Source organism: Granulicella sp. dw_53, from assembly GCF_018449545.1.
In the GTDB taxonomy this organism is placed as follows: Bacteria; Acidobacteriota; Terriglobia; order Terriglobales; family Acidobacteriaceae; genus Edaphobacter.
This window is the reverse complement of sequence record NZ_JAAVUR010000001.1, coordinates 345599-403269: the sequence shown is the minus strand read 5'-3', so window position 1 is coordinate 403269 and position 57671 is coordinate 345599. Positions and strand designations below refer to the sequence as shown.

Annotated in this window: 50 protein-coding genes (2 of these 50 running past the window's edge); 20 read left to right on the top strand and 30 right to left on the bottom strand. The window is 58.1% G+C overall.

The genetic code is table 11. From position 1 onward, the window contains the following. A protein-coding gene (locus HB393_RS01765; RefSeq protein WP_213803417.1) for a nuclear transport factor 2 family protein crosses the window boundary here: on the top strand, positions 1-317 show its 3' portion. The gene continues 184 nt to the left of window position 1, outside the view; the window shows 317 of its 501 coding nt (coding positions 185-501); the start codon falls outside the window, past its left edge; the stop codon is at positions 315-317. A gap of 142 nt (positions 318-459) precedes the next feature. On the opposite strand, the gene HB393_RS01760 is transcribed toward HB393_RS01765, so the two are convergent. From HB393_RS01760 to eno, 3 genes are all read right to left on the bottom strand, one after another. Then, positions 460-1731, bottom strand: a complete 1272-nt coding sequence (locus HB393_RS01760) for a cupin domain-containing protein (protein ID WP_345944977.1) — start codon at positions 1729-1731, stop codon at positions 460-462. A 189-nt stretch (positions 1732-1920) separates the two neighbouring features. Then, on the bottom strand, positions 1921-3282 hold the full coding sequence (locus HB393_RS01755) for an alginate export family protein (protein WP_255550747.1): 1362 nt from the start codon (positions 3280-3282) through the stop codon (positions 1921-1923). Between the two features lie 658 nt (positions 3283-3940). Beyond that, positions 3941-5233, bottom strand: coding sequence for a phosphopyruvate hydratase (gene eno, locus HB393_RS01750; RefSeq protein WP_213803657.1), 1293 nt, complete (start codon positions 5231-5233; stop codon positions 3941-3943). A 406-nt stretch (positions 5234-5639) separates the two neighbouring features. On the opposite strand from eno, the gene HB393_RS01745 reads away from it, so the two are divergent. Then, a complete protein-coding gene (locus HB393_RS01745) occupies positions 5640-6629 on the top strand; it encodes a hypothetical protein (protein ID WP_213803414.1) in 990 nt (329 codons plus the stop codon). A gap of 174 nt (positions 6630-6803) precedes the next feature. Here HB393_RS01745 and HB393_RS01740 read toward each other — a convergent pair whose 3' ends face one another. Next, positions 6804-9302, bottom strand: coding sequence for a serine/threonine-protein kinase (locus tag HB393_RS01740; RefSeq protein WP_213803413.1), 2499 nt, complete (start codon positions 9300-9302; stop codon positions 6804-6806). A 352-nt stretch (positions 9303-9654) separates the two neighbouring features. Here HB393_RS01740 and HB393_RS01735 point away from each other — a divergent pair, with 352 nt between their 5' ends. Continuing rightward, positions 9655-11250, top strand: a complete 1596-nt coding sequence (locus HB393_RS01735; protein WP_213803412.1) for a heme peroxidase family protein — start codon at positions 9655-9657, stop codon at positions 11248-11250. Positions 11251-11306: 56 nt separating this feature from the next. Here HB393_RS01735 and HB393_RS01730 read toward each other — a convergent pair whose 3' ends face one another. Together HB393_RS01730 and HB393_RS01725 are read right to left on the bottom strand one after the other, a co-directional pair. After that, positions 11307-11561, bottom strand: coding sequence for a hypothetical protein (locus HB393_RS01730; protein ID WP_213803411.1), 255 nt, complete (start codon positions 11559-11561; stop codon positions 11307-11309). Between the two features lie 32 nt (positions 11562-11593). After that, entirely contained in the window at positions 11594-13456 is a 1863-nt protein-coding gene (locus HB393_RS01725) for a sodium:solute symporter family protein (protein ID WP_213803410.1), read from the bottom strand. A 269-nt stretch (positions 13457-13725) separates the two neighbouring features. Between HB393_RS01725 and HB393_RS01720 the strand changes: the two genes are divergently transcribed. The 4 genes from HB393_RS01720 (at position 13726) to HB393_RS01705 (ending at position 17099) form a co-directional block, all read left to right on the top strand. Beyond that, a complete protein-coding gene (locus HB393_RS01720; RefSeq protein WP_213803409.1) occupies positions 13726-14106 on the top strand; it encodes a response regulator in 381 nt (126 codons plus the stop codon). Between the two features lie 173 nt (positions 14107-14279). Further along, the gene (locus HB393_RS01715; protein ID WP_255550708.1) at positions 14280-16346 is read left to right on the top strand and encodes a heme lyase CcmF/NrfE family subunit; all 2067 of its coding nucleotides are present in this window, start codon (positions 14280-14282) and stop codon (positions 16344-16346) included. Continuing rightward, entirely contained in the window at positions 16339-16806 is a 468-nt protein-coding gene (locus HB393_RS01710; protein WP_213803408.1) for a cytochrome c-type biogenesis protein CcmH, read from the top strand. Before HB393_RS01715 ends, HB393_RS01710 begins: the two co-directional genes overlap by 8 nt. Next, positions 16806-17099: a hypothetical protein gene (locus HB393_RS01705; protein ID WP_213803407.1), complete on the top strand. Its 294-nt coding sequence runs from the start codon at positions 16806-16808 to the stop codon at positions 17097-17099. The genes HB393_RS01710 and HB393_RS01705 overlap by 1 nt, the downstream gene beginning before the upstream one ends. A gap of 108 nt (positions 17100-17207) precedes the next feature. Here HB393_RS01705 and HB393_RS01700 read toward each other — a convergent pair whose 3' ends face one another. After that, positions 17208-19136, bottom strand: coding sequence for a CCA tRNA nucleotidyltransferase (locus HB393_RS01700; RefSeq protein WP_213803406.1), 1929 nt, complete (start codon positions 19134-19136; stop codon positions 17208-17210). 265 nt (positions 19137-19401) lie between these two features. On the opposite strand from HB393_RS01700, the gene HB393_RS01695 reads away from it, so the two are divergent. The 5 genes from HB393_RS01695 (at position 19402) to HB393_RS01675 (ending at position 23638) form a co-directional block, all read left to right on the top strand. After that, positions 19402-19965, top strand: a complete 564-nt coding sequence (locus HB393_RS01695; RefSeq protein ID WP_213803405.1) for a hypothetical protein — start codon at positions 19402-19404, stop codon at positions 19963-19965. A 73-nt stretch (positions 19966-20038) separates the two neighbouring features. Continuing rightward, a complete protein-coding gene (gene lpxD, locus HB393_RS01690; RefSeq protein ID WP_213803404.1) occupies positions 20039-21046 on the top strand; it encodes a UDP-3-O-(3-hydroxymyristoyl)glucosamine N-acyltransferase in 1008 nt (335 codons plus the stop codon). Positions 21047-21104: 58 nt separating this feature from the next. Continuing rightward, positions 21105-21515, top strand: a complete 411-nt coding sequence (locus HB393_RS01685; RefSeq protein WP_213803403.1) for a hypothetical protein — start codon at positions 21105-21107, stop codon at positions 21513-21515. A 9-nt stretch (positions 21516-21524) separates the two neighbouring features. Next, positions 21525-22226, top strand: coding sequence for a dTMP kinase (gene tmk, locus HB393_RS01680; protein ID WP_213803402.1), 702 nt, complete (start codon positions 21525-21527; stop codon positions 22224-22226). Further along, positions 22223-23638, top strand: a complete 1416-nt coding sequence (locus HB393_RS01675; protein ID WP_213803401.1) for a cytochrome P450 — start codon at positions 22223-22225, stop codon at positions 23636-23638. Before tmk ends, HB393_RS01675 begins: the two co-directional genes overlap by 4 nt. A gap of 62 nt (positions 23639-23700) precedes the next feature. Here HB393_RS01675 and HB393_RS01670 read toward each other — a convergent pair whose 3' ends face one another. The 3 genes from HB393_RS01670 to HB393_RS01660 all read right to left on the bottom strand — a co-directional run bounded on the left by HB393_RS01670 (position 23701) and on the right by HB393_RS01660 (position 28227). Then, the gene (locus tag HB393_RS01670; protein ID WP_345944976.1) at positions 23701-26100 is read right to left on the bottom strand and encodes a TonB-dependent receptor; all 2400 of its coding nucleotides are present in this window, start codon (positions 26098-26100) and stop codon (positions 23701-23703) included. 308 nt (positions 26101-26408) lie between these two features. After that, positions 26409-27287, bottom strand: a complete 879-nt coding sequence (locus HB393_RS01665) for a universal stress protein (RefSeq protein WP_213803400.1) — start codon at positions 27285-27287, stop codon at positions 26409-26411. A gap of 31 nt (positions 27288-27318) precedes the next feature. Next, a complete protein-coding gene (locus HB393_RS01660) occupies positions 27319-28227 on the bottom strand; it encodes a bestrophin family ion channel (protein WP_213803399.1) in 909 nt (302 codons plus the stop codon). Between the two features lie 285 nt (positions 28228-28512). Between HB393_RS01660 and HB393_RS01655 the strand changes: the two genes are divergently transcribed. Continuing rightward, positions 28513-29874: a PAS domain-containing sensor histidine kinase gene (locus tag HB393_RS01655; RefSeq protein ID WP_213803398.1), complete on the top strand. Its 1362-nt coding sequence runs from the start codon at positions 28513-28515 to the stop codon at positions 29872-29874. After that, positions 29874-30536 carry a response regulator transcription factor gene (locus HB393_RS01650; protein WP_213803397.1) on the top strand — a complete coding sequence of 221 codons (663 nt, stop codon included), beginning with the start codon at positions 29874-29876 and terminating at the stop codon, positions 30534-30536. Before HB393_RS01655 ends, HB393_RS01650 begins: the two co-directional genes overlap by 1 nt. A 59-nt stretch (positions 30537-30595) precedes the next feature. On the opposite strand, the gene HB393_RS01645 is transcribed toward HB393_RS01650, so the two are convergent. The 3 genes from HB393_RS01645 to HB393_RS01635 form a co-directional block, all read right to left on the bottom strand. After that, complete coding sequence (locus HB393_RS01645; RefSeq protein ID WP_213803396.1) at positions 30596-32506, bottom strand: ABC transporter ATP-binding protein; 1911 nt, start codon at positions 32504-32506, stop codon at positions 30596-30598. 60 nt (positions 32507-32566) lie between these two features. Beyond that, the gene (locus HB393_RS01640) at positions 32567-32944 is read right to left on the bottom strand and encodes a hypothetical protein (protein WP_213803395.1); all 378 of its coding nucleotides are present in this window, start codon (positions 32942-32944) and stop codon (positions 32567-32569) included. A 560-nt stretch (positions 32945-33504) separates the two neighbouring features. Then, on the bottom strand, positions 33505-33924 hold the full coding sequence (locus HB393_RS01635) for a hypothetical protein (RefSeq protein ID WP_213803394.1): 420 nt from the start codon (positions 33922-33924) through the stop codon (positions 33505-33507). Positions 33925-34071: 147 nt separating this feature from the next. Between HB393_RS01635 and HB393_RS01630 the strand changes: the two genes are divergently transcribed. Continuing rightward, the gene (locus HB393_RS01630; RefSeq protein ID WP_213803393.1) at positions 34072-35001 is read left to right on the top strand and encodes a mechanosensitive ion channel domain-containing protein; all 930 of its coding nucleotides are present in this window, start codon (positions 34072-34074) and stop codon (positions 34999-35001) included. 9 nt (positions 35002-35010) lie between these two features. Here HB393_RS01630 and HB393_RS01625 read toward each other — a convergent pair whose 3' ends face one another. Next, complete coding sequence (locus HB393_RS01625) at positions 35011-37149, bottom strand: thioredoxin domain-containing protein (protein ID WP_213803392.1); 2139 nt, start codon at positions 37147-37149, stop codon at positions 35011-35013. Positions 37150-37306: 157 nt separating this feature from the next. Continuing rightward, positions 37307-39412, bottom strand: coding sequence for a TolC family protein (locus HB393_RS01620; RefSeq protein ID WP_213803654.1), 2106 nt, complete (start codon positions 39410-39412; stop codon positions 37307-37309). Positions 39413-39905: 493 nt separating this feature from the next. Here HB393_RS01620 and truA point away from each other — a divergent pair, with 493 nt between their 5' ends. The 5 genes from truA (at position 39906) to HB393_RS01595 (ending at position 45463) form a co-directional block, all read left to right on the top strand. Then, entirely contained in the window at positions 39906-40715 is an 810-nt protein-coding gene (gene truA, locus HB393_RS01615; RefSeq protein WP_213803391.1) for a tRNA pseudouridine(38-40) synthase TruA, read from the top strand. Continuing rightward, entirely contained in the window at positions 40715-41995 is a 1281-nt protein-coding gene (locus HB393_RS01610) for a M20/M25/M40 family metallo-hydrolase (RefSeq protein WP_213803390.1), read from the top strand. Before truA ends, HB393_RS01610 begins: the two co-directional genes overlap by 1 nt. 92 nt (positions 41996-42087) lie before the next feature. Further along, positions 42088-43014: a DMT family transporter gene (locus tag HB393_RS01605; RefSeq protein WP_213803389.1), complete on the top strand. Its 927-nt coding sequence runs from the start codon at positions 42088-42090 to the stop codon at positions 43012-43014. Between the two features lie 178 nt (positions 43015-43192). Beyond that, positions 43193-44845 carry a trypsin-like peptidase domain-containing protein gene (locus HB393_RS01600; RefSeq protein WP_213803388.1) on the top strand — a complete coding sequence of 551 codons (1653 nt, stop codon included), beginning with the start codon at positions 43193-43195 and terminating at the stop codon, positions 44843-44845. Positions 44846-45055: 210 nt separating this feature from the next. After that, a complete protein-coding gene (locus HB393_RS01595; protein ID WP_213803387.1) occupies positions 45056-45463 on the top strand; it encodes a peptidoglycan-binding domain-containing protein in 408 nt (135 codons plus the stop codon). Positions 45464-45911: 448 nt separating this feature from the next. Here the strand turns inward: HB393_RS01595 and HB393_RS01590 are convergent, their stop codons facing one another. From HB393_RS01590 to HB393_RS01520, 15 genes are all read right to left on the bottom strand, one after another. Then, positions 45912-46880 (bottom strand): hypothetical protein, encoded by a 969-nt coding sequence (locus HB393_RS01590; protein ID WP_213803386.1) that lies wholly within the window; start codon positions 46878-46880, stop codon positions 45912-45914. Then, entirely contained in the window at positions 46868-47161 is a 294-nt protein-coding gene (locus tag HB393_RS01585) for a FliM/FliN family flagellar motor switch protein (protein WP_213803385.1), read from the bottom strand. Before HB393_RS01585 ends, HB393_RS01590 begins: the two co-directional genes overlap by 13 nt. A 14-nt stretch (positions 47162-47175) precedes the next feature. Continuing rightward, complete coding sequence (locus HB393_RS01580) at positions 47176-48171, bottom strand: FliM/FliN family flagellar motor switch protein (protein ID WP_213803384.1); 996 nt, start codon at positions 48169-48171, stop codon at positions 47176-47178. Positions 48172-48219: 48 nt separating this feature from the next. Then, positions 48220-49176, bottom strand: a complete 957-nt coding sequence (locus tag HB393_RS01575) for a FliA/WhiG family RNA polymerase sigma factor (RefSeq protein WP_255550707.1) — start codon at positions 49174-49176, stop codon at positions 48220-48222. Positions 49177-49227: 51 nt separating this feature from the next. After that, a complete protein-coding gene (gene flhA / locus HB393_RS01570; RefSeq protein ID WP_213803383.1) occupies positions 49228-51318 on the bottom strand; it encodes a flagellar biosynthesis protein FlhA in 2091 nt (696 codons plus the stop codon). Between the two features lie 26 nt (positions 51319-51344). Further along, a complete protein-coding gene (locus HB393_RS01565; protein WP_213803382.1) occupies positions 51345-52487 on the bottom strand; it encodes an EscU/YscU/HrcU family type III secretion system export apparatus switch protein in 1143 nt (380 codons plus the stop codon). Further along, positions 52484-53266, bottom strand: coding sequence for a flagellar biosynthetic protein FliR (locus HB393_RS01560; RefSeq protein WP_213803381.1), 783 nt, complete (start codon positions 53264-53266; stop codon positions 52484-52486). The genes HB393_RS01565 and HB393_RS01560 overlap by 4 nt, the downstream gene beginning before the upstream one ends. 2 nt (positions 53267-53268) lie before the next feature. Beyond that, positions 53269-53538 (bottom strand): flagellar biosynthetic protein FliQ, encoded by a 270-nt coding sequence (locus HB393_RS01555; RefSeq protein WP_213803380.1) that lies wholly within the window; start codon positions 53536-53538, stop codon positions 53269-53271. Between the two features lie 28 nt (positions 53539-53566). Further along, positions 53567-54463: a flagellar type III secretion system pore protein FliP gene (gene fliP / locus HB393_RS01550; protein ID WP_345944973.1), complete on the bottom strand. Its 897-nt coding sequence runs from the start codon at positions 54461-54463 to the stop codon at positions 53567-53569. Next, a complete protein-coding gene (locus tag HB393_RS01545; RefSeq protein WP_213803379.1) occupies positions 54460-54729 on the bottom strand; it encodes a flagellar biosynthetic protein FliO in 270 nt (89 codons plus the stop codon). The genes fliP and HB393_RS01545 overlap by 4 nt, the downstream gene beginning before the upstream one ends. 11 nt (positions 54730-54740) lie before the next feature. Continuing rightward, entirely contained in the window at positions 54741-55064 is a 324-nt protein-coding gene (locus HB393_RS01540; protein WP_213803378.1) for a FliM/FliN family flagellar motor C-terminal domain-containing protein, read from the bottom strand. Between the two features lie 38 nt (positions 55065-55102). Further along, a complete protein-coding gene (locus HB393_RS01535) occupies positions 55103-55585 on the bottom strand; it encodes a flagellar basal body-associated FliL family protein (RefSeq protein ID WP_213803377.1) in 483 nt (160 codons plus the stop codon). Positions 55586-55819: 234 nt separating this feature from the next. Next, positions 55820-57043: a flagellar hook protein FlgE gene (locus tag HB393_RS01530; RefSeq protein ID WP_213803376.1), complete on the bottom strand. Its 1224-nt coding sequence runs from the start codon at positions 57041-57043 to the stop codon at positions 55820-55822. Positions 57044-57155: 112 nt separating this feature from the next. After that, positions 57156-57488 (bottom strand): flagellar hook capping FlgD N-terminal domain-containing protein, encoded by a 333-nt coding sequence (locus HB393_RS01525; protein ID WP_213803375.1) that lies wholly within the window; start codon positions 57486-57488, stop codon positions 57156-57158. Positions 57489-57546: 58 nt separating this feature from the next. Then, positions 57547-57671: the 3' portion of a hypothetical protein gene (locus HB393_RS01520; protein WP_213803374.1), read on the bottom strand. 1231 nt of this gene lie beyond the right edge of the window; 125 of the gene's 1356 nt are visible here — the last part of the coding sequence; its start codon lies off the right edge, out of view — the gene reads right to left on this strand; its stop codon occupies positions 57547-57549.

Below are 57671 nucleotides of genomic sequence, written 5' to 3'. Positions count from 1 at the left end.
TCCCTGACAACGTGGAGTTCTTTGGTCCGAACGGGCAGGTGGTGCGGGGAAAGGTGGCGCTGGGGAGGATGTTTTCGGAGGTGGTCAAGCCGCCGTCTCAGGGAGGCACCTGCGGGCTGAAGGTGGTGGCCGAGCACACGTTTATTGTGGGCGATACCATCAATGTTCAGTGGCGCGCTGATTCTCCTCTGCTGAAGGAGCCCTATCGCGGGGCGGACGCTTATGAGACCCGTGACGGCTTGATGGCGGCGCAGGTGACGACCTGGAATCCAGCCGAGTTGAAGTGGAAGACGCCTCCGATCGCGGGGCATAAATAGACGTTCCTGAGAGCCGCTGGTGGATGGATTGGAGCTGTCGCGCTGGGTGGCAAGGGTAAGTACGGACCACGCTGGCTCGAGCGCCAGACGACGAAGAGGAGCCACGAAGGCTCCTCTTTGTCGTCTCTAACTTCCGGCCTGTTTACTGTGGGGTGACGACTGCCTCTTTCTTGCTGATCTTCGCCAGGAAATCTTCGCCGACTTGAAGATGCTCGTCCGTCAACCGGAAGGGGGTGTGTGCCATCCACTCTGCCAGCGAGATATCTTCGTAGAACGGAGTCGGAAATACTTCGATAAACACCAGATCGGTGTCGCCGGTATTTTCGATGTAGTGGGGCATGGACTTTTCGATGTAGCCTACGTCCCCTTCCTCGAAGTCCATGGTGCGGGCGTGAGCTCCGGCGGCGAATACCGTCATTCGTCCCTTGCCGGTTACGTAGTACTGCCACTCGTCCTCGTTGGGGTGCCAGTGCAGTTCGCGAAGGCCGCCGGGCTTCAGCGTGACGATCGCCGCGGCGATGTTGGTCGCGGGCCATATCTTGCGGTCGATGATCTTCACCTCACCTCCGCGGGCCTTCTTGTTGGGCTGCATCTCGCTGGGACGGAAGTCGAAGGCGTGCGGGACGGGACCGGTGCCCTCCTCGGCCTGTCTCTTTTCTTCCGCGAGAGGGCGGGGCAACTCGCGCCCGAAGATAAACAACTCCTTCTTGGGCACCTTGGCGAAGGTCGATTCTGGAACTCCAAAGTTCTTCGCGAGTACCTCCGACGGGGTGTGGGCGAGCCAATCTGTAATCAAAAAAGTTTCAAATTCATTGAAGTTTCCATCGTCGAAGACGAGGAGGAAGCGGCAGCCATCGGGGCCCAGGCCCTGGATGGAGTGGGGTATGCCGCCGGGGAAGATCCATAGGTCTCCCTCCTTCACATCGCTTACGTGGCTGCGGCCTTCCTGGTCGACCGCGGTGATTCGCGCGGCGCCATAGAGCATCAGAGCCCACTCCGCACCTACGTGCCAGTGAAGCTCACGAATACCGCCCGAGATCAAGCGCATCTCCACGCCGGCCATCTTCTTCGAGATAGGAAGGTCGCGCACCGTTACCTGTCTCGTCCAGCCGCCCTGCTCCAGGCGTTTGTGCGCGAGGGAGAAGGAGTACTTGAACGGTTGTTGACCGCCTGCATCGGTCTCCGGAGCCCAGACAGAGTTGGGGTTTTGGCGATCCAGTGTTGTATTGTTCGGACCTGGTTCTTCCTCGTTTGGCAGATGATGATCTGCGGACCGCGGGACGGCGCGTGGCTCCTGCCCCTCGGCGGCTTGCAAGCCGGCCGCTGCGACTAACACGGCGGAGCCGGCTTCAAGAAATCTCCGCCGGCTCACCTTCGATTGAAATTTTTCTTCTAACAGGTTTTCTTCTGACACGTTGATATCCTCCAAGCTGGCTAGTTCCTTCATTTATTTTTAACGATTTAAATCTGTTTCGTTTGTCTGATTATTGTCAGCCTCAACTTATTGTCGGTCTCAACAAAAGTAGATGCTTTGGAGGTATTCTGATGTCAGAGCGCTTCCAAGCAATATCAGCTTTTAGCTTCTCTCCTTTTCTTTCTTCTTTCATTTTGACCCATTTACTTTGAACCGATAGGTCAAACTTAAGTAGCCTATGGTCAACGGCGCTCCGTGGCCGTTCTGTGTCATTAATCCTCCGGGCGAGAAGTGTCCTACTCCGGCGTTTACTACCCAATAGTCGTGAAAGACGTACTTGCCGGCAGCATCGAACTCCCTGCCCAGGGTGTCGCTCAAGAATCCTCCGGCAGGCGGTGCTATCACTACGCCAGCAGGGCCGCTATAGACGTTATCGTGGACCGAGGCGACGTTCAACCACTCCTGCTGGATCAGCAAGGTAAGATGGCGAGCAGGATTTAGATCAAGGTTGATTCGATCCTGCTTGATATTCTGAAAGCCGAATAGATCTGTCAGTCCGAATGCGTTGTGGTTACTGGGATATTGCTGATCGAAGGTTCCCATGCGCTTCGGATCGCGACCGGAGTTTCCTGAGGCAAAGTCGTACTCTGCGCGCAGCCGTGGCTTCCATGGGACGCGCAACGCACTGTAGCCGGCCTTTATATACCCTACGCTGGCATGGATCGACTCATTCGAGTAACTGCCGCGCTGCAGAGCTCCGAGGGCGTTGTAGTCAAACCATCCAAAGAGTCTACCGGTGATCTCTGCACCAGGAGTTACAGCAGTTTCGCTGCCCTTGATTCCCTGCTGACCCGTCACCGACGGAAATGCCTTGACATACACGAAGGGCTGAATGGTTGTGTGGGGCACCCATGTCTCGATGGTTCCTACAGCGCCGTGAAAGGTGAGGCCGTCGCCATGCTTATCGAGCGAAGTAGGATTGACATCCACGACCGATGTACTGAAGAGATCGAGACGATTCTTATCTCCGATGCGAGCAAGAAAGCCGTCCCAGGTGCGGCTGTTGTTTGTCCAGTCGCTGATGCCGACTAGTCGCTCATCGCCGTACTTCAACTCTTGACGCCCGGCAAAGATCTTCAATTTACTAACGTGAAGTTCAAGATAGGCTTGCCTGGCATCGAAGCTATCCCGCATGTTGCCTGCAACGAATTCCAGTGGGAGACCCAAAGCGTGGGTGTCCTGAAACTGGATGTATCCAGTGAGCCACTTGAGAGGCCGAACCTCCAGGCCACCCCTGACACGAGTAAGGTCATATACCTGGGCGTTGCCTGATTGATAGTTGATGGAGGTCTGACTCTCAGTGCGCTCTCGAAGGTCCATGTCCAAGGTAGCCCACTTAGGTACCCCGCTTAGTTGGAATGGTTGGACCTTGCCCAAGTTCTGAGGATAGTCGACGTATTGTTGCGCAAGCGCAGGCGATAAACCTAAGGTCCAACCAGCAATTACAAACCCTAAACTAACCCATCGCCTCAACGCTGTAGCTAACCGCATCGTATTGCACGCGATTGTCATTCTGCTACCACATTCACTCTCTTTTACCTGACGTCCGCAACGGATCTGTTGCCTAAGAAATCTGATGCGCGTATTGAGTCGAAAGGTGCAGCACTTGAGCGTTCTCCATTTACGAGTCATCGAGTCTCTTTTATAAGTTGAGCTGTCTATAACTAGTTGCGTCACAGCATAAAGTTATCGAAAGAAGATAGGCAACTTCTCGAGTACTGCCATTGGCGATACGAACGAATAACGCTGTCTACTGAAGGCTTCGGCGGTGGGCGATATCAGAAAAGTAAGGTCTTGATTCCATAATTTTTATGGGATCTTTAGCCAAGGCCTTCTTGATGCAAAAGTAATGCATTTCCATAAGTGGGTAAATTGTTCAAGAAGTAGTTCTATTAGGCGGGGAGGTTAATGAGCTTAGATATTGGGTTGCGTTCTTATTAGCAAGGTGGAGGTCAAGCTATGTTTCTAGAGTTCTATGGAGTGAGTTATGGGTGGTCTCCGCGGTAGTTTTTTGTAGGTGATTGGACCGGTCGAGTCGGACATAGGCAACAGAAGAGTGTTAACAAGTCTTTCGGCTCCGCTGCCCACGATGTATTGTGGGCAGCGGAGCCGAAGGATGGGACTCTTGCGATGTTGAAAGAGGATTCTGTTATTCGCCGAAGTTGATGGACTCGATACCGAGGAATTCGGCGGATTGGCCGAGCTCTTCTTCGATGCGGAGGAGCTGGTTGTACTTGGCGATGCGGTCGGTGCGGCTGGCGCTGCCGGTCTTGATCTGACCCGCTCCTGTGCCGACGGCGAGGTCGGCGATGAAGGTGTCTTCGGTCTCGCCAGAGCGGTGGCTGATGATCGAGGTATAGCCGAAGCGGCGGGCCAGCTCGATGGCTTCGAGAGTCTCGGAGACGGTGCCGATCTGGTTGACCTTGATGAGGATGGAGTTGGCGACCTTCTGCTCGATTCCCTGCTGCAGGCGCAAGGTGTTGGTGACGAAGAGGTCGTCGCCTACGAGCTGCACCTTATCGCCGATGAGCTCGGTGAGATGACGCCAGCCGTCCCAGTCGTCTTCGGCGAGGCCGTCTTCGATAGAGACGATGGGGTACTGGTTGACCCAGGACTCCCAGAAGGCGGACATCTCTTGTGAGGAAAGCTCGCGCTTGTCGGACTTCTTGAAGACGTACTTGCCGGTCTCCTTGTTGTAGAACTCGCTGGAGGCGGGATCGAGAGCGATGGCAATCTGTTCGCCGGGGGTGTAGCCGGCGAGCTCGATGGCTTCGAGGATAAGGTCGACGGCCTCGTCGTTGGACTTGAGATTGGGAGCGAAGCCGCCCTCGTCGCCTACGGCGGTGTTGTAGCCCTTCTTTTTGAGGACGCCCTTGAGGGTGTGGAAGACCTCTGTGCCCCAGCGGAGGGCGTCGGAGAAGGTCTCCGCGCCTACGGGCATGACCATGAACTCCTGGAAGTCGACGTTGGAGTCGGCGTGGGAGCCGCCGTTGAGGATGTTCATCATAGGCGTGGGCAGGAGGCAAGCGTTGACGCCGCCGAGGTAGCGGTAGAGAGGCAGCTTAAGCGCGAGGGCGGAGGCGCGAGCGCAGGCCATGGAGACGGCGAGGATGGCGTTGGCTCCGAGCTTGGACTTGTTCTCAGTGCCGTCGATAGAGATCATGGTCGCGTCGATGAGGCGCTGGTTGGAGGCGTCCATGCCGGTAAGTTCGGGGGCGAGGATGGACTCGACGTTTTCGACGGCCTGGAGGACTCCCTTGCCGAGGTAGTGCTCCTTGTCGCCGTCGCGGAGCTCGACGGCTTCGTGCTCGCCGGTGGAGGCTCCGCTGGGGACGGCGGCGCGGCCCTTGATGCCGCCTTCGAGGACTACGTCGGCTTCGACGGTGGGATTGCCCCGGGAATCGAGGATTTCACGGGCGTGGATGGAGACGATCTCGGTCATGTTGCTCCTGTTTTTGGGGTCGGAAGAGGGATAGTTGGCCACGACGCGGTGGTTGAGGCGGTCGTTCAATTTGGGGCGGCGGTCGACGCGGACGGGGGCACCGCCGGTTGCGGCGATGGTCATTACCAATTCTGCGTCGGGTCGGCTCACCTGTTGGATTCTAGCAAAGGGGTGTGGCAGTGGTGTGACTTGGTACGGCGTAACGGTGATTCGGGGGATAAGTGCTGATTTTCACTGATGTCACCGATTTTCGTGGGTGTGCGCGTAGAGGCTTATTAGCAGGGTGGGTTCCTGGGCGTCATTTTGTGGCTGGGAGAGGGGCTGAACTACTACCTTTGAGTCTAACGATATGCCGCGCGGCGACTGGCTGGCGCGGAGGATTTTTAGAACGACCGAGGAACTTGCCATGAAGCTGTCGATTGCTACCGCCGCGTTTGTCCTGTCCACCGTACCTGTGCTTGCCCCGGGTGTGGGATTTGCCCAGACTACAGGGGTGTCGAACCCGGATCAGAGCGAGATCAAGGCGACTCCGGATGCTCCGCCTATGGAGAGGCGGCCTCTGACGAAGCCTGCGGCGGGGACTCCGGTTGCTCCAGCGCCGGCGGTTGTTGCTGCTCCTCCGACGAGCCAGAGTGGTGAGGTCTATGGGGCTTATGTGCCGTATCATGCGCCGGGGGCTCCGGCTGCCCCGGTGACGTTGAGCAAGAGCGCCTTCGATCCGGACGCGAATATTGTGACGGAGGTTGATCGGACTCCGCCTGCGGTGGTCAATCCGGCAGTGTATGACGAGGGCGTGGTGATCAGCGTTCCGGAGAAGGATGGAGAGCTTCGCGAGGGGACGCTGTTGAAGGGGCGGATCAAGCACGAGCTTTCTACGGCGACGACGGCGGAGGGTACACCCTTTTCAGCCGAGTTGACCGAGGATGTGCTGAAGGATGGGAAGGTGATTCTTCCTACGGGCGCGTTGTTGGAGGGCAAGGTGACGCAGGTGCACAGCGGACGCAGGATCTCGGGCTCGGCGATGATGCATCTGGAGCCGCGCAGCGTGACGCTGCCGGATGGGACGCAGTACATTTTGCATGCGCAGTTAATCGATACGAGCGCTCATAGCAGCACCAAGATAGGAAGTGAAGGGACGCTGGTGCGTCGCGACCATGCAAAGGAGACGCTGGCGGTGGTTGGCGGCGTGACCGGAGCAGGCGCCGTGGCTGGAGCGATGATCGGCGGTGGGGTTGGTGCGGTGGTTGGAGCTGGGATCGGTGCTGGAGCGGGAACGATCGTGTGGTTGAAGCAGGACCGGCAGGCCACTCTGCCGCAGGATTCACTGCTGGTGTTCAGCTTGACGACTCCGATGATCCTGAAGCCGATGCATGTGGCGAATGTGGGCGGCCAATAACTTCTTCGAAGTAGAGCCCGCCTTCTTCGGACGGCGGGCTTTTTCTTTTGTCGGAGTATTGATGGCTGGCTGTGGTTCTGCTTTCGGGGAAGACAAAAGCAGATCCCTGCGGGATGACAAACAAGAAGGGATTACAGACAAAAGGAGCGATGGGCTGCAAATAGGAATGCGGCGTTAGCCGCGGATCTGGGCTAGGAGGCGTTTCCAGTTCTTTTGGTTGCGGCGGTAGCTCTTTTTGAGGTCTTCGAGGATGCGTTCGAAGTCGGCGTGGCCGCTGAGTTTGCGCCAGGCGGGGTTGATGGAGAACCATGGGTAGTTTTCGTTGCCGAGGTAGATGGCGCGGCGGAGCCAGTGGAGGGCTTCGGACTCGTCACCTTCGAGGGCGAAGTAGGTGGCTAGGCGGTAGGCCATCTCGGAGTCGGCTTCGGCGGCGGAGAGGGTCTCGTCGACGATGAAGGTGGCGGCCTTGTCGCGGTCTCCAAGCTGGACGTAACAGAGGGCGATGGTGGGGTAGACGATGCGGAGGGAGGTCTCGTCGCGGATGACGTTTTCAAGGGTTTCGATGGCGCGGGGCAGGTCTCCGGTACGCATCTGCTGGTAGCCGAGGGAGATACGCAGAAGAGGTTGCTTGGGTTCGAGGGTGAGGCCCTTTTCGATCTCGTCTCCGGCAAGTTCCATCTGATTTTGGTATTGGTAGACGCGGGCGCGGTTGTTGTAGATGAGTGCGGCGTTGGCGGGGTTCATGCGCAGGGAGATGTTGAACTGATCGAGGGCTTCGTTGTACATGCCGTCGATGCGCAGGGTCTGGCCGGCGACCAGGTGGACGTTCCAGTCGTTGCTGGCGGTCTGGAGAAGATGCTCGATGCCGTGGCGGGCCGACTCTTTTTCGCCTCGGGAGAGCAGCATGTAGACGCGGTAGAGATTGGCTTCTACGGAGCCGGGGTCGAGCTGGAGGGCCTTGTCGAAGGCGCGGCGGGCTTCGAGGACGTGCATCTGACCGCCCAGGCCGTGGCGAGCGTACTGGAGGTGGGTGATGCCGAGGCCGGACCAGCCCGGGGCGTAGTCCTCGTCCTGCTTGACGACGGACTCGAAAAGCTCGCGGGAGCGGTCGAGATCGTCGCGGCTGCCGGTGCGGGACATGAAGGAGGAGAGTACGGCGCGGGCCTGGAGGTACTCCTCGGAGACATCCTGCGCGAGCGATGTGCCGCGGGAGGTCTCGTTGGGAAACTTGAGATCTCCGAAGCCCTGCAGGGTGCTGAAGACCTCGTTGCAGATTTCGGACTGGACGGAGACGAGGTCGAAGGAGGCGACGTTGATGGAGCCGCCGGCGCGGACGCTCTGGCTGGGGACGTCGAGGAGCTGCCAGTTGAGGTCGAAGCCCTTGTCAGAGCGGAGGAAGTTGCCGGCCAGGACGAAGTGCACGAGGAGCTTCTTGCCGACGCTGAGAGGATCGAGCTGCTGGGTGGAGACGGACATCAGCGAGCTGGAGGGGCGGACGACGAGAGACGGCATGCGGGCGAGGCGAGCGCCGATGGCGTCAGCCAGGGCGTATCCGTAGAGCGGGGCTACATCGGCGGGGCCGTAGTTGATGAAGGGCAGGACGACGATGCTGTTTTGCTTGCTGACGTCGGGGCCGCCGGACTCGCGGAAGCGCTCGGCGAGCATGGAGAGGATGCCGGTGCTGCGCTTCTCTTCCTCGGGGGCGTCAGTGTGGTTGAGCTGAAGGCGGCCCTGCGAGGGGAGGAGGGCCATGGAATCTCCGAGTGCGCCGACGGAGTCGAGCTGCATGGAGCGCATGATCATCTTGAGCGACTCGCGGACGTCGGCTGCGGAGGCGAAGCGGGCGGAGGGCTGCTTTTCGAGGCAGCGCAGGATGACGGACTCGAGCTCTACGGGGAGTTCGGGTGCGATGTCGCGGATGGAGGGTGGATCGGCGAACTGGATGGAGCGGATGGTCTGGAACTCGGGTGCGTCGGGGCGGTGGAAGGGATGACGGCCGGTGGCGAGCTCGTAGAGGATGAGGCCGAGGGCGAAGATATCGGACTGCACAGAGGACTGGCCGGTGACGAACTGCTCCGGGGCCATGTAGGCGATGGTGCCGCCGCGGGCGGTGTAGGTGGCTCCGGGACCGGCGGGGGTGCGGGCGTTGGCGGGGCCGGTGGGATCGAACTCGGCCTGATCGAGGTTGAGGCGGCGGGCGAGGCCGAAGTCGAGGATCTTGATGAGGCCGCCGTCGGTGAGCATGACGTTGGCGGGCTTGAGGTCGCGATGGAAGATGCCGAGCATGTGCGCGGCGGAGAGACCGTCCGAGATCTGGATGCCGGCGGAGAGGACGAGTTGGAGGCTGGAGGGGCCTTCGGAGATGAGCTTGTCGAGGGATTTTCCGGGGATGTACTGCATGACGATGTAGGCTTCTTCGCCGGTGCCGGACTCAGCGGGGGCTTCGCCTACTTCATAGATGGCGCAGACGTTGGGGTGGTCGATGGCGGAGGCGAGACGGGCTTCGCGGAGCTGCGTGGTACGCATCTGCTGGATGGTGAGGTTACCGCGCTTGAGGAGTTTGAGGACGACGGGGCGCTGGAGAAGGGTGTCGGTGGCGAGGAAGACGACTCCGCTGCCGCCGGCGCCGATCTTGCGGATGAACTCGTAGTGCTCGATTGTGCGGCGCTTCATAGGTTCATTATCGCAAGGTCGAGGGTGTGGAGGGTTTGCAAAGGGTATTTGTTGGCTGAAACAGTTACGAAACTATCTGGATGGGCTTGATAGGGGCCGCTCAAAATTCTTTATTCTCTCTGCTCGACATTTTCATTCCTATGATAGATTTCTTCGGACAAAGAGTGAGCTGACTTTAATGGCTGCTCCGGGCTCCGGCTTCCCTTTCGTTGATTGGTGAATTCTCCCAGTATGTAATGACCGGGCCTGACGAATGCGGGAATAGCGATGTCGCGAGATTGTCTCTTCTCCGGACACTCAGACGTTGACGTCCAGCATATGTAAAACGCAGATCAACCTGAGGAGAAAACTCATGAAGCAGCCAAATATTGTGCGGCCACACGGTGGCGTGCGTGGAGCGAATTTGTCACGAGGGTCGGTTCTTTTTCAAGGTGCGTTTGGGCGCATCTTCCGGACGCTACCGGCGGCGGATTTTCCGGACGACAGAAAGAGCGAAAAACACCTGGAGGAGTTGGGCAAGCAGATGAGTGCCGACTTCGACGCTCCCAAGGACGGACCGGACGCGGAGGAGAGCGGTCTTCCGGCGGCGTTCACGTACTTTGGGCAGTTCATCGATCATGACCTGACCTTCGACCCGGCGAGCAGCCTGCAGAAACAGAACGATCCGGATGCGTTGGTGGACTACAGAACTCCGAAGTTCGATCTGGACAATCTGTATGGGCGAGGGCCTGACGATCAACCGTATCTCTACGACGATGGACGATTTTTCCTGAGAGGTCCGGCACTTACCGGAGCGGCGAAGAATGCTGGCGCGACGGACCTGCCGCGGAGTGTGGCGACTCCGAAGGCTACCGATCCAGCGAACCAGAAGCCTAACCGGCTGAGGGCGATCATCGGCGATCCGAGGAACGATGAAAATACCATCGTGTCTCAGTTGCAGGGATTGTTTCACCGCTTTCATAACCGAATCGCCACGCAGCATGAGCATTGGGGTTTTACGCGGATTCAGCAGGAGGTGCGGTTTCACTACCAGTGGGTTGTCCTGCATGACTTTCTACCTGCCGTGGTCTCAGAGGCGGTGTTGGACCAGATCATTCCAGGGGGGATCAAGAAGCTTGGCCATGTCGACCTGCACCTGAAGTACTACCACCCGAAGGAAGATGCGTTCATGCCGTTGGAGTTTTCAGCGGCGGCGTACCGGTTCGGGCACTCGATGGTTAGGCCGGGGTATCGGCTGAGCGAGACGGTGGGCCCGGTTCCGATCTTCTCGACTACGGCGGGTCAGCTCGATCTGCGTGGGTTTCAGCCTCCTCCGGAGAACTGGGCGATCGATTGGCGGCGGTTCATCGACCTGGAGCCGATGGACTATGGGACGCTCGTGGATAGTCCGGACCAGAAAGATCCTCACAATATCAACCGGATGCAGCTGGCGTACAAGATCGATACGTCTCTGGTGAATCCTTTGGCTGGATTGCCTCTTTCGGTGGCGTCGGATCCGCCTCCGAGCCTGGGGGCCAGGAACCTGCTGCGCGGTTGGAGGATGCGGTTGCCGAGCGGACAAACTGTCGCCAAGGCGATGGGACTGGTTCCGCTGGCGGATAAGGATATTCAGATTGGAAAGTTTACCGGCGACAAAGCGGATATTCGAATGACGATCGATAAGGTTGCGGGAGGAGCGTTTGCCGGCAACTGTCCGCTGTGGACTTACATTCTGGCGGAGACCGTCGAGTCTACGGTAGAGGTAAAGACCTTGCAGGGAGCGAAGAAGATCTCGACGAGGAAGCTGGGACCGGTTGGCGGAAGGATCGTCGCGGAGACGTTCCTGGGAATCATGCTGGCTGATTCGAGCTCTTACCTCACGCAGGATCCTCTGTGGCAGCCGGAGGCCGTGAAGGCGGGCGGCAAGTTCGGATTGCGTGAGCTGATCGAGGAGGCTTTGAAGGGATAAGCTTGTGGAGGCCCAGGGTCTTGGGGCCTCCGCTGTCTTTCTCTAAACGGCGTGAGCTATGGGAGAGGGCGGTCGCCTTTTTCCCAAGGGCGCGGATCGATGGGGTCGTCCTGCCACTTCTGGCGTCTGCCAACCACAAACATGATGAGGCCGAAGATAAACATGAGGCCGCCCCAGGTGAGATTGAGGTTGATGCCCATGGACTTCTCGTAGATCTCGGCGCTGTTGCGAGTGACGAAGCCGTAGATGCTCATGATTCCGCCGGTGATGAGAAAGATGAGACCTAGGGGGATGCGGATGTCGAGTCCCATTTGAACTCCTGGGTTAGGGATTGCGGTTTGGGTTAGGCGAAGACGAGGTTGAGGGCTACGAGCATGACGAGGACGGCGATCGCAAGGGTGGCGGGTTTCTGGTACCACCTGAGGTGATGTTCTATGGGTTTCGGAGTGAGGGAGTAGACCAGGCCAACCAGGTCGCGCTCGGCGCGTGGCGTTGTGACGAGCGAGACCAGGATGGTAATCACGAGATTGATAGAGAAGGCGAAGATGGCGGTCCAGAAGTTCTGAGCCATGTCGCTTGGGTACTGGTGGAGGACGGTGATCCAACCACCGTGTATGCCGGGGGCAGCGTCGACGGGCAAGGTAAGACCGTGGTGGACCAGCGCGGCGATGGTTCCGGAGAGCAGGCCGGTGAAGGCGCCGTGGCCGGTGGTCCGTTTCCAGAACATGCCGAGGAGGAAGGTGGCGAAGAGAGGCGCGTTGACGATGGAGAAGACGAGCTGAAGCGCGTCCATGATGTTGTTGAAGTTGGTGACGGCGTAGGCTGCGCCAACGGAGAGCAGGATGCCTCCGATGGTCGCCATACGGCCCATCCATAAGTAGTGCGCGTCGGTGGCCTTCTTGTTGATGTACGACTGGTAGATGTCGTAGGTCCAGACGGTATTGAAGGCGGTGACGTTGCCCGCCATGCCGGACATGAAGCTGGCCAGCAAAGCCGTTAGGCCGAGGCCGAGGATGCCTGTGGGGAAGAAGTGCAGCAGCATCACCGGGATGGCGAGGTCGTAGTTATAGACCGGGTTGCCGGAGGAGTCGAGGACGGCCTTGCCGCTCAGCGGATCTGTCTTGAGAGGGATGATGCCCTTGGGATGCTCGTCGTCGAGCGCACCGGTTGATTTGGAGACGGTCGCGCTGGGCATGGTGCCGGGAGGCGAGCTGACAATGGTGTGTCCTGAGACGGCTGCGGCGCGGGCGGAGGGGATCGCGGGATTCGCAGTCGCCATCTTCGAGGTGACGCTGACGGCGATGAGACCGGGCAGGATGACCAGGAAGGGAAAGAACATTTTGGGAATGGCGGCGATGAGGGGGACGCGGCGGGCGGAGATCTCGGAGTCCGCGGCCATGGCGCGTTGGATGACGAGGAAGTCGGTACACCAGTAGCCGAAGGAGAGGACGAAGCCGAGACCCATGGCCAGACCGACCCATTCCACTCCGAGGGTGTTGGTTGAGGCGTGGGCCATGCCCTTCCAGGAGTGGGTCATGTTGGAGGGGAGGGTGTTCTTGATTCCCTGCCAGCCGCCTACGTTGCGAAGACCGATCCAGACCAGTGGCGCAAAGCCAGCGACGATGAGAAAGAACTGCAGCACCTCGTTGTAGATGGCGCTGGTGAGTCCTCCAAGGAAGATGTATCCGAGGACGATGACCGCGCTGAGGATGATGCTGACGTGGAAGATCCAGGCGTCGGGGATGATGCCGTGAAAGAGTCCCAGCGTCTGGATGAGCAGAGCCATCGCGTACATCGAGATGCCGGAGGAGAGCACGGTCATGATGGCGAAGGAGAAGGCGTTGACGGCGCGGGTCTTCTCGTCGAAGCGCATGCGCAGGTACTCGGGCACCGAACGAGCCTTCGACCCGTAGTAGAACGGCATCATAAAGACGCCGACGAAGACCATGGCGGGGATGGCGCCGATCCAATAGAAGTGGCTGGTGATGATGCCGTACTTCGCGCCCGAGGCGCCCATGCCGATGACTTCCTGCGCTCCGAGGTTGGCGGAGATGAAGGCTAGGCCGCAGACCCAGGCGGGGATGGAGCGTCCGGCGAGAAAGAAGTCGTTGCTGGTGCGCATGTAGCGCTTGAGGGCAAAGCCGATGCCCAAAACAAAGACGAAGTAGACCAGCATAATCAGCCAGTCGATGAGCGAGAGGTTCACGATATGCCTTATAAGTGCAATTCTAGCGGCGATGCCGCATCGCGCAACTGTAAACGGTTTAGTGCCATGCGTCTAGCCGGAAGCGGATGGGAAGATCTGCCCGGGCCTGGGAATTTTTTTCAACAAAAGGGGTAAACTCTGCTTGGTCGTTTTGCATCCAACGCCTTTAAGCGCAAACTCATATGACGGATGTCGGACAAAGGCTGTCAATGGGCTCAGGGTTAATTTCCCTTGCAGACCACGAATTATTGAACGGAGTTAGCAGAAGAATGACACCAGCCGTGCTCTTGATTGATGACAATGCGGTACAGGCAGCGACACGGCAGACGATTTTACGAAGGGCTGGATATTTCGTAATTGCGGTGTTGAATCCACGGCGCGCTCTGGATCAGCTTAAGAATAGCGAATTTCCCGCCGAAGTTGGGCTGATTATTACCGACCATATGATGCCGGAGATGAGTGGATCGGAGTTCGTGGAGGAGCTTCGGATTACTCATCCCGATCTGCCTGTACTGGTGATCAGCGGGTTGGACGAGGCGGAGGCCGACTACGTGGGGCTGGACGTGGTCTTCCGGGTTAAACCTCTGCTTCCGGATAACTTGCTGGCCAGTGTGCATAATCTGTTGCTGCCGGATCAGTCTCGAGCCTGATTGATTCCAAACACCCTGCCGTGAGATAAAGAGACCATCTTAAAAAATGAGCGCGATTTTGCGCGTCGGGTGCGGCGGTTCCCCAAGAGCGCTTTCTTATTGCTTTTGTGCGGTAACCAAGCAGCTTTGTTGCTGTTCCCTGCTGCCCCTGAGAGAATGGCAGGAGAGGAAACATGCGACTGCACCCGATGCCGGAGTTTGGCAGCTTTACCTTGCTGCTGGCTCTTACTTTAAGCGCTTATACGTTGGTGATGGGTGGAATAGCGCTTTGGCGTACGCGGTCGGGCAGGCTCGACGCGGGCGCAGGACGGCTGGGTGAGACGGCCCGGCGGGCGGGCATCAGCAGCTTCGTCGCTTTGACCGGGGCAGCGTTCGCGCTGGTGTGGGCCTCGTTCACGAACGACTACTCCGTCTCTTATATTCTTCATCATACGAACCGGGCGCTGCCCACTGCCTATAAGTTCTCCGCCTTGTGGTCTGGGCAGGAGGGCTCTCTTCTGCTGTGGGCATGGCTGTTGAGCGCCTATGGGTTTGTGCTGCGGATTCGCCATCGGGTGGATGTGCGGCTTACAGCGTTTGCTTCCACGATTTTGGCAGCGATACAGCTCTTCTTTCTTCTTCTACTGAACTTTGCCGCGCCGCCGTTCGCGATTCAACCGGGGCCGGTGCCTCAGGATGGATTCGGTTTGAATCCATTGCTGCAGTATCCGGAGATGGTGATCCATCCTCCGATGTTGTATCTGGGATACGTTGGGTTCTCGGTGCCGTTCGCATTTGCGCTGGGTGCGTTGATGATGAGGTATCCAGGGGAGAAGTGGATCCATATCACCCGCCGATGGACGATGGTGACTTGGCTGTTCTTGACCTGCGGAATCTTTCTGGGGGCGCACTGGGCCTATAGCGTGTTGGGCTGGGGCGGATACTGGGGCTGGGATCCGGTCGAAAATGCCTCTCTAATGCCGTGGCTGACGGGCACTGCGTTTCTGCATTCGGTCATGATGCAGGAGAAGCGCGGGATGATGAAGACCTGGAACGTGTGGCTCATCTTCTCGACCTTCATGCTGACGATCCTGGGGACGTTGCTGACGCGGTCGGGCATCGTGAGCTCGGTTCATGCCTTCGCATCGTCCGATATCGGCGATTGGTTCTACGGGTTCATCATCGTGATCTTTGGAGTTTGCCTGTTTACGTTCTTCAAGCAGAAGGACCACTTGAAGAGTGAGAATCGGCTGGAGTCGCTGGTGAGCCGGGAGTCGAGCTTTCTGTTCAACAACCTGGTGCTGCTGGCGGCCTGCTTTACGGTTCTTTGGGGGACCCTCTTCCCTGTTTTGAGTGAGTATGTGCAGGGCACGAAGGTCACTGTTGGTGCGCCGTTCTATAACCGGGTGAATTTACCCATCGGGTTGTTTCTGTTGTTCCTGACGGGAATCGGTCCACTGCTCGCGTGGCGTTCGACGTCGCTACGTTCGATCCGGAGAAACTTCGTCCTGCCGGGTATTGCGATGGGCGTCACGTTTATCGCAACGATGGTGTTGGGAGTTCGGCCGTGGAGTGCGGGTGACGACATGCAGGCGGAGCTCTTCTCCCTGATTACGTTCACGCTGGCAGCCGGGGTAACGACGGCGATTGCGGCTGAGTTCCTGCGCGGCGCGGGAGTGGTGAGGACGCAGACGGGCAAGAATCTGCTGACCTCAACGCTTTTGCTGGTACGGCGCAACACACGACGGTATGGCGGTTATGTGGTGCACTTCGGGATCGTGGTGATGTTCATTGGGATCGCCGGCGGCGCGTTCAATCAGTCGCGTGAACAGGAGATGGGCTTTGGCGACTCCATGCAGTTGGGGCCGTTCAAGCTGGTGTGCCAGAGCTTTACCCAGGACAGCAATCCGAACTTCGATACGGAGTATGCGCTGCTCGACGTCTTCAAGGGCGGAAAAAAGCTGACGCAGTTGGCGCCGGAGAAGCGGTTTTATATTGCAAGCCAGACCTCCTCGACGATGGTGGCGTTGCGGTCTACTTTGGCGAACGATCTCTATGTGATCTATGAGGGTAAGAATCCCGATACGGACAAGCCGATCATCAAGGTGTTCCTGAATCCGCTGATGAACTGGATCTGGATCGGAGTACTGATTGTGGTCTTTGGAACGTTCCTGGCGCTGGTGCCGAATATGGTCCGAGTGGCTGTGCCTGCACGGGTTCCAGTAGTGGCCCCGATCGCGGCTGAGGCTCATCATGCTTAAACGGATGAGCCAGGGTCTGATCGTCTGTCTTCTTGCGGTGGTAATGCTTGGAGCGGGCGACGCTAACTCGCGGTACGGCAGGATCGGCCACCATATGATGTGCGCCTGTGGCTGTGGGCAGATCCTGCTGGAGTGCAACCATGTGGGATGTCCTGACTCGGACCGCATGATTGGGGAGCTGCGGCAGCAGGTCGCGAGCGGCGGCACCGACACTTCGATCATGAACTGGTTCGTGGAGAAGTATGGGGCGACGGTGTTGGCTGCGCCGATGCGCGGCGGCTTCGATAACGTTGCGTGGATCGTTCCGCTGGTTCTGTTCGTTCTCGGTACGCTGGGCACGGCAGTTCTGATTCGAGTCTGGAAGCTGCGTAGCGGCAGGCATATCCCTATCTCAGCGGCGGTGGGAGCCAGCAACGTGGATGGGATGCGCGAACGAATTCGCAGGGAGACGGAGTACTGATGAGCATTCTGGCTGCGATTGGCCTTACCCTGGCCCTATTTCTTTATATCTTCTGGCCAGACCGCAATCCCTTTGTGCAGGTAGATAAGACGCGGGTGGACTATCTACGCGAACGCAAGGACGTCATCTACGAGAACCTGCGTGACCTGAGCTTCGAGTTCCAGGCCGGCAAATATCCGGAGGCGGACTATGAGCGTCAACGGATTGAGCTGGAGGATGAGGCTGCGCTAGTTCTCTCGGAGATCGACGCACTGACGGCTCGAGGCGTGCTGGGTCGACGGGTAAAGGCTTAGATCATTCCTACGGACACAAAGTGGAGCTCAATCCGCACTATGGGTCTTGAGTCCGCGGCACGCAATAGGTAAGCCGTTCTTCCGACTACTCTCCTCGAACTTCGAAGACTAACGCTTCTTCTTTGCCGCAACCTTCGCTGGAGCTTTCTTGGCCGGAGCCTTCTTGAGCGGAGCGCTCTTTGCTGGAGCCTTCAAGACAGCTTTTTTCGCCGGGGCCTTCGCGGGGGCTTTTTTCGCCGCTACTTTGACCGGGGCGTGTTTTACATGTGCCTTCTTCGCTGCGACCTTCACCGCAGCCTTCTTAGCCACAACTGGCTTTGCCGCTACCTTCTTCGCAGGAGCCTTTGCCGCTGGCTTCGCGACGGCCTTTACTGCCTGCTTGACGGGCGCCTTCCCTTTCACTGCAGGCGCGGCTGGCTTGGCGATCGTCTTTGAGGCGATCTGAGGAGCGGAGGCCTTTTTGCTCTCGCCTGTCGCTGGTTTGGCCGGAGCCGCGACCACAGGAGCAGTCTTGGCGACCGGCGCGGGCTTCACGACGACAGCCTTCGTTGCCTTTACAGGCTTTTCGATGGCTTCGTCGTCTTCATCCACTTCGTCATCTTCGTCCGCATCTACATCCGGTTCGGGCAGCTCGATCTCATCGCCGTCGTCAGAGAGATTGTCCTCGTCATCCTCGTCGCCGGTGTCCTTCTTCTTGCCCTTGGCGACTTTGGCGTCCTTCTTGGCCGCTCGGGGCCGACGCAGGTGTACCGTAGGCGGCGGAGCGGGCGGCGAGTAAGGCTCGAGGAAGGCCTTCATCTCTTCGACGGTGCCCAGGTTTCCGTCCATCAGCTCGAAGAAGAGTTTGTCCAACAGCTCGCCGTAGCCTGGGATACCGGGCACAATCCGCATCTCCTGCATCTGGGCGTATGGAATCTTCAACTTAGCCTGTGGCCACTCGGTGTAGAAGCTCTTGAACTTCGCCAGCACGGAGGGGCTCTTGCTGGTGTGTGCCGCCCATAGGACCGCCTCAGGCTTGGCGGTGTGCAGCAGCTTCCAGGCCTGCGACGGCAGGGCCGCGCCTTTGCCTGTGAACTGGGTCAAAAACTCCTTGGTGTCGCCTTCGAGCGCGGCGATCTCATCCACAAAGCCCTTCCGCGGGAAGCTCTCTTTCAGAGAGGCGATCTCCTTGGGGGTCATCTTTGCGGTCAATAGCGGAAAGTTCGCTGCCGCTGCCTCGGGATGAATACCCTGCATCTGCAACTGGGTCTGGCTCTCGCGCAGACGGTCCAGCTCCGGAACATTGGCCTTGGCCGCGCTCAGCGCTGGAAAGAGGTGCTGCATCCAACCCTCGTTCTCCAGCCGCCGCAGGACACGCAGAGGATCCTCCTCGTGGAAGATCTCCTCCGTCTCATAGCCGCGGTGGAAGTCCTGCATCGCAGAGATATAACCCTCTTGCTTGCCGGTCTCATAACGGGCCTGAGTCCGCTCTTCCATCGTCCAGCCGAGGCGAGCCATGTAGCGGGCCGCACGGATCATCCGCACCGGATCTTCGATGAAGCCGTAGTTGGTGACTAGCCGCAGCTCGCGGTTTTCGATGTCCGCCACGCCGTTCAGGGGGTCCATCAGCAGGCCGTAGGAGCCGTCGTTGAGGGAGAGGGCCATGGCGTTCGCGGTAAAGTCCCGCCGCCGAAGGTCCTCAAGGATGGTCGCAGGTTTGACGAGCATCTTGCCGGGCTTGGGGAAGGTGACCGACAGCGTGCTGCCAATCTCCATCCGCACCCCACCCTCAAATCGAACAAAGAGGGACTGGCCGGTTTCGAACTCTCCCGAGATCGAGCCGCCAACTTTCTCTATATCTTTCTTGAGCTTGAGAGCATTTCCCTGAACCACTACATCCAGGTCTCTTACGGGCGATCCACTGGTAAGATCGCGTACTGCACCGCCTACGAGAAATACCGTAAGCCCTTTGGCACGAGCAACTTCGCGCACTGCAAGTAACGCCGCCTGTTGCGCGGCAGAAAGTCTGTTTTCAAGCAGGTAGATGTAGTCGGCCATATCTGCTGCGTACACTCCATACCGGCGGTTGCCGGGTTTGCGCCATTCAGCCTAAACCGCCCGCCGTCCAGCCCGAATCGGTCCTTGTCCCATATCTCTACAGACTGCAGATCCCGACTCTAAAGCCCGACATATCAACCGTTTAGAAAGATCTTGAAGCTCAACGCAAAGCTCAAATGTAACACAGCAGTGGCAAATTCGCTACCCTGTTTGCACCTTTTCCGTTGCTCGGCTCGGCAGCATGCGACAATCCGCCTGAACGTTTATGCCGTCTTCCTCCCATAAGAAGGTCATCCTTCGCCGATTTCGTCCAGGTGGCCAGACCGACATCCTCCCCGGTTACCTGGCTGTCTCGGGCTTCGTCCGCAACCGCGCCCTGGATCTGCTGGACCTCTCTGGCCGGGTGGTGCCCATCCTGCTCAACGATCTGAAGCTGATCAGCTATGTCCGCGACTTCAACCTCAACGACACCGTTAACCCGGAACGTCTGACCCGCCGTACTTTCCTGGCGCGGCCCCGCTCTGAGGGTCTTTGGCTCCGGCTCAGTTTTACCTCCGGTGATCTCCTGGAAGGACTTGCTCCGACCGACCATACCCTGCTCGACGATCTCGTCAACGACGCGGGCCTGTTCCTTACCCCGCCCGATATACGCTCCAACACCCAGCGCATCTTCGTCCCGCGGACCTCCATCGCTGAGTTGACCCTGCTGGCTGTCATCACCTCTCCCTCCAAGAAGAAGCCAGGGCCTCTCGATCCGGGAACAATGACTAACGACCAGCAGCAGGATCTCTTCAGCGCGGAGCTTCCGCCGAACGCCCGCCCGAACTAGCATTCTCGCCTGCCGTCGAATAGCGGATGTCGGCACGAAACTCAAGGTCCCGTAAGTCCGCTAAAATTGTTCTATGACCCTCGCCGATCTCGCCCATCATCTGGGCGCCACCCTCCAGGGAGACCCCTCAGTTGAGGTCACTGGAGTTGCCGGTCTTGAAATCGCCGGCCCTGGCGACGTCACCTTTGTTGCCAACCCTAAGTACAGCGGCCTGGCCCGTACGACTCAAGCTACGGCTGTGTTGGTTGAGCCCACGTTCCCGGAGATTCCGTCCGCCACGCTCCGCCTCGATAATCCGTACCTCGCCTTCGCCCGCGCCATTGAGCTCTTCTACCAGTCTCCTGTATACGCTCCCGGGATTCATCCGACCGCTGTCATCGAACCAACGGCACGCGTTGGCGCTAACGCACATATCGGGGCCTATGCGGTGCTCTCCGAGCATGTCACGGTCGGGGATAACGCCGTGATTCTGCCGCACGTCGTCCTCTACCCCTACGCCACGGTCGGCGATCACTTCTTCGCCCACGCCCATGCGGTCGTCCGTGAGCATTGCCGTCTTGGCAGCCATGTGACGCTCCAGAACGGGGCCATCATCGGAGCGGACGGCTATGGCTTCGCCCGCGATCACGCTGCGCCCCTGGGAAAGGCCTGGTACAAGATCAGGCAGTCTGGCACGACGGTCCTCGAAGACGATGTGGAGGTCCAGGCCAACTCCACCATTGACCGCGCCTCCATCGGCCAGACCCTTATTCAGGCGGGCGGAAAGATCGACAACCTTGTACAGGTCGGCCACGGCAGTACAGTCGGTCCTGATTCCCTCCTCTGCGCCCAGGTCGGCCTCGCCGGCTCAACCACCGTGGGGAAGAATGTCATCCTCGCCGGACAGGCTGGCAGTGCCGGCCACAATACCATCGGGGATGGAGCGATCGTCACCGCCCAGTCTGGAGTCGCCGGGAATGTCGCTCCTGGCAAGACGGTCAGCGGTACTCCGGCGATCGACAACTCGGAGTGGCTTCGAGCGATGGCGCGATTCCCGAGGATCCCGGAACTCTTCCGCGAGCTCAAACGTTTTGGGAAATAGGATTCCTTCCACAAGGTACGCAGGCGATGGTTCTGCCGCACCTGATACCCTCACCTCTATGCGCTTTACCCGCATTCTCGTCTCTCTCGGGCTTATGCTCGCAGCTACCGGCTGCCACTCCCCCTACGTCGAAGCCACCGTCAGCAACCGCACCGCCACCCCGATCACTTTGATCGAAGTGGCTTATCCTTCTGCCAGTTTCGGCACCCAGAACCTTGCGCCGGGTGCAGATTTTCACTACCGCTTCAAGGTCCTCGGATCGGGATTCCTGAAGCTGAGCTACACCGATAGCTCGCGCAAAGACCATACCTCTGGCGGGCCTGGCCTCAACGAGGGCGCGGAAGGCCCGCTCGCGGTGGTCATCTCGTCTGATGGGGTTCGTTGGCAGACCTCTCCGATGCTCAAAGCCACGCCTCCTTCCGATGCTCCAGCCCCTGCGGTTCAACCTTCTCTACCGCCGCTGCGATAAACTCCACCCATGCCCCGCGGTTACTTCATCACCTTCGAAGGTCTGGACGGCTCCGGCAAGACGACCCAACTGCGCCGGCTCGCGGCTACACTCACTGAGCAGGGTCACACGGTGGTCAGCCTTCGGCAGCCCGGCGGCACGGCTCTCGGAGACCGCCTTCGCAGCGTCCTGCTCGACTCCCGCTCCGAAGCGGCGCTCGGCACGATCTCTCCTATCGCGGAGTTGACCCTGATGTTCGCCGACAGGGCTCAAGCTATCGCCGAGATCATTGCCCCGGCGTTGGCCGCGGGCCACATCGTTCTCTGCGACCGCTTTACGGACTCCTCCGAGGCCTACCAGGGTGGAGGCCGCCAACTGGGCAGCGAACGCATCCTCGCCATGCACGCGGCCGTCTGCGACGACCTTCAGCCGGACCTCACACTTCTGCTTCTGCCGCCGCTCGATGCCAGCCTGCACCGTGCTCGGCGCCGCAATCACCGCAGCATCCAGTCCCAGGGCACAGACGAAAACCGGTTCGAGCGCGAGTCGGACGAGTTCTACAGTCGCATCTATGCCAAGTACCAGGAGATCGCCGCTCGCGAACCGCAACGGGTCGTATCTATCGAAGGCAACGACAGCATCGAAGAAATTCAGAGATATATCCATCGCATCGTCGCCGAGAGAATTCCTCCCGCACCGTCTGCCCCGGCAACCTCCATGCTGGAAGCATGAGTACGAATGACGATCAGTCCCATCTCCACAAAAAGAAACTTCCCGGCCTTCCCCGCTCCTTAGCGTTTTATTGGTTTAAACGCTGGGTGAAGTTTGGCAATCCCATCTTATTGTTCGAGCACCTGGTCAAGACCTACGGCAACATCTCTCACTATCGCTTCATGGGGACCCCAATTGTCTTCATCAACGATCCTGAGTTGATTCGCGAGGTGCTGGTTACTCAGGGTTCGGCCTTCGTCAAGGAGCGGACCGTTCGCCGCATGAAGGTCCTGCTGGGCGAGGGCCTCATCACCTCGGATGATCCTATCCACATGCGCCAGCGAAAGATCGCTGCACCAGCATTCCATCGTCAACGCATCGCTGGCTACGCGGACCAGATCGTCTCTATCGCCGCCCACCATCGGGACGAGTGGAAGCCTGGCCAGATCATCGACGTTGCCGCCGAGAGCATGGCTCTCTCGCTCCGGATCGTTGCCCGCACCCTCTTCGACACCGAAGTCACACCGGATATCCTCGCCATCAACGACGAGGTTAATACCGTGATGGGACTCTATAACTTCATCGTTGCCTTTCCTAAGATCGAATCTTTTCTCTCCCTCCCTATCCCAGGCATTATGAAGTTTCGCCGCTCCAAAGCTCGTCTGGACGCCGTTGTCGACCGGTTGATCCGCGAGCATCGCGAAGCAACCGCACGCGGCGAGCCCGATAAAGGCGATCTGCTCTCGATGCTGCTCATGAGCACCTACGAGAACGTCGAAGCGGAGAAGAACAGCCCGCCGGAGCATATGTCGGATGCCCAGGTCCGGGATGAGGTCCTTACGATCTTCCTTGCTGGCTATGAGACCGTCGCCAACGCTCTTACATGGACCTGGTATCTCCTCTCACAAAACCCTGAGGCAGAAGCCAGACTTCACGCCGAGTTAGACACAGTGCTAGGCGTAGGAGATCAGCAACGCCTGCCGACCTTGGCCGACTACCCGAACCTGCGCTACACGGAACAGGCCTTCGCCGAATCCATGCGTCTCTATCCTCCAGCCTGGGCCATGGGACGTATGTCGACACGCGCCATTGAGCTTGGACCTTACACGATTCCGGCCGGTGCACATGTCTTCTTCAGTCAGTACATTCTTTCAAGGACCCCCGAGTACTTCCCTGACCCGCTTCGCTTCGATCCCGACCGCTTTACCCCGGAGGCCAAGGCCGTTCGCTCCAAGTACACCTACATTCCTTTCGGCGGAGGAAGCCGCCAGTGCATCGGAGAGTCCTTCGCCTGGATGGAGGGTGTCTTTTCTATCGCTACCAGTGCTCAGCGCTGGCGACTGCACTTCATCCCCGATTACCCGATCATTCTGCAGCCCAAGATCACCCTCCGCCCCAAGTACCCAGTGATGATGCGGCTGGAATCGCGTTAAAAAAAGAAACCCCTCGAAGCTGATCTTCCGCTTCGAGGGGACTTATTGATTCAATCGTTCAGTTAGAACTTCACCGAGAAGGTCCCGGTAAATGCCCTGGGCGATCCAACCTGGAGAGTGTTATTGCCCACCGACGTGGGATCACTCGCGATAAAGCCGTTGGTGCCGATGCTCGAGTAGTACTGTGCGCCGGCCAGGTTGTAGATGTTGAATTGCAGCTTCAACTCACTCAGCGGACCAAGTTCCTGACGGGTGTAGCTCGTTCCGAAGTCGGCTAAGAACCGCCCATCGACGCTATTGTCGTTCGTGTAAGTAAAGTAGCGCTTCGACATGTAGTCCGAGCTGATATGCGCGCTGAACTCCTTCTTCGTGTAGGTCAGTTCGTTCTTGTACAGGAACTTCGGCGTATCGACCGCGATCTTGCCGGCGGTGGGATACACCTGAGACGCAGTGACAAGATCCGAGTCGTAAGTCGACTGGTTGAACGTAACAGCGTTGTACAACAGCCAACTGGAGTTGATTCGTACCGAAGCAGCCGCGTCCACACCGTTCGTCGTAACGCCACCGACGTTTGACAGGAGCGAAGCGCCGCCGGCGATCGCCGGTCCCTGCTGAATGGCCAGCAACCGATCGCTGAAGTTCACATGGAAGTAATTCGCCTGCGCCATCAGCCGATGGTCCGTGTAGCGATAGCCTACCTCTTCACTCCAGGAGCTCTCCGGCTTAAGCGTCTTCTTCAACGCGTCGAACCCAGCCTGGGTCGTTCCCCAAGGTGAGGTGGCGATCCCATTGCCACCCATTTGGTAGGCACGGACGTTCTCAGCCACGTCGGCAAAGATCTCATTGTTCGTATTCAGCTTCCAGTTCACGCCAATCTGCGGAAGAAACGCTTTTCCTGACTCGAGACTGCCCTGCGCATAGTTCGAGACTGGGGGTTTTGGAGCCGTCGGCTTCAGCAAGATTCCGGTGTCGGAAGCCGTCAAGTTGCCGGTCGCATTCGTCTCGGTCGTTTTGAATCCAGCCGAAACACTGACTGCTGGCGTGATCTTGTAGAGATCCTGAAGGTGAATTTGATAAACAGTCGTTGGGAAGTTGTAGTCCCACTGTGTCGCAAACGGATTCTTCGGAAAGTCGTAGAGGGAGTGCGCAGGAGTTGCGATGCTCGTTGCATAGAAGCGACGGGCGATATCGAAGCTCTCCTTCTCAAACCAGACTCCGCCTTCCAGCGTATTGCGACTGGTCTCAAACGAAAGAGAGGTCAAGAAACCGCCACGGCTGATTCCATATTCCGTGGTGCGTAACCCAATGGGCGAGGTAACGGTGCCGTTTACATCGATGGTGGGGTTGTAGGGAGTAAACCAAAGTCCGCGGCCATCGTTGTTATGTCCGTATGCTGTCGTCTTCCAGGTCAGGTGACTCGTCAGAGCCGCCTTGTAGCTTACGTAGGCCAGGAAGTCCTTCCTCAAGCCAGCGCCACCATAGTAGCCTGCGTCGCAGGGATCTTCATTCGAGGCCAACCTATTCACCGGCGAAGGATAAGCGCCATTGCCGTTGCAGGCATTCGCTGCCTGGATCGCCTTACCCCAGTCCCCGTAGTTATCCCAGTTGTAGCCGAGCTTCTGTACCCAGACCTTATTCAAGTCCTGGTAGTCCACCTCTTGCCGGTTGGAGTAGTCGACAAAGGCGTTGAATACGCCCTTGCTCCCGACGTACTGGGTCAGCTTTCCATTCAACTGGAAGTACCGCTGGCCGATCTCTCCGACGCTCTTCCACTTATCCGCCGTCTGATATACCCCGGCGAGATAGAACTTTGTATGGGTCGGCAACAGTCCGCTCTCGAAACGAGCGAAGCTGCGCGATCCCTTGAAGCTTCCGAAGGACTGCTGAGCCGAGAACGACTGCTTATCTGAAGCCTCCGAGGAGAAGAACTGAATCGCGCCGCCCAGGTTGCTCGTCGAGGCTGTCTCCAGCGATCCCGTTCCCTGCGACATCGTGATCCGGCCAATATTCTCGTTGATGATTGCGCGGCTGATATGCAGACCGTTCAGGTTGCCGTAGGACATATCTCCGAGCGGTACATCATCCAGCGTGAACCCTAACTGGTTCTGATTGAACCCGCGCACCGAGATGCGCAACGCCCATTCATACGCGCCATATGGATCAGCCGAGGTAACACTTACGCTGGGTAGATGCGCCAGCACTGCGATCGGGCTGGTACCGGGAGCCGTCTCCAGCAACGCCTTCGAGTCGAGCGACTGCTCGCTGCGTGTCTCGCCGGGAGCCGTTACCGTAACGCTATCGGTCGCGGTGATGCGCGGTGCGGGTTGCGAACCCGTCGTCTGGTCCGCTCCCATCGCGGGCTGCGAGTTCTCCGCTGTCTGTTGTTGTGTCTGTTGAGCGTTTGCACTGCCTAGTCCAAGACTGGCCAAAGCGATTACAGTTGCAAATAAATTTTGTCTCACTGTTCCTCCTTAAATGACGCAAATGAGACCTCCAGCCAAGACGGCTGACCGGAAGCCAAACATCCGACCCACACTCTGTCCGCCGAAGCTTCCCGAGTCACCCTGGTTATTTGCCAGTGGTTCGACTTGGAGACGGCTCCGAAGGAGAACGCATGAGAGTTGTAGGTCTCTTCACACTTGTATCTGCGTGATTCGCCAATCATGTGGCAGCAATATGAAAATTCGCTAAACATTTCAAGTCAGAGCAACCATTAAAGAAAGAGGGCCTGGCCAATAAGGCCAGACCCAGTACTTCCGCACTCCTTCACCTAAGCAGGCTGAAGACTTCCAATTGCAGCACTCGGCCATAGCGAACTCGTCTCCTGCGCTACGCAGATCAGCGCGGTCGAGCAGTCCTCCAGTGTGCGATTGAGCTCAGCACGGAAGAAGTCATATTGCAAGGCACTTTCGCGGCTGACCATCATTAGCTCTGCCTGGCTGTGTCGCAACAGTTTGCTTAGCTGGCGCTTTCGGTTTCCTTGCGCCACATGGATCTTCACATCGCGAGCCTGCGGCAGCTTGCCAGCGATGCGCTTCAGCCAGTCCTCTGCATATCCCACACCGAGGGGAGCCTCGGAGAGCATCGTGCTGCCAAGCATGCCTTCATTTACGTCGGGCACTACATGCAGGAGATGCAGGGTTGCATCCATGGCCTCGGCATGCGCGGCGGCCTGCTGTACATGCTCCAAACCCTCCTCCGGAGAGGTCAGCCACGCCGCGACATGCTTCATCGAGCCAGAGGAAGATCCCAAGCGTTGGCGCTCGTTCAGCGTCCAGACCGACGAAGGTAGCGCCCGAATAATCCTCATCCTCAACGATCGATGAAACGGGCGAGGCATGCCGATCCGGTCCGAAGCAGGTAGAAAGAGCAACGCATCCCGATGATGTTTGCAGAAGTCAGTTATACCGTCGAAGACTGGGCCACTCGTCATTCGACGGTCGCACTGTGGATAGTTATCCGCTTCAGCAAAGAACGAGTGCAGCATCCCGTCCGCTTCACGGAAGGTCTTCTCCTGCGGGTTATACACATGCAGAATCGTCAGCTTCGCTCCGAGTGCATCCACAATTCTGGCTGCAGCAGGAATCGCTGCATGACATGCATCGGAAAAGCTCGTAGCAAAGATCAAGTGAGGCGATCTCATATTCATTGCAATGCTCCTTGGTAGAACATGGAACGTATTAGTAAACAAATCCATCCACTGGTTGAACATCCCGTAACGTATGCGGCAACTCCATCTGCTCTCGTAGGTTCATCTCTATCGTCCGCGACAACGAGGTCATTGGCGTATCGTGAATCGTGTTCTCAAACGGATCTTCGATCTCCCGGCTCACAACATCGGCGGCGATGAAGGTGAAGCTGATCAACACGGAGGCTACTGGTGTCATGAGCCCCATCTCCCCTACCAGCCCAAACGGAACCAGCCAACAGAAGGCATTCACCAGTAGTCTCGGCAGGTAGTCGAACTGTCGCGGCAAGGGCGTGTTCTTGATTCGCTCGCAGGCTCCCTGAATGTTCGAGAGCGCCGTCAGGTTCTCATCGATCGAAATCCATCGAAAGCTATCCAGCATTCCCTGCTGCTTTGCCTCTTTTAGAATTCGGCCCATCTTCAGGTTGATCGCCGCCGGCACATTGCCGTAGCCGCGAAGCCTGTCGGTCTCCTCCACTCCTAATACGCCGGAGAGCTCTGGAAACGGATTCTGCCGCCGCAGATGACAACGCAGCGCATGGACGAAGGCGATCTGGTGCAGCACCAGCCTGCGGCCCAAGGGAATGTGCTCCAAATCATCGGAGTCGTGGTCCAGCATCGTCAGAAACTGCCGCGCCAACGCCCGCGAGGTATTTACCAGACTGCCCCACAACTGCCGCGCCTCCCACCAACGCCCGTACGCGGCATTGGTGCGAAACGCCAAGAAGATAGTGATGGCAGAGCCGAGTGGAGCTAGTGGAAGACCGCTCAACGCAAGAAACTTCATGTCATATACGGAGTACAACACCGCAATCGTGCAATCGAAGGCCAACAGTAATAGGAGCCTCTTCGAAGCCTGCGGCCATAGCCGCTTTAGTGAGAGCTGGTCGCGAACCATCATGACTGCTGCTCCACAACTGATATCTCACGCATTGATCTCGTCCTCATGCCCGATTAGACAGTCCAACCGCGATACTCGCCGCCTATCTTGTCCTGCATCTATCGCCTCAAATCCGAGCCATCCCTCGATAGGCTGGGAGCCTATCTTTTGGCTATTGCTTCTTCGCTGAGCTATCTTTTGTCGTCTAATTGAAAGAGAGGAGATTCGTTGCGCTCGCTAAACCAGAAACAACCTGTCCCCAGGCTCACATCTCGAGCACGATCCTTCATCACCAACCGAACCTTGATGATGGAGCTAGCCGTTGCGCTCGTCCTTCTCCTTGCCTTTCTGGAGTGGTACTTCAACTTCGATTTTTCACTTGGAATCTTCTACATCTTCCCCGTCATCGTCGCGGCCATGGTGCTCAAGCGTTGGCAGGTTCTCGTGGCCGCAATTAGCTGCGCCTTGGTTCGCGGCCTCTTCACCCCTAATGAGACGGCCCTCGAACATACTCTGCGCTTCTGCATGGCGACCATCGCCTACACCGGCTGCGGCCTGCTGGTGTATCAGATCAACTTCAGCCAGCGGCTGATGTTGCAGCATTACGCCCGCATTCGCATGGAGCAAAAGCTTCGCCAGAAGGCGGAGCAGCAGTTGCGTCTGTTAGCCGAAAGCAGTCCGGCTGCGATCCTTACCGTGGGCTCGTCCGGTGAGATCATCGCGGCCAATCACGCCGCATGCACCATGTTTGGCGTGGAGGAGGGCTCCCTGATCAGCCATCCGGTCCGCAACTATCTTCCACTCCTGTCTGACGCCCTCGCTCTCAATCCAGAGATCGAACATATCCGGACCTCTGCCACGACCTGGGCACGCCGCTCTGACGGCTCTGTCTTCCCAGCGGCCACCTGGTTTTCTATATACGGAGCTCGCGAGCAGCGGAATCTCGCCGCCATCGTAGTCGACTACTCGGAGGAGGTTCGCGACCGTGAACGCAGCCATTTTGAGCAGATGGTCAACTACAATCGCGTCCTCGCGGGAGCTGTCTCGCACGAGATCCGCAACCTCTGCTCCGCCATCGCCGTCGTGACCTCGAACCTCGAACGCCGCTCTCCGATGGTCGGCGACGCCGACTTCCAGGCTCTCAAGAGCCTTGTCGCGGGCCTTAGTAAACTTGCGTCCTTCGATCTGCGGACTCACGCCCGCAAGACCATCGCCCAGGTCTCCGTCGCAGCTCTCTTCGACGAGTTGCACGTTATCATCAGCCAGGATTGGGAGGACATCGGCGGAGTCATCCACTGGCAGATTCATCCCGACCTTACCTCAATCGCCGCGGACCGCAGCGATCTGCTCCAGGTGCTGCTGAATCTTGCCCAGAATGCTCTGCGAGCAGTCGAAGACGCTCCTCAAAGGGAGCTAACGATCGAAGTTTCGGAACGCGACCGGCAAAGCGTCATCCAGGTGCGCGACTCCGGCGTCGGCGTTCCCAATACCGAACTCCTCTTTCAGCCCTTCCACCCCGGCTCCGAAGGCGCGGGACTTGGACTCTACGTCTCACGCGCCATTATCCGTAGCTTTGGAGGAGAACTTCACTACCTTCCCGTTACCACCGGTTGCTGCTTTGAGATCGTAATTCCCTTCTCCAGCGCAATGGTGGTAAACCAATCCTGATGCCGAATACTTTAGAGTCCAGGACTGGCCCTATCCGCCTCTGTGTCGTAGATGACCACCACCTCTTCCGGGAAGGCCTCATTCGCCTGCTCGCAAGTGATCCCGGCTTCGACATCATCTTCCACACCGGCTCAGCAACGGAAGCGTCCAAACTGCTCACCGCCGCCAGCAACATCGATGTTCTGATCCTCGACTACGACCTCGGAACCCAAAACGCTGTCTCCTTCGTCGCAGAGTTGAAGTCACAAGGCTTCCCAGGCCGCATCCTTATCGTCACGGCGGGCCTGCCGGACGCGGATGCTCTCGAACTTATTCGCCTCGGGATCAGTGGCATCTTTCACAAGCAGGACTCGCCGGAAGACCTTCAGGCCAGCATTCATCAGGTCGCCCTCGGTCGAGTCCTCATCGATCAGAAGTATCTACAAAACCTCGTTACCGCCTCGCGTCCAGCGGAAGAAGCTATCCCTCGCTTCACGGAACGCGAGCAGGCCATCCTGCGGTTCCTTCTGCAGGGTCTCGCGAACAAGGAGATTGCCGTTCGTCTCCGCATCTCTGAGAGCGCGGTCAAGTCCTCCCTGCAGCTTCTCTTCAACAAGCTCGGCGTGCGCACCCGTAGCCAACTCGTCTTGCTCGCCATCGAAAAATACCGTGGCCAGCTCTAGCCCATCGCCCCGAATATCGGGACGACATCTTCGCGAGGTCGCAACATTCGTTGGTCTGACTAAAGCTTGATCACAGGCTCGTCCTCTACCGTATCGCCTTCGCCAGGAGCCAGGAAGAGGTTGGTCTCGAGACCATGCTGACGCGTATAGAGGTCGTAATAGCGGCCTTGGAGTTGGTAGAGGGACTCATGCGTGCCTCGCTCGACGATGCTGCCCTGCTCGACGACCAGGATCTGATCGGCGCGGCGGATGGTCGAAAGCCGGTGGGCGATGACGAAGGTGGTACGGCCCTGCATCAGGAAGTTCAGACCATTCTGGATCATGGCCTCGGACTCAGAATCTAGCGAGCTCGTCGCCTCGTCGAGAATAAGGATGCGAGGATCGGCCAGGATGGCGCGCGCGATAGAGATGCGCTGTCGCTGACCGCCAGAGAGTTTAACGCCGCGCTCACCAACAATGGTGTCGTAAGCCTCGGGAAAGCGCTCAGCAAACTCGTCGACGCGGGCGATGCGGCAGGCCTCCATGATCTGTTCTTCGGTGGCGCCAGGCCGGGAGAAGAGAATGTTCTCGCGGATCGTGCCATCGAAGAGGAAGGTCTCCTGCAGGACCACGCCGAGTTGCTGCCGGTAACTGGAGAGGCGGATAGTGGATAGATCCACACCGTCGATAAGAATATGCCCGCCCGTCACGGTATGAAAGCCGCAGATGAGAGAGATCATTGTGGACTTTCCAGAGCCGGAAGACCCGACGAGCGCCGTGACAGTCCCGGGCCGCGACTCGAAGGACAGACCGTGGAGGACTGGCTTCCCCGGCTCATAGGAGAAGGTCACGTCGCGGAAGACAACATCGCCATGGATGGAAGTAAGAGCCGTGACACGGGTGGGCTCGGAGTCCTCTTCGTGCTCGGATAAGATCTCGGTGGTTCGATCGAGGCCCGCAACGGCCTCCGTAAGTTGTGTGCCGATCGAGACGAGTTGCACAATCGGGGCGATCATAAAGGCAAGAAACATCACATACGTAACGTAGCCGCCGGTCGTGAGAGCTCCACCGACGACCTGATGCGCTCCCAGATACATCACCAGCGCTCCAACGATGCCCAGGACCGCGGTGGAGGCGAGGGCCATCAAGGATTGGGCCGTAAGGGAGGAGATGACGTTCTGCAGGAGACGGTCGACCCCTCTAGCGAAGGTGCGTGCCTCGCTCTCTTCCGCGTGATAGCCCTTGACGACTCGAACGCCGCCCAGAGACTCAGTGAGCCGCCCGGTGACCTCGGCGTTGATCTTGGCGCGTTCGCGGAAGATAGGCCGGATCGTGGCGAACGCTCTCTGAAGAATGATGCCGAAGAGCAACAGAATCACAAAGGTGACGACCGTCATCTGGACGCTAAGCTTGATAAGGTAGCCGAAGGCAAAGAGGGCGGTCAGCACTCCGCCGAAGAAATCGATCACCCCAGTCCCCATAAGGTTCCGAACACCTTCGACGTCGGTCATGATGCGGGCGACGAGGGTGCCGGTGCGATTCTCGTCATAGAACGCGACCGGCAGCCGTCCGATGTGGGCCTGCACCTTCATGCGAAGCTCGGCAATCAGCCGTTGGCCCTCTTTTGAGAGCATTTGTGTCAGCGTGAAGGAGGTAATGCCCTGCAGTGCCGTAGCCCCAACGACGACCCCGACAATAACCGGCAGCAGGCTAAGTTCGTGCCTGCCCATGACGTTGTCGATGAGATATTTGGTCGACGCGGGGAGAACCAGTCCGCTGGCGCGGTTGAGAATCATCAACAGGAAGCTGCCGCCGAGCAGGAAACGCCGTGGTTTGACGAGCTTCCATACCTCGGGCAGCACTTTTTTGAGCTGAGGCTTAGGTCGCGAAGCGGTGAGATCTGCGGTAGTGGCACGACCGGTGCCGCGGGAGGGTCGGTCCACGGCCTTCATGCCACCGCCGAAGCTGGATGGGCCATACGAAGAGGACATATTACTCGAAGTGTACGCTCGTGCGGAACAACAGGGAGACGGGAACCCGTCCCCTGTCCCTTAGGCAGTACGAAGACGGCGCGCCGCAATGAAGGAGCGGACGCACATGGCGACAAAGAGCAGGCAGAGCAGCGACATGCCTGACTTCTCGAGCACGGCGATGGGGTGAGGAAACTCAACTCCACGGCTCAGACGGAACGCGTCAATATCGGCAGGAATGGTCCCGAGGAAGAGTAGAAGCGCAACAGTAACAGCAATATGCATCCAGAGCATGCGCTTCTTAGGGTTCTCACTGTTCGCTAGAACACCAAAGAGAATGAAGATCACTCCAGCACCGGCAGGAATGAGCGAGGTGGGATGGGTGCTTCCGGTCGAGACGAAGCCTGCGACGCCGATAAGAATGAGTAAAACGCCGAAGACGATGGTCGATTTTGCCATGATGCAGGTGCCTCCAGGGGCTTTGCTTACGATGGAACGGCCCCGATGAAGGATCGGAGCTCGCTAAGTGGATGTTTCTCTACGGCTATTGTAGCGATTTTGCAGCATCTTCAGGGTCCCGGCAACACCTCGGACATCGCGCTCGCACCATCCCAGCGTCAAATTCAAAAGAAATTGCAGGGATGCCCCTTGAGCGGTATAGATGCACATTAATTTAAGTGGTACTCTTCCGCTGTCGTCCAATGAGGTAAACAATGAGACTTCAACAATTGATGGTCTGTTCCACGGTTGGCATTTGTCTCCTAAGTAGTTCAGCCTTTGGTGCCGAGAAGTCGCGGAAAAGCTCCTTCCGGGCAATTCCCCTGGCGGCTCCGCATCACGGATCGTACGGGACTCCGCAGAGACAAGTGCAGCAGCAGAAACCCCAGGCCCAGGTGAAGAAGACCCACTTCTGGAGCCGTTAGCGAACCACCAGCCAAGGGCTGCGCAGTGGGAATTGTGTGCGAGCAGCAAGGCGCCGACTACCCAGTCCGGCTCCTGAACGATGAATCCTTGCCAACTTAACCCTTCATGCGTTCCTTTACACTCTTGGCCAGCCGCTCGATCTCGTCGGCTTTCTTAATAACGTCCACCGACAGAATATTCTTATCCGTCTTGTCCACCTGCTCCTTGAGCTCCGTCGCCAGCGCCAGCAGCTTCTGTGTATCTACCTCAAGTCGTTTTTGCCGCTCACTGTTCCGCGTCTTGGATTGCTGCTCCTGAAGCTTGACGGTCATGTCATCAGTGTCTGTCCCCATGCCTGGGGGTTGCATTCCACCCTTGTTCCGCCCGCTTTGGCCGGGCTGTCCTGGAAACTGTGGTTGCTGCACCCCGGACCCAATCTGGGACCATGCCTGCTCTCTTCCACCCACGCAAAGCACCAGCCCCAGTGCCGTCCCTGTCGTCACAACCCGAACCATCTTGAAAGTCTGCTCTCTCATTGTGCCTCCCATTCTCCGCCGGCTGAGCGGCGGGCTGAATCAGATTTTTCGTCTGCTAGCGTCCTGCACAGCGGGCTAAAAGCATCTTCACCTGTAAGAATGATGTCTTACGAAGATGCTGCTTTGGAAAGTTGAGATTCCGTAATAATGCTCCTTCAGACACCGCCCCTGCAAACGGAACGCATCTCGCGGATTCTGGAAAACGATTGGCGTAACGACATCATCACCTTCGTACGCGCCGACCTGCCCCGCCTGGTAGCCATCGTGCTGCTGGCGTTCGTTTTGATGCAGATCTGCAAGTTCTTCGTCACCCGTATGTTGAAGCTGGCCGACAGGCAGGTCGGTAACTCGCAGAGAGCCTCCCAGCTTCGCACCATGGCCGCCATCATACGTGCGACGTCCTATAGCGTCATCGGCTTCATCGTTCTATTGCACGTTCTGTCGGTCTTCAACATCAATCTCACCCCTCTGCTGGCCTCCGCCGGCGTCGTCGGTGTCGGTATCGGCCTCGGGGCGCAATCCATCTTCAAGGACATGCTGAATGGTATCTTCATCCTCCTTGAAGATCAGTACAACGTCGGAGAGGTCGTTAAAATAGCCGGGCTCCAGGGATCGGTCGAAAATCTCACCCTGCGCTGCACCACCCTGCGCGACGGCGACGGCACGATGCACATCATTCCCAACAGCCAGATCGCCACCGTCTCCAACCTCTCCCGCGACTTCTCCATCGCCTCGCTCCCAGTCAGCGTCGACTCCGATGTCAATCCCGACACCGTCGTAGCACTGCTCAAAAAGCTCGCCGACGAGGTCCGCAACGACCCAGCGTTCAAGCAGGTCGTCATCGCCGACCCCGATATCCTCGGAGTCGATAAGATCAGCGGCCGCGAGGTCATCTACCCCGTCAACCTGAAGGTCCGCGCCAACCAGAAGGACGGCGTCCTCCGCGAACTCCGCCGCCGCATCCTCCTCACCTTCGAGAAGGAAGGCATCGCACTCGGCAACGGCTCCAGCATGGTTATCATGCAGCAGCCAGCCGACCCCACCGCTCCTCCCAAGCCGCCCACCATCGGTGCCTGAGTCGGATCTTTATAAGGTCTGGTTCATGGCCGCCATCAGCTCCTCGACCGTCTTTACCGGTGGCAGGCAGCCATTCCCATTGCACAGCACCGCGAAGCTGCCCTCCATCGCAGGAAGATACGGCAAGGTCTCGGCCAGCATGGGAGGCAAACTCGCCAACTGATCCCGCCGCAGCCGCACTACGCTTTTATTGACCGCGTACCGGGCCATGGCGACTGTCTCCAGTCGGCGCGCATCGGCATCGTCACCAATCACACACACCTGGATTGCCCGTTGAACCAGTCTCTGCAGCGCAAGTCCGTAACTCGCCGCGTATAGCCCAAAGTGCTCGACAACGCCCGCAAAGGTCTCCATCGTCTCCTGCGCCTTGACCGCGTAGTCCTCGCGCCCGTTGAGAGCCTCTAGCCGCAGCAAGAGGGCCGCCGCCATCGGGTTCGCTGCGGGAGTCGGAGAGTCCTGCAACGGCTTTCTCCGCGTTACCAGCGCACCCAGCCGAACCTCGCCCTGCTGTGCCAGCTCCGTATCGAAAAAGGCACATCCGGTCGTATCGTAGAACCGCGCCACGGCACCCTCCATGATCGCCTCGGACGCCTTGTAGTAGGCCAATTCTCCCGTAGCCTCCCAGGCGTCCAATGCCGCATGTCCCAGAAAGACATAATCGTCCAACACTCCGGCCACTCGCCGTCCAGCGGTTGTTCCCTCCCCATACGCGACAACGTGAGCGACCCCCGACTCAGTGCTCCAGGCACTCCCCAGCACCCGGTCCAACGACTTCAAGGCAAACTCCGTCACCTCCGGCATCCCCAACACCCGCCCGGCTTCGATATAGGCAGAGATGCACATGCCGTTCCAGGCCACATAGATCGTCTTATCTACGTAGGGAGTAGGCCGCTTCAACCGCGCTGCATACATCTTTGCCTTAGCAGATGCCAGCCGCTCCTGCGCCACCTCCAGCTCGATCTGGTTCGAACGGGCTACGCTCTGGATCGTTGTACGCACATGGAGCACATTCTTCGCAGGGTTATGGTGCATGTCGCCGATCTCACCGATATCGTAGTACGCCCCAGCCACCGCCAACTCCTCAGGAGTGAGCACGGCAGCCGCCTCATCCCGCGTCCACGTAAAGTAGTCTCCGTCGTCGTCGAGCGAGAAGTCTGCATCCTGCGACGCGTAAAACCCACCTCGTTCGCGGTCGCTTAGCCACTCGTCCATCCACTTAATCATCTCCCGCGCTACGCGGGCATTCTCCGGATCCACGAACGTCTGAAAGGCGTGTACGTAATTCTTCAACAGCTCGCTGTTGTCATACGCCATCTTCTCGAAGTGCGGCACCACCCAGTTTTCATCCACGCTGTAACGATGGAATCCGCCCGCCAGATGATCATAGATTCCACCCTTCTGCATCTTGTCCAAAGTCACCATGGCGGCTCGCTTCGCAGGCTCATTCACTACCGCAGCGCCTGCTCCGATCGATACCCGAGAGGCCGAATCCAACAAGAGATCGATCGCCCCCGAGTGAGGAAACTTCGGCTGCGATCCGAACCCACCCGACCGCGCGTCGAACTGCTTCAAAGCCCCGTCCACCAGCTTCGCCACCAGCTCCGGGCCGGGATTACCGCTCCGCCCCATGAACGACTCATTCTGCTCGATCGCCTCCAGCACGCTTCCGGCCGACTCGTTCACCTCGTCCCGGCGCTTCTCAAAGGCCTCCGCCATTGTCAGCAACACACGCCGTAGTCCCGGCCGGCCGTGCCGGTCATCCGGGGGAAAGTAAGTTCCACCAAAGTAAGGCTTCCCCTCAGGGGTCAGAAACGCCGTCAACGGCCAACCACCTTGTCCGCTGATAGAGGCCACCGCCGCCTGATACCGTGTATCCACATCCGGGCGTTCGTCCCGGTCCACCTTCACTGCAACAAAGTGCTCATTGATGATCTTCGCTGTCTCGGCGTTCTCATAGCTCTCGCGATCCATCACATGGCACCAATGGCACCACACCGCTCCAATATCCAACAGGATCGGCTTGTCTTCCACCTGTGCGAGGGCAAACGCCTCATCGCCCCACTCCATCCAGTCCACCGGCTGATGCATTGCCGACCTAAGATACGCAGAAGCTGCATTTGCCAGGGAGTTCTTTTGCTCGTTCCTCATATGGGATTAAGTCTATCCGAAGGACAAGAAGCTCCTTGAAGAGACCTCACAAATATCCCGCCGTAAAGGATTGCATCAAAAAAGCCCAGAAAATAGAATGGGCGCGAGGAGTATCCTCGCGCCCATCGTCGTCTTCCCTGCTGTGTTCTCTTTGCTCTTACTGCTGCGGAGCCGGATTCGGCGCCGACTGAATCGGCTTGGCTGTCGCCGGTGCCGTTGGGGCTGTCAGACCTGGGATCATAGGCGTCTGACCAAGAACCCCGGTAGCCGCATCCGCAATACTGATGCCATAACGGTCCAGCGTGTTCGACAGCAACTGACTCAGAGCGACGCGGTCATTGGCATAGGCAGCCGTCGCAGAGATCAAGGTGTTCTCCGCAGCCGCTACGTTTCTCTGCTGCTGGAGAACCAGGGCCGTCGTCGAAGCGCCCAGTTTGTACTTCTTCTGCTCCGCGTCAAGGCTCTGCAACTGGAAGTCCCGCGCCGTCTGAGCCGCCAGAACCTGCGCCCGGTCGTTGGTCAACGCATACTGTCCATTGATCACCTGAATCCGGATCTGAGTATAGAGTTGCTGCAACCGCATCTGGGACTGCCGGTACTCCATCTGCGACCGCGCCTGGTCAGCCTGTGCAACCCGATTCCGCAGCGGGATATTGATATTCACCCCGACACCCCTGTCCGGAAAAGAGTTGTTGAAGGTATTCCCTAGTACATCCGAATAGCCAGATACGGCAACAGTTCCCACAGGACAGGGAGTGAACGATCCTGCAGTAATTGAATTTGCGCAATTCAAAGCAGGATTCTGAGCTCCGCCCAGTCCACTGCCACCATAGAACGCGTAAGCATCGACCACCGGAAGCAAGCCGTTCTTGAAGGCCTTGATGGTGATCTCGTTATTTTTCATATTCAGTACAGCTTGCTCAATCGACGGATTGTTGACGTAAGCCTGTTTTACAAGTTCCTCCACTGGCGTATCTTCTTCCGGCAGACGATCCAGGGCCACGCGGTCCGTCGGGACGACAGGAGCGTTCGAGAGCATGGGATCATTGAGATTCCGCGCAATAGCCTGCTTCATCAAAAGCTGCTGATACTCAAGATTCGTCTTGGAGGCCACCAACGCCTGCTTGTCCGTTGCCACTGCGCTGTCCGAGTTCACGACATCCAGGGGGGCAAGCGTTCCGATCTCAAGCTGCTTCCTGTTATCCGAAGTGAGCTGCGTGGACTGGGTCAACGCCCGTTCCTTGGCAAGCTCATCCTCATAGGCGCTCACCAGACCCCAGTAGATATTCTCTACCTGGTTGATAGTGAACAAAAGCTGCTGACGGAAGGCCGAATCGGTAATTCTGCGGTCGTTCTTGGCTTGCAGAATAAACCGGCCATTGACTCCCCAGCCAAAACCCTGCAACAGATGCTGTGTCGCCTGAGCCCGGAAACTGGAGTTCAACTGCGGGCTGAAACTTGCCCTTTGACTGTTGGTCGTGGTTCGGGCGTTATTGAACGTGAAGTTGAATAGCGTTCCAGTCAAGAAACCTTGCTGGTATCCGAAATTGTAAGTTCCGGTGTCCTGGTTCAAGGCGTTCGTTCCAGTAATCAAGGTACTGCTCTGCTGCGTATTGGCCGATTCATACTGCAGTGTTCCAGTCAGGACCGGATCCAGAGGCTCAACTGCCGGACCACCACCATTGGTGCTCAGCACGAGTCCCGACGCACCAGCGGCGCCACCGCCACTTGCCGTCGACGTTCCGCCCGGTCCGCCTCCAGTCGTCACTGTGGACGTCGTTCCGCCCAGGGTATTCGTCACCAGGCCGTTGGACACACCACGCAGCGTCGATCCCGCCTTGGTGCGCATGATATCGGTATCCGCGATATCCAGATTGATCCGCGCGATCGCGATGTCGTAGTTATTCTCGAGCGCCAGCGCAACCGCATCCGGCAAGCTCAGATAGATCTTGCCTTCCCGAAGAAGCGAGGCCAGGCGCGGCGTATTGCCCGTCGTCGGTAGAGGCACATACGTCGGCGTATACGGCGCGATCGGATTGCGGAAGTGGCTCTTCGGCTTCGTGTAATCGTGTCCCGTATCGCGAAGGTAGAGGGGCTCCGTCAGCTTCGGCTCCGGAGCCTGGGGCAGGCCAGGCTGTCCTGTCGTATCGGTGACTACCGCCTGTGTTGTTGCCGGTGCTGTCGGGTTGGTCTGTTGTTGTGCCACTACCGGTTGCGTGGTCACACTCATCAACAGCAGCCCAATGCTCGCTGCCGCCTGCATATCTCTTAATCTCACGATGCGCTCTCCGACTCTTGTCTATACAGCCTTGTGCTACGGCCTACGATTACAGACTGCTCCAAATGTCTTGCGATTCGCCGGCCATTCCCATCCAACAAGGCAAACTCCGGCGAAGCTCCGCTCAGGTACAAAGTTCCGCTGTATTAGCCGCCGGAACAACTTCGATAAATCTGTGTCGATGCTTACTAGACGCACAGCCTACCTCCGAGGACTCGAAAATATCCTCTAGGGCCCGACTCTTGCATCCAAGGAAGCACTTGGGGATGTAATACGTACATCGATGCACCTTCGTTCCCACACTTTCAGCCAAACCTGCATTCAGGTCGCTTTAACTACCGCCAGATGGATGAGGAGACGTGCTGTGTGGTCACAGCCAACCAAGTATACCAACGCTCCTCTCCACACCCGGTTCTTCCTCTGAACTAGGGTTGCCCGGCTCGCCACCTCCTTCGTGATACCGTCCAATATCATCTGTATGGTCCTTTGGAAGTCCATTCTCGCTTACGACGGCACCGCGTTCCACGGCTGGCAGATCCAGCCCGGCCTCCCTACCGTGCAGGGCTCGCTCGCCCAGGCCATCCTCCACGTCAGCGGAGAATCCGTCCTGCCCCAGGGGTCCGGCCGCACCGATACCGGCGTCCACGCCCTCGGACAAGTCGCCTCCTTCTCCATCGCCGCCCCCATTCCCGGCCCAAACCTCCACCGTGCCCTCAACCGCGCCTTACCCCCCGCCATCCGTATTCTCTCCCTTGAACCCGCCGCCCCCGGCTTCCACGCCCGTCACAGCGCCATCGGCAAGACCTACGAGTACCGCATCTTCCCCTCGCGCCCCTTGCCCCTCACCCCGATCCCCGACCCCATGCCTCTTATCTGCTCCCCCATGCTCGCGCCCTTCGTCTGGGACTGTCCCTTCCAGCTCGACCTCGCTCTGCTCCAGAACGCCGCCGACGCCGTCCTCGGCACCCACGACTTCACCTCCTTCGCCGCCTCCGATCCCGACCTTGCCACCCGCGAAGCCTCGACCGCCGCTCCAATCCACGCCACCAACATCCGCACCATCCACAGCTCCACCTGGATTCTCTCCGACGGCCTCCTCCTCTACCGAGTCACCGGCAGCGGCTTCCTTCACCACATGGTCCGCAACCTCGTCGGAACCTTCGTCGAAGTCGGCTGCGGCCGCATCGCGCCGAACTCCGTTCCGTACATCCTCAGCCTCCGCGACCGCTCCGCCGCCGGCCCCACTGCACCCGCACGCGGTCTCTTCCTGATCGAGGTCAACTACTGATGCCCGCAGCCACCGCTCAGCGCCGCATCACCAAACTCGTCAGCCTCACCCCCGTCCACCGGGCCTTCCACTGGCTGCACCTTCATCAGCCCCAGCTTCGTCAGTGGCAGCTCGAGCTCGTCCGCATCCCCGCCCCACCCTTCGGCGAGGCCGACCGAGCCGCCTGGTTCCTCGACCGCTTTCGCCAACTCGGCCTCACCAACCTCCAGATCGACGACGAGGGCAACGCCCTGGCAGAACTCGAATCATCGGAGGCCACAACAACCCCAGAGATCAAGCCGCGCCGCGCTCCATGCATCCTCATCTCCGCCCACCTCGACACTGTCTTCGCCGCCGGAACCCCCTGCGACCCCATCGAAGACCCCGACGACGCCCGCATCTACGCGCCCGGCATCTGCGATAACGCCTCCGGCCTCACCGCCCTGCTCGCTATCGCCGCCGCCCTGCGTTACGCCAAGATCCAACCCCCAATTCCCATCCTCTTCGCCGCCAACGTAGGCGAAGAGGGCGAGGGCGACCTCCGCGGCATGCGTCACCTCTTCACCCGCGGCCCGTACCACGGACGCATCGTAGCCGCGCTCGCCCTGGAGGGCTCCGGAACCAATACCGTCGTCACTCGCGGCCTGGGAAGCCGTCGCCTCCGCGTCACCGTCACCGGTCCGGGCGGCCACTCCTGGACCGACGCCGGCACCTCCAACCCCATCCTCATCCTTAGTCGAGCCCTCGCCGAGCTCGCCCAGCTCCGTCTCCCCTCTACCCCCCGAACCACCCTCAACGTCGGCCACATCTCCGGCGGCACCTCCGTAAACTCCATCCCCGAGTCCGCCACCGCCCTCCTTGACCTCCGCTCCACCGATCCCGACCAACTCATCGCCACCGAGCAGGACGTCCGCCGTCTCCTCGACACCACTTTGGCCGTCTGCGCCCGCGAAGCCACCCGTCAGCGACCCATCCGCGTCCCCGCTAAGCTTGAAATCGAGGTCATCGGCAGCCGTCCCGCCGGAGCCCTGCCCGACGACTCTCCCCTCCTCCACACCCTCCGCGCCATCGATCGCCACCTCACCCTCCACACCGAGCCTCGCATCGGCTCCACCGACGCCAATATCCCCCTCGCCCTGGGAATCCCCGCCCTGGCCCTCGGCTCCGGCGGTATCGGCGGCGGCATCCACACCCTTCAGGAGTGGTACGACCCCACCGGTCGCGAGACCGCCCTCCGCCGCATCCTCCTCACCCTCCTCGACACCGCCCAACGCATCGCCGACACCGTTCCTGCCCCGTGACCCCCAACACCACTTGGTACACTTCACTCCGTGAAACTCTCCGCGCCCACTCCTCAGTCTCTCCGCCCTCTCCTCGACAGACAGCCCAAAAGATGAGCAGACGCCTCACCCCCAGCGCACTCGCCCATCTGCTCCTGCTCGCCGTAGTCATCGTCTGGGGATCGACCTTCGCCCTCGTCAAGGACGCCCTCCAGGACGTCTCGCCGCTCCTCTTCAACCTCCTCCGCATGGCCATCGCCTTCCTTGTGCTGGCCATCCTCAACCACCGCCTCCTCCGCAAGCTCCCCCGCCGAACCATCCTCTCCGGCCTCCTCGTCGGCCTCTTCCTCGCTGCCGGCTACCAATTTCAGACCGCCGGACTCGCCCGCACCACCCCCGCCAAATCCGCCTTCATCACTGGAATGGTCGTCGTCTTCGTCCCCCTCTTCACTGCCTTCCCCATCCTTCGTCCGCGCGGGACCCACGCTCCCCGTTGGAATGCGGCTCTGGGAGCCCTTCTCGCCTTCACTGGCTTGCTTCTCCTCACCACTCCGCCCGGAACCCACCTTCGGGAGATCTTCTCCACCATCAGCCTCGGCGACCTCCTCACCCTGGCCTGCGCCATCGCCTTCACCGGACATCTCCTCGCCTTGGCTCACATCTCTCCCGGCCTTCCCGCTCTCCAGATCGCCACCCTTCAGATCGGCTTCGCAGCGCTCATCATGGCCATCACCTTACCTCTCGGCGGTCCCGTCCACATCGTCTTTACATCCCGGCTCTTCATCGCTCTCGCTGTGACCAGTCTGCTGGCTACGGCCGCCGCCTTCACCATTCAGAGTTGGGCCCAGCAACATCTGCCGCCCACCCACACCGCAATCCTGCTCACCCTGGAGCCCGTCTTCGCCTGGCTCACCTCGCTCCTCTTTCTGGACGAGCGCCTTGGCCCCCGTCCACTCACTGGCGCCGCACTGATCCTTATTGGTATTATTTGTATAGAGCTACTCTCCGGAACCCCTCCCATCGCGGCGCACGCCTCATAAATTACACATACATTTGCCTCCCGCCAGCGTCTAAACAACCGTAACGCCTGGCAAGTCCGTCAAATAACGGAATACCAGGCTCAAGAGAATATACTTAGTCTTTCGCTGCTCGATGCCACGTCGGATAAACGGGCCACGCACACAGCGAAGCACAGCTCGAATGAGGTTAGACCTATACATGGATACACCCAAGAACCCTACCCTGCTGGAGCGAATCCGCAGTCGACGCCTTACCGCAACCTTTCTGCTTCTTGCGACCTTCTCGGTCGGCATCCTCGCCGGGTCCGTACTGACCCACAGCGTCAGCGGCAAAGAACAGGTGGTCGATACCTCGGATGCGCGGCCGCTCGTCATTCCCTCCCCCAAAGAGCTCTCTAACGGCTTCTCCGCCATCGTCAAGCAGGTCGGCCCGGCCGTAGTCAACATCAACACCGAGTCCCTTCCCAAGCAATCTGCCAATAAAACTCCCCGTCGCCGTGGCCAGACCCCGCGTGGTGGCCAGCCAGGCAACGATGACAATCCGTCGCAGGGCGATATGCAGGACTTCTTCAACCGCTTCTTCGGCGGTCAGGGCGGAGGCGATGGGGACGATGATGGTCCCGCCGGCAGTGAACGCCGCGCCCTCGGATCGGGCTTCATCGTCGATTCACGCGGCTACATCATCACCAACAATCACGTCGTCGACAAAGCCGACAAGATCTACGTCAAGCTCTCCACCGATCCTGACGGCGGTCCCGGCGATCAAGGCCGCGCTGCACGCGTCGTAGGCGTTGATAAAGACACCGACATCGCAGTCATCAAGATCGAGTCCTCCACCCCCCTTCCGACCATCAAGCTGGGCAACTCCGACAGCGCACAGGTCGGCGATTGGGTCCTCGCCATCGGCAGCCCCTTCGGTCTCTCTCAGACTGTCTCCGCCGGTATCGTCTCTGCGAAGAACCGCTCCATCGACGAACCCAGCCCCAACGGCATCTCGCAGAGCCAGTTCCAGCGCTTCATCCAGACCGACGCGGCCATCAATCCGGGTAACTCCGGCGGTCCTCTAGTCGATCTCGGCGGGAACGTAGTCGGTATGAACACCGCCATCTACACCCAGTCCATGGGCTCGCAGGGCGTCGGATTCGCCATGCCGTCCAACATCATCGCCTCGGTCTACAACATGCTCATCGGGCCGGAGCATAAAGTCACCCGCGGTTCGATCGGCATCAGCTTCCAGCCTGCCGTCTCCTCGGCGGTTGGCCGCATGTACGGCTTTACCAACGGAGTCATCGTCGCTACCGTCAGCCCCACCGGCGGCGCGGCTAAGGCCGGCCTAGAGCCGGGCGACGTCATCGTCTCCATCGACGGACGCAACATCAAGGACGGAGATGATCTAGTCAATGACATCTCTGCGCGCAAGGTTGGTTCTTCCGTCAAGCTCGGCTACATCCGCTCCGGAAAGCAGAACACCGCCAGCGTCCTGATCGGTGACCGCGCCAAGACCTACGCCGACCTCGCCGGAAACGACGGAGACGACAACGCAGCCCCGCAGGAGTCGGACGCCGGTCAGAGCACCCTCGGCATCACCGTCTCGGCAGTGCCGCCTCCCATGCTCAAGAAGCTGAACCTCACCGGAGGCGTCATCGTTACCTCCGTACGGCCCGGCTCCTTCGCAGACGAGATCAATCTCAACAAGGGCGCCATCATCACCACCATCAACAAAATGCCCGTGGCAGACGAAGCCAGCTATAAGGCCATCGTCTCCAAACTCAAATCCAAAGATGACGTAGTCTTCGTCGTCCACTACCCACAGAGCACTGGCAACACCTACGTCGGCGGAACTCTTCCATAGAGGACCAAGTCGTTGGTAAGAAAGGGCGGCCCAGCAGCATGGGTCGCCCTTTAGCTTTGAAAAGCAATTTTAGCCATTACAAAAATTAACCCAGTACTCAAGCAACCTTTCCTGTTGCGCAAAGTGGTACACACATATAGTCTTACTCGTGTCGGCAAGGCTCGTACCTGGAATAGGTACTATCCTCAATACAAGGGTGCAATGGTAACTATGCGGTTTGGTCGAATCCTTCTCAGCTCGACGCTCCTTCTTATTACAGCGCTTCCCTCCTTCGGATTAACCCATCCCCGACGCGGACCCACCGCCCCCCGGTTCTTCACCAGGCACACCAAGACCACGACTAAAAGCAATAAGCAGGCCGCAATCGCCCCTGAGCGCGCCACCGAGATTCAGACCGCCCTCATTAAGTCGGGATACCTCTCCGGAACGCCCTCGGGCACCTGGGACGCCACCACCAAGTCCGCCATGCAGAAACTTCAGGGCGACAACGGCTGGCAGACCACTCTGGTCCCTGACTCTCGCGCCATCATCAAATTAGGTCTCGGCCCCAATCAGGACGTAAGCCTCACCCGTCCCACCCCCGAAGAGAGCCGCTCCCCTTCCGCCTCCACCTACTAAGACATCAGAGACCTAAAAGTAAAGAGAGTCCGCCGCTAGCGGACTCTCTTTTTGATTTACGACACAATCTCTATTCTCCAGACTCCCAGCCACGGGGATAAAGATAAGAGAACGTTCATCCGCTGCGAATCAGCCAGCTCGATAGCAGAATCCCATTGAAATCAGGCATTAACAATTACCTCTAATTTTCTTTCTCTCAATTTCCCAGCAAAATCGCATGTCAAGTCCAAAAAACAACTAACCCCCATGCCAACAGCAACTTACAGTTGGCACTTTAGTTTTCACTCAGTCGCTACAATTAATAAAGAAGATCCAATAAGAAAGGTCTCTATAGGGCGAGGGGCGAGCAAGGACATAACCAAAACAGAATGACCAATTTACCTCCAACCCGCCAGGAATCAGAAGCTTACGATAGGATGGCATCCCTAAGCCTCTTTGATTCAGCCGTTTAGCTGAAAGAGGGGGGAGGGGGGGAGGCCGTAAACAGGTAGTCCTGCATATCCTCGGCACTCCGGGGAATGCTGCCAAAGACACCGCGAGTCCCGCTCTCCAGCCACATGCGCAGCCAGTAATACTGATGTAGCCGGACAAGACACGCAGCCAGCGGTCGCTTCTGTTCTAACCGAGCAGTAATCCTGGCCGCCATAGCATCCTCATCCGCGACCTGCTCCATCGCCACCGGAACAGCTTCAGTCTCCAACAGCCGCGATCGGACCGCCTTCAACTCGGCATCCTGAACCAAGCCGCTCTGCACTCGCAGCCCTGACATCTGCTCCACCGCATAAGCCAGCGAAGCGTTCAACCTATCCTCGCAGCCCAGATACAGCAACCGCGAACCAGCGACCCGCAACGGCACCAGACCATAGTCCTCGATGAACCGCCGAGGCATCACCAACGCCATCTCCCGCGCCTCGAATCCCTCCGCCGAGAGCACCGGACAGTTCCACTGCAGACTCAGTCCACGCGTAACGTGCTCCGCCTCCACTCCACACGCGGAGATCAACCACTCTCCAATCCTGCCGAATCCAGCCTCCTGCTGCGCCTGTAACGCCACCTGCAACTGTGAGTGAGTAATCCACCTCTGCGCCAGCATCACCAACCCCAGTGGAACACGATGCCGATGCAGTCCCTCCTCCACCCTGCGCTCTCCCGCCTCCCGCCTCACCGCTAACCGCACCATCGCCAACACACACCGCCCACTACATCCCCAACGACCCTCGAAGACCGGCCGCCTCCGGCTCCGCCACGGCCTCATCCAACCACTCACACACTCCACACTCCCGCACGAGTGCCGCACTCCCTCATCGAAAGAAATTCGCGTCTCTGCTCTCCGATGCATCTCCTGAGGAAGCAAAGCATCTTCAATCTGCGAGATGTACCGAACCTCCTCCTCTCGTCCTCGTCCTAGAACAGGCATCGAATGCTCTCCAATCGCATCTGCGGCGCAGCCACTTCTGTGATGCGCAACGCAAAGTTACCACTCACAACCACCACTTCACCTCGCGCAACAATCCTGTCTCCCACCACCAAATCGACAGGTTCGGATATATGCCGATTCAACTCCACTACATCTCCAGGTCCCAACTCCAAGACCTCTCGCAATACCATCTCGCGCGATCCGAACTGTAACGTAGCATCCAACTCGATGTCATACAGAAGACTCAATGCGCTCTCATTGCTCTGTGCTTCACCTTCCATCGTCGACCTCTCTCTTACTGCACAGTGACTTCAACCTGCTCCGAATTGGTACCAGGAAGCTCTACCAACTGAGCCCCACGATGCTCTCCCGTCCTCACTGGATGCGCTCCTCCGAACGCTAACCCTCCAATACGAAGCTCCGCATCGGAGTTCTTCCCCAAAGGCAGCCGCAGTATCGATCCAGGAACTAACGTCGCCAGCTCACGCGCCCGCATTCGCATCGGAGGAAATTGCAGCACAGCTCCAACCTTAGCGTCCTCCATCAACTCCCTCATCCTGCTCTTCGCCTCGCTCGACCGCCTGCGCTGTCTTCCTCCCTCCGCTACCATCCGCCTAAGAATCGCGTTCAACACAGAGGCCGGAAAGCATAGGTTCAACATCCCCAGCGCCTTCGGCACCCTGACCTCGAAGCTCACACACAACGTTCTCTCCATAGGAGTCATCATGCGTTCAATCTGATCCTCAGTCTCCCGCCGCTCCAACTCCATCTGCAGTCCCACTGGCTGCCATGCCAGATTCAGCTCTTGGAGGATCTTCTGTACCACCGAGAGCAGAATGGCCTCCTCAATATCGGTCAACTCTCGGGGTTCCGTCGGATGCCCTGTCCCGCCAAGCAAGATGTCGACCATCGGCAGAGCAAGCGCAATATCAATCTCCATCAACCCAAGCGCATCAAATGGAGCCAGCCCCATTGAGCACACATACATAGGCTTGGAAAGCCGTTCCACGAAATCGACGAACGGTAACTGCTCCCCTGCCACGAGTCGTACATCGAACTCAGTTCGAAGCCAAGCCGCCAGCTTGCGCATCAGGTTCCTGGCAAACAGGTTATTGACGGTGCTGATCGCACGCATCTGCTCATTGCTGATCTGGCCGGCACGGCTGAAGTTATAAAGCTCCGGGGACGTTTCTTCTTCTACCTCCTGAACCTCCCCGACCTCTCCTAACATCCCCGCCTTGGCTGCAGCAAACAACGCGTCAATACTGTCCTGTTCAAGCTGTTTCTTCATATATGTTCCTTTTGTGTTTGCCCCTGAATGTTACCTATCGAGTCTGCACTACGATCGAGATGCCCTCTTCTGGCCTTCCTTGAGTGGAACTTTCGTCTTAGGAGCCGCCGATTTGTTGGACTTCAATCCCGCAAGTGCGACACGCAGACGTACAACTGCGGACGAATGAATCTGTGAGATCCTTGACTCCACAACCCCGAGGGTCAGACCGATATCTTTCATCGTCATCTCCTCGTAATAGTAGAGGGTCAAGACAAGCCGCTCCCGTTCGGGTAGATCCTCGATGGCGTCGACCAGCCTCTGCTTCATCTCGCCTTTCAAGCAGCGGAAGAGCGGGTCTTCGTCAGGAGAACCAGGAACATACGCTAACTCCTCGTCGCCTGAATCCTCAGCTCGCTCCATATGCAAGCTGCCGATCTCCAGCCCCTTCAGATCGCCAAGAAGCTGCTGATACTCTTCGAGGCTAAGCTGCATCTCAACTGCAATCTCCTGTTCAGCCGGGGCGCGGCCTAGCCGCTGCGTAACCGAACGGATGGCCTCTTCCACTGCCCGTCCCTTGCGCCTCAACTCGCGTGGGCTCCAATCGAGCGTGCGCAGCGAATCCAGGATCGCCCCTCGAATGCGAAACTGTGCATAGCTCTTGAACTGCACCTTCTTGCCATGGTCGAACTTCGTAAAGGCATCCATGAGTCCTACAACCCCGGCCGAAATCAGATCGTCCAGCTCCACATGCTGAGGAAGCCGTTCGTGAATACGCCGAGCGATGTACCGGACAGTCGGAAGATGTTCCATCAATACCCGATCGCGCTCGTTTGCCAATTTATTTTCCTGTTCTCCAGCTTCCATTCCGCGGTCGTCCTTAAAAGATTCGAAGACAGAGTCCGCTGGTGTAAACATCCCCGCGAGTTTGGTCCCACTCTCGAAAAGCGTTCGGCCGGTCTCAAGCTCGCCACGGTTCATTGGTCCGTGCAGCATCTCCGCATTCATCAAATTTCCTGTGCTCATCGCTCCTCTTCCCATTTAGCCCTGGTCTCCTGAATCCATCTCAAAAGCTCCTTATCCCACCGTCCCGATGCTGCGGACCTTGATCTCCGGTGGAATCTCCCCTGGAGCCAATACCGTCACCTTCGGAAGAAAAGGCTCCAGCCATCGCCTTACGTGATAACGTGCCGGACTCGGAATAAGAAGCACGGGGAATGCCGCAGTCGACGCCTCTCCGGTTAGGCGTTTCACAGATTCCATAAGCCTCTTCATAAAGTTGCTCTGTACCCCGGCAGGCCGGCCGCCATCTTCCAACAACAGCGCGGAGCTCTGTGGATCGAAGGTATTAACCAACTCCGACTCGAGCCCAGGCTCCAACATCAGGACACGCAATCCACCCTGAGCATCCAGCAGAGGATGAATCAAACCGCGTCCGAGTGACTGCCGCACACTCTCCACAAGATGAACTACATTCTTCGATTGCTGAGCCGCCTCAACCAGGACCTCAAGAATTGCACCCAGATCGCGAATCGAAACCTGCTCTCGCAAGAGCTGCTGCAGCACGCGCTGCACCTCGCCCAACGTCATCAGCTTCGGAACCAGTTCTTCCACTAATTTCGGATGGCTCTCGTTCATGCTATCCAGCAGACGTTTTACTTCCTGCCTCCCAAGGAGCTCATGGGCGTGTCTTCGGATCAGTTCACCAAGGTGCGTTCCAATCACCGTCGTCTGATCGACTACCGAATATCCCGCCGCGAGCGCAGCCTCTTCCAAGCCAGGCTGAATCCAACGTGCCGCGACTCCAAATGCAGGTTCTCGCGTCTCCACTCCAGCCAACTGTCGCGCCTTCGGATCTGAGTTCACCGCCAACAGGAAGTTCTGTTCTGTCTGCCAGCGAGCTATCTCCACGCCCCGCAGGCTCACCACGTACTCACGCGGCCGAAGCCTCAGATTGTCCGTAATATGAACTGCGGGCACGATAAAGCCAAGCTCTGTTGCAAGATGCCGCCGCAAAGAGCGAACGCGGTTAAGCATCTGGCCCCCTTGTTTCTCATCGACGAGTGAGATCAACTGGAAGCCGATCTCCAGCGTCAGCTCATCCATCTTCAGCAGTGACGCAAGGTTCTCACCCTTGGCAGCCTCAGCAGCCTTCGCTTTAGCTCCCGTGGTATCAGCCGCAGCTTCCTCTGCAAGAGCAAGGGTCTCCTCACTCACCGCAGGAAGCCGTTTGGCCATAACCGCCACGCCCGCCGCCATCAATAAAAATGACAACTTCGGAAGTCCGGGAATCAGCGCTAGCGACACCAGCACGCCACACGCAATCCACAGCGTGTTCCTTCCGCGCAGGAGCTGTGTTCCCAACTCGTCATTCAGCGTCCCGGCAGAAGACGCTCTCGTCAACACCATTCCACCTGCAATAGAAACCAGCAGGCTCGGAATCATGGTCACCAGTCCATCGCCAACGGTGAGGATGGTATAAGTCTTCAAAGCCGTAGCAATATCCGTTCCCTGCTGCAGTACACCGATCAGCAAGCCCGCGACGATATTGATGGCTGTAATCAGAATCGTCGCCAACGAATCCCGCTGGTTGAACTTTGCCGCGCCATCCATCGCGCCGTAGAACTCAGCCTCTCGCGCTATCGCCTGCCGGCGTTTCCGTGCGCCTTGTTCATCGATAAGGCCCGCATTCATATCCGCATCGATCGCCATCTGCTTGCCGGGCAAGGCATCCAGCGTGAATCTCGCCGTAACCTCTGCGGTCCGTACCGCGCCATGACTAACTACAAGAAACTGAATCGCAATCAACGCAAGGAAGAGCACGAAGCCCACGACATAGTTACCGCCCACAACAAACTGCCCAAACGCCTCAATCACGGCACCTGCAGCGTGTGTCCCCTCATGTCCATGCAGGAGAATTCTACGGCTTGACGCGAGATTCAACGACAACCGAAACAACGTAAGCAACAGTAGTAACGTCGGAAACACCGAAAAATCTACCGCTCGACGAATCTGCACCGCAGTCAAGAACACAATCACCGATGCCGTGATCGACGCTGCTAACAACAGATCGAGAACGAAGCTGGGCACCGGGATCAGCATCACAAAGACCATGCTGATTGCTGTCACGGGCAAGAGCAGGACTTGAATCTTTCGGGCCGAAGCCATTTTTTTGTTTCCTGCCTCTAACTCACTCACATACCACCTCCAAAATCCCGCCACCCCGGTCCGTTCGTCACCGCCCGAATCCGTGCTTGCTGCCGCATCGCCTCAGCATGTTGTTCCTGACGTCGCCGATCTTCCACCTTCTGTCGATAGAGATAAGCCAAAATTCCAGCCACCGCCGCATACAACTCAAATGGAATCGACTGTCCTGGCTCTACCGATTTGTACAGACTGCGTGCCAGCGGCGGATTCTCGATCATCGGAATACCCAGCCATCGCGCCTCCTCCCGTATCTCTGCCGCAAGCAGGTCGCGTCCCTTGGCCAGCACCGTCGGCGCGTGCATCGTCTCGAAGCTGAACTCCAATGCCACCGCATAATGAGTCGGATTGGTAATCACTACGCTCGCTCTGCTCATATCTGCCTTAACCTTGCGCCGCCGCATCGCCATCTGAACCTGGCGAATACGCATCTTGATCTGTGGATTCCCCATCGCATCGCGAATCTCTTCCCGCATCTCTTGCTTGCTCATCTTGAGTCGATCGTTCCAGCTTCTCCACTCCATCGCGTAGTCGAAGCCGGACCAGGCCAAAGTCACCCACGCGGCATCGACCATCAGTTGATATGCAGTCGAAAAGGTAGCAGGCAAGCGCAGGATGCTCATCACCGGCATAGGAAGCATCAGCCCCTTCAAGGAAGCCCAGCCAAATGCAACCATCGCCGCCGCAGGCACAAGAGACTTCGCCGTCCGAGTCACACCCCGTAGGCTGAATAGATTCCCAAGGTTAGTCACCGGATTAAATCGTCCAAACTTCAGTTCGAGCGCATTGGGATGAATCGAGACGCCACCACCCTGAGCCACGCCTACGATCAGCGCTCCGCAAAAACTAGCTGCCATCACCAAGCCAATCGGCATCAATGCAGGCGCCATCATTCGATGTACCGCCTCGTTCCAGCCCTGTTCCCCTCCTTCTCCTACTCTCGCTGCCTGTAAGCTTTCGAGGTACACACGTCCCCAGCTTGCAAGGAATTGACGAGACATCGCCCCCAACATTACAACTCCGCTCAGCATCGCTACTGCGGAGAGTAACTCTCGGCTTCGAACCACGTCGCCCCTGGCCTTGGCCTTCTGTTTCCTTTGCGGGGTAGCTTGCTCTGTTCCCTTTTCACTCAAGGCGTCACCATCAGCTTTCCAGCCGCATCGAGCAGAGCTGTAAAGTGGCGCTCAATCCATGCAGGCCACAGCGCTAGACTGCCAATCAGCACACAATAGGACACCAGCGTCTTCAGTGGAACGCTCACCACCATCGCAGGTAGCTGTGGCGAGAGCCTGGAGATCAGCGCGATCGTCACCTCTACAGTAAGTGCGGCAGCGATCACCGGCGCTGCCAGTTGCAGGCCAGCCATAAAGATCCCACTCCCCATCATGACTAAAGCTGCGCCCGTCTTAGCCTGCACTGCGGCGTGCCCCACTGGCACGACCCGAAAGCTTCGTACGATAGCGGCCAATAAAGTCCGATCCAGTCCGGAGCCAATCACCACCAATATCCCCAGCCAGCCAAGCATCTGTCCCAGCACTGGAGTCTCTACCTTTGAGTTAGGATCCAGCAGATTCACCAACGAAAAGCTGAACTCCATTCCCAATAAAGCTCCTGCGAACGTCAACGCCTCATTCATCAGAGACAAAGACAACCCAAAAACGAGCCCAACACCCAACTCACCCAACACAGCAGTCATGTCCAGGGTCGCTCTGGCGCCAGGTATGACTGCCACTGCTGGAGCCAGCAGTACAGTCATCGCAATAACAAAACCTGCCTTCAACCTCGGCGCCACAGCAGCCGATGAGAAGACTGGAGCGAATACCATGAGGCTGCCCAATCGCATCATCACCAGCAGTGCGGCAGTCAGATACTGCGGCCAGCCTTCGATCAAAGGACTTATCTCGGCGCTCATCGTTATCCCAGATATCGCCGAAAATCGGTGAGAAGCCGAAGCGTAAAACTAACCAGCCGATGGATCGTCCAGGGCATCGAGATCATGGTCACTACAAACACCGTTACCAGCCTCGGAACAGCCGTCAACGTCTGCTCCTGTACTCCGGTCAAAGTCTGTAACAGACTGACCAGAAGACTCACAGCGCACGCGGATAACAGCAGCGGCAGGCTGAGTATCATCGCCTCCGTCATCAACCTCCGCATGATCTCTACCGTCTGATCTGGTCCCATATAGCCTCTTTGTCCTCGCTCACAACCACTAAAAACTCTTGATCAACTGCTCCGCCAGCAAGTGCCAGCCATCCACCATCACAAACAGCAATATCTTCAGCGGGGTCGAAACCACAACAGGGGGAAGCTGCATCATGCCTATGGAAGTCGTGACACTCGCGACCACCAGATCCACAAGCAAGAAGGGGAGAAATAGAACCGCCCCGATCTGAAATCCAGCCTTCAGCTCGCTCAAAATGTAAGCAGGGACAACCACCTGGATCGGCAGATCCTGTCGCGTCGCGGGCCGTGTAGCCATCCCTGTCGCGGCAAACACAGACAGGTCCTTCTCGCGCGCGTAACGCAACATATACTGCTTCACCGGTTGTACGCCTCGATCCATCGCCTCCAATCCAGTGATAGATCCAGCCTGATAAGGCACGATGGCCTGCTGCTCAACCTGTAACAAAACAGGTTCCATAAGAAACCATGTCATCATCAATGCCAACCCCATCAGCACTTGGTTGGAAGGCGCGGTCTGTGTTCCCAATGCCTGCCGCAAAAAATGAAAGACTACCAGCAGACGCACCAGGGGTGTCATCGACAACAACAACGCCGGCAGAAGCGTCAGCAATGTAAGGCCGACAACAATCGACCAAGGCAGGCTCTTCGTGCCCTCAAGCTCCGCGGCAATCGACTTTGTTCCACCATCTCCAGCGGCATTCCGCTTGTCTGTGCGTGGCGAATGAGAGGCCAAGGCGTTCTTTATCGCAAAACCTCTCTCCCCAGCTCCCGACGTCCTCCCTTCCGCCGGCTTCACCCAGAAAGAAGCTTTGGTCGAGGTGCCCTGCGTCAAAACATCTGTAGGAGCTGGCCTGCCTCCATAGGCCACGGGAACCGCAAACAGCATCAACAAAGCGAACGTCACAAGTTCACGGAGCTTCACCGGTAGTCTCCACGCTCACGAGTGCCCGACACTCCGGACACACTAACAATGGTCTCCACGCTCTCCGCCCCACAACCTACCAGGTATTGCTGCGTCCCGCATGCAACCAGCATCAGTTGTCTCCTCCCTCCAAGCGAGAGAACCTCCAGCAACTGCAGCTCCTTTGCCTCCGTACCGGCACGCTGGCGAAGCCCCCGGACACGATCCAACAACCATCCGGCCAACCCGTCCGCCTCTCTCACGCTCTTCGTCCTGGAAATCTGCACAATCCCTCGCCTTATGCCAAGTGCGTCAAACGCACGCCGATCCGTTGTCCCGAAACCTCAAACTCACTCCATCCGAGTGTTATGTCACCGATCGCCAATGGGACGTCGCTCGTCTGCGGCCACTCACTCGTCAAGATCTGACCTTCTTGCAGCAGCAACAAGTCGCGAATCTTGAGGCGAGTCAGTGCGATTCGTACCACTAACAACATAGGCAACCGTGACAATACCGGCCACGCCAGATGATCCTCCATGCGGGTCCCTCCCGCGTTCCCTTCGGACGCCACCGCCCCCAGTTGCAGCTGCGGGATGATTCGTTCCAGTTGAGCCTCGGCCATAGCATCCCGTCCCCTGACTTGGTAATGTCCCAGATCTCTCATCGCTGTACGAGAAACTCCGTAAAGAAAATGTCCGCCACCTTCAACTCCGAATCGCGCTGCCCAAGCGCCTGCTTCAACTGAAGCTTCAACTTTTCCTTGCCATCCGCAGCGAGAAGGGCCTCCGAAGTCTGATGGCCAAGCACCTCCAGCGCAACATCTCGCACCGCCGTCTCAGCTTCACCTATCCCTTTTCCTTCTTTCGGCTGCTCGTCTTTAGCTTTTTCTTTCTTCTGGTCAGTAGCGACTCGCAACGTCAACCCGAGACGCAAGTAGGCCCTGCCATCTGCATCCGCGAGGTTCGCCACCATCGGCTCCAACACCATCGAATGAAACGATGAGTCCTCCGCTGGCGGAGCCTTCGCAACAGCAATGGAGAACGGCATATTCAATCGACCGCTCTTCGCCAGGTAGTAGAAAGCCCCCGCCAACAGCAGGACCGAGAACACAACAGCCCCAGCGACTGCAATTACCAGCGGCACAATTGCCACCTTCGAGGGCGCGGCGGAAGAAGCCTCATTAGCGTCAAGAGAATTGAGAGTGTCCGGCATAATGCAGAAAGAGAGTGCAAGCGGATGGCCGTTCGCGCGAAGTTCAGATTAGTGAAACTTTACAATCGCGGCTGGCAGGCACTCCCAAATGTCATCCCAGTCGCAAGCAAAAAAAGAGGGGCGAACAGCGCATCGCACTGTCCGCTCCCTGTTATTTCCAGCTCTCTATCGCAGCATTCCGATCGTATCCTGTGTAATCTGATCGAACGTAGTTACTGTCTTGGAGTTTGCCTGGAAGGCTCGCTGCGCAACAATCAGGTCAGAGAACTCCACCGAGATATCAACGTTCGACTGCTCTAACGCCTGATCCTGAATGGTGGCACGGCCGCCCGTTCCTGCCACGCCGATAATCGCGTCGCCCGAAGCTGCGGTCGTCCGATAGTCGTTGTTGCCAGTCTGAACCAGGCCTTCCTGGTTAGCTACAGAAGCCACCGCTACCTGTCCGATCGCAACAGTATGTTGATTGCTAAACGTAGCCGTGATTACTCCCGTCGGGTCCACCGAGAAGCTTTGATAGACGCCACTGGCGAACCCATCCTGGGGTGCGGCCGTGTTGCTGCTCGCCGCAGTCGTCTGGCTAAGCTTGCCGCCTAGGCTCCCGCCGGCAATCTCCCAGTTCAAATTCATGTCGCTTGCTCCGTCAGAGAGTCCCGAGAAGCTAATGCCAGTCACGCTCGTCGGCGATACAAGATTGCCAGACGAATCGAACGTCAACGTTCCAGTATTGCCGGTAGTGGTACCGGCTTCGCCGTCGGGCAGTACAACCGAGTAGCTCCAAGTATTGTCCGAGGTCTTCGTGTAGTTGACGGTCGCCAGGTGCTTCTGTCCCAAAGAGTCGTACAAAGTAATCGGCGTCTGGTAAGAAGATCCTTTATCAGCCGCTGCATTCAGATTTGCCGTAACTGAGAAGTTCTGCGTCGGCTGGGCCTGCTCCGTCTGTCCAATCGGAAGTTGAAGCGCTCCCAACGCAGTATTGCCCGTCGCCGTGCCGTTCACAATGCCATAACCCATTACCTGCTCGCCGTTCACAGTCTCCAGATTGCCGAAGGAGTCGAGTTGAAAGTTTCCTGCGCGAGTAAGCGACTGCACGCCGTTCTTCTCAACCACAAAAAATCCATCGCCAGCCAATGCCATGTCCGTAGACTTACCCGTCGATGGCAAAGATCCCGAAGTAAAATCGGTTGACGTACCCGATACCTTCGTACCCGCGCCAACCTGCATAGACTCATTCGCTCCAGTCGTTCCGATCTGCTGGTAAAACAGATCCTCGAAGGTTGTGTCCTGTCTCTTGAATGCAGTCGTATTGAGGTTCGCAAGGTTATTACCGATTGTATTGAGCGCGACCGAATCAGCCTGCAATCCGCTGAGGGCAATTGAAAAAGATGGCATTTTTCTCTCCTGTCTACTTCTGGTTAAAACCTCACCAATGAAAAGCGTCTGTTATCAGGCGCCAATGGATTGCAAATCGGGTCTTGAATCTCTCCGGTGCGCCAACATAAAACTACGGCGTAACCGTTACTCCGGACTCCAATATCGACAGCCCCTGATTGATCTGTGTCAACTGTTGAAGGCTGCTCACTCCAACCATCTGCTGAATATAGGTGGCGGGATCGGTAGGCTGTGTCGGATCCTGGTTCTTCAACTCGCTAACCAGCAACGTCATAAAATCATCCGCCGTAATGGCGTCTGTACTGTCGTCGGTGCTTGAGTTGGGGGTGTCCTTTGCGGTCGCCGTTGTCTTTACTTGAGCATTCTTCGGCGCCAAAACAGAGGCGACCTTGTCCTGAGCCGCTGTTCCTGCCGCCGAAATCAAATTACTTCCGAAAATATCCATATCTCTCCTGTCTGAAATTACGTTACTTACGCGTTACGAATACAACACAGAACAACACTCACACCCGCACGTTCAACCAACTCCCATTCAATCCGACCGTCGGAGTTAGAAGACCTGTAGATCCACCCAATCCATTCGGCACCTCATGCACCCTCTCGTCACCGGCTGGCTCCCAGACACCAT

Coding starts and splice junctions, on each gene's coding strand:
- HB393_RS01755 (WP_255550747.1), bottom strand. CDS start 3,282: ATGCGGTTAGCTACAGCGTTGAGGCGATGGGTTAGTTTAGGGTTTGTA.
- eno (WP_213803657.1), bottom strand. CDS start 5,233: ATGACCGAGATCGTCTCCATCCACGCCCGTGAAATCCTCGATTCCCGG.
- HB393_RS01745 (WP_213803414.1), top strand. CDS start 5,640: ATGAAGCTGTCGATTGCTACCGCCGCGTTTGTCCTGTCCACCGTACCT.
- HB393_RS01740 (WP_213803413.1), bottom strand. CDS start 9,302: ATGAAGCGCCGCACAATCGAGCACTACGAGTTCATCCGCAAGATCGGC.
- HB393_RS01735 (WP_213803412.1), top strand. CDS start 9,655: ATGAAGCAGCCAAATATTGTGCGGCCACACGGTGGCGTGCGTGGAGCG.
- HB393_RS01730 (WP_213803411.1), bottom strand. CDS start 11,561: ATGGGACTCGACATCCGCATCCCCCTAGGTCTCATCTTTCTCATCACC.
- HB393_RS01720 (WP_213803409.1), top strand. CDS start 13,726: ATGACACCAGCCGTGCTCTTGATTGATGACAATGCGGTACAGGCAGCG.
- HB393_RS01715 (WP_255550708.1), top strand. CDS start 14,280: ATGCGACTGCACCCGATGCCGGAGTTTGGCAGCTTTACCTTGCTGCTG.
- HB393_RS01710 (WP_213803408.1), top strand. CDS start 16,339: ATGCTTAAACGGATGAGCCAGGGTCTGATCGTCTGTCTTCTTGCGGTG.
- HB393_RS01705 (WP_213803407.1), top strand. CDS start 16,806: ATGAGCATTCTGGCTGCGATTGGCCTTACCCTGGCCCTATTTCTTTAT.
- HB393_RS01700 (WP_213803406.1), bottom strand. CDS start 19,136: ATGGCCGACTACATCTACCTGCTTGAAAACAGACTTTCTGCCGCGCAA.
- HB393_RS01695 (WP_213803405.1), top strand. CDS start 19,402: ATGCCGTCTTCCTCCCATAAGAAGGTCATCCTTCGCCGATTTCGTCCA.
- lpxD (WP_213803404.1), top strand. CDS start 20,039: ATGACCCTCGCCGATCTCGCCCATCATCTGGGCGCCACCCTCCAGGGA.
- HB393_RS01685 (WP_213803403.1), top strand. CDS start 21,105: ATGCGCTTTACCCGCATTCTCGTCTCTCTCGGGCTTATGCTCGCAGCT.
- tmk (WP_213803402.1), top strand. CDS start 21,525: ATGCCCCGCGGTTACTTCATCACCTTCGAAGGTCTGGACGGCTCCGGC.
- HB393_RS01675 (WP_213803401.1), top strand. CDS start 22,223: ATGAGTACGAATGACGATCAGTCCCATCTCCACAAAAAGAAACTTCCC.
- HB393_RS01665 (WP_213803400.1), bottom strand. CDS start 27,287: ATGAATATGAGATCGCCTCACTTGATCTTTGCTACGAGCTTTTCCGAT.
- HB393_RS01660 (WP_213803399.1), bottom strand. CDS start 28,227: ATGATGGTTCGCGACCAGCTCTCACTAAAGCGGCTATGGCCGCAGGCT.
- HB393_RS01655 (WP_213803398.1), top strand. CDS start 28,513: ATGATGGAGCTAGCCGTTGCGCTCGTCCTTCTCCTTGCCTTTCTGGAG.
- HB393_RS01650 (WP_213803397.1), top strand. CDS start 29,874: ATGCCGAATACTTTAGAGTCCAGGACTGGCCCTATCCGCCTCTGTGTC.
- HB393_RS01645 (WP_213803396.1), bottom strand. CDS start 32,506: ATGTCCTCTTCGTATGGCCCATCCAGCTTCGGCGGTGGCATGAAGGCC.
- HB393_RS01640 (WP_213803395.1), bottom strand. CDS start 32,944: ATGGCAAAATCGACCATCGTCTTCGGCGTTTTACTCATTCTTATCGGC.
- HB393_RS01635 (WP_213803394.1), bottom strand. CDS start 33,924: ATGAGAGAGCAGACTTTCAAGATGGTTCGGGTTGTGACGACAGGGACG.
- HB393_RS01630 (WP_213803393.1), top strand. CDS start 34,072: ATGCTCCTTCAGACACCGCCCCTGCAAACGGAACGCATCTCGCGGATT.
- HB393_RS01625 (WP_213803392.1), bottom strand. CDS start 37,149: ATGAGGAACGAGCAAAAGAACTCCCTGGCAAATGCAGCTTCTGCGTAT.
- HB393_RS01620 (WP_213803654.1), bottom strand. CDS start 39,412: ATGCAGGCGGCAGCGAGCATTGGGCTGCTGTTGATGAGTGTGACCACG.
- truA (WP_213803391.1), top strand. CDS start 39,906: ATGGTCCTTTGGAAGTCCATTCTCGCTTACGACGGCACCGCGTTCCAC.
- HB393_RS01610 (WP_213803390.1), top strand. CDS start 40,715: ATGCCCGCAGCCACCGCTCAGCGCCGCATCACCAAACTCGTCAGCCTC.
- HB393_RS01605 (WP_213803389.1), top strand. CDS start 42,088: ATGAGCAGACGCCTCACCCCCAGCGCACTCGCCCATCTGCTCCTGCTC.
- HB393_RS01600 (WP_213803388.1), top strand. CDS start 43,193: ATGGATACACCCAAGAACCCTACCCTGCTGGAGCGAATCCGCAGTCGA.
- HB393_RS01595 (WP_213803387.1), top strand. CDS start 45,056: ATGCGGTTTGGTCGAATCCTTCTCAGCTCGACGCTCCTTCTTATTACA.
- HB393_RS01590 (WP_213803386.1), bottom strand. CDS start 46,880: ATGCCTGTTCTAGGACGAGGACGAGAGGAGGAGGTTCGGTACATCTCG.
- HB393_RS01585 (WP_213803385.1), bottom strand. CDS start 47,161: ATGGAAGGTGAAGCACAGAGCAATGAGAGCGCATTGAGTCTTCTGTAT.
- HB393_RS01580 (WP_213803384.1), bottom strand. CDS start 48,171: ATGAAGAAACAGCTTGAACAGGACAGTATTGACGCGTTGTTTGCTGCA.
- HB393_RS01575 (WP_255550707.1), bottom strand. CDS start 49,176: ATGAGCACAGGAAATTTGATGAATGCGGAGATGCTGCACGGACCAATG.
- flhA (WP_213803383.1), bottom strand. CDS start 51,318: ATGGCTTCGGCCCGAAAGATTCAAGTCCTGCTCTTGCCCGTGACAGCA.
- HB393_RS01560 (WP_213803381.1), bottom strand. CDS start 53,266: ATGAGCGCCGAGATAAGTCCTTTGATCGAAGGCTGGCCGCAGTATCTG.
- HB393_RS01555 (WP_213803380.1), bottom strand. CDS start 53,538: ATGGGACCAGATCAGACGGTAGAGATCATGCGGAGGTTGATGACGGAG.
- HB393_RS01540 (WP_213803378.1), bottom strand. CDS start 55,064: ATGGCCGAGGCTCAACTGGAACGAATCATCCCGCAGCTGCAACTGGGG.
- HB393_RS01530 (WP_213803376.1), bottom strand. CDS start 57,043: ATGCCATCTTTTTCAATTGCCCTCAGCGGATTGCAGGCTGATTCGGTC.
- HB393_RS01525 (WP_213803375.1), bottom strand. CDS start 57,488: ATGGATATTTTCGGAAGTAATTTGATTTCGGCGGCAGGAACAGCGGCT.